Origin of the sequence: Shewanella sp. 1CM18E, from assembly GCF_023161665.1 — a bacterium.
GTDB lineage: Bacteria > Pseudomonadota > Gammaproteobacteria > Enterobacterales > Shewanellaceae > Shewanella.
Map to the genome: position 1 here is coordinate 1 of NZ_JALNTW010000013.1, position 56636 is coordinate 56636.

General features: G+C 43.9%; 61 protein-coding genes (1 of these 61 running past the window's edge). 15 read left to right on the forward strand and 46 right to left on the reverse strand.

From position 1 onward, the window contains the following. The 12 genes from MSG37_RS15520 to MSG37_RS15575 all read right to left on the reverse strand — a co-directional run. On the reverse strand, positions 1–201 hold a 201-nt coding region (locus tag MSG37_RS15520; protein ID WP_248471562.1), incomplete at its 3' end, for a hypothetical protein. A 565-nt stretch (positions 202–766) separates the two neighbouring features. Beyond that, positions 767–1051 (reverse strand): hypothetical protein, encoded by a 285-nt coding sequence (locus MSG37_RS15525; protein ID WP_248471563.1) that lies wholly within the window; start codon positions 1049–1051, stop codon positions 767–769. 57 nt (positions 1052–1108) lie between these two features. Continuing rightward, a complete protein-coding gene (locus MSG37_RS15530) occupies positions 1109–1537 on the reverse strand; it encodes a hypothetical protein (RefSeq protein ID WP_248471564.1) in 429 nt (142 codons plus the stop codon). Beyond that, a complete protein-coding gene (locus MSG37_RS15535; protein ID WP_248471565.1) occupies positions 1522–2532 on the reverse strand; it encodes a flagellar motor protein MotB in 1011 nt (336 codons plus the stop codon). Before MSG37_RS15535 ends, MSG37_RS15530 begins: the two co-directional genes overlap by 16 nt. Then, positions 2532–3389 carry a flagellar motor stator protein MotA gene (gene motA, locus MSG37_RS15540; RefSeq protein ID WP_248471566.1) on the reverse strand — a complete coding sequence of 286 codons (858 nt, stop codon included), beginning with the start codon at positions 3387–3389 and terminating at the stop codon, positions 2532–2534. Before motA ends, MSG37_RS15535 begins: the two co-directional genes overlap by 1 nt. A 14-nt stretch (positions 3390–3403) precedes the next feature. Next, a complete protein-coding gene (locus MSG37_RS15545) occupies positions 3404–4126 on the reverse strand; it encodes an RNA polymerase sigma factor FliA (protein WP_248471567.1) in 723 nt (240 codons plus the stop codon). Between the two features lie 11 nt (positions 4127–4137). Further along, positions 4138–4593, reverse strand: a complete 456-nt coding sequence (locus tag MSG37_RS15550; protein WP_248471568.1) for a flagellar basal body-associated FliL family protein — start codon at positions 4591–4593, stop codon at positions 4138–4140. A 14-nt stretch (positions 4594–4607) separates the two neighbouring features. Next, entirely contained in the window at positions 4608–5702 is a 1095-nt protein-coding gene (locus MSG37_RS15555; RefSeq protein ID WP_248471569.1) for a flagellar hook-length control protein FliK, read from the reverse strand. Beyond that, positions 5695–6021, reverse strand: coding sequence for a hypothetical protein (locus tag MSG37_RS15560; RefSeq protein ID WP_248471570.1), 327 nt, complete (start codon positions 6019–6021; stop codon positions 5695–5697). Before MSG37_RS15560 ends, MSG37_RS15555 begins: the two co-directional genes overlap by 8 nt. After that, a complete protein-coding gene (fliS, locus tag MSG37_RS15565) occupies positions 5990–6370 on the reverse strand; it encodes a flagellar export chaperone FliS (protein WP_248471571.1) in 381 nt (126 codons plus the stop codon). Before fliS ends, MSG37_RS15560 begins: the two co-directional genes overlap by 32 nt. A 14-nt stretch (positions 6371–6384) precedes the next feature. Continuing rightward, complete coding sequence (gene fliD / locus MSG37_RS15570; RefSeq protein ID WP_248471572.1) at positions 6385–7773, reverse strand: flagellar filament capping protein FliD; 1389 nt, start codon at positions 7771–7773, stop codon at positions 6385–6387. A 289-nt stretch (positions 7774–8062) separates the two neighbouring features. Continuing rightward, positions 8063–8878 (reverse strand): flagellin, encoded by an 816-nt coding sequence (locus tag MSG37_RS15575; RefSeq protein ID WP_248471573.1) that lies wholly within the window; start codon positions 8876–8878, stop codon positions 8063–8065. A 231-nt stretch (positions 8879–9109) separates the two neighbouring features. On the opposite strand from MSG37_RS15575, the gene fliB reads away from it, so the two are divergent. Next, positions 9110–10294 carry a flagellin lysine-N-methylase gene (gene fliB / locus MSG37_RS15580; protein ID WP_248471574.1) on the forward strand — a complete coding sequence of 395 codons (1185 nt, stop codon included), beginning with the start codon at positions 9110–9112 and terminating at the stop codon, positions 10292–10294. Between the two features lie 61 nt (positions 10295–10355). Here the strand turns inward: fliB and MSG37_RS15585 are convergent, their stop codons facing one another. The 12 genes from MSG37_RS15585 to MSG37_RS15640 are packed head-to-tail and all read right to left on the reverse strand — an operon-like array spanning position 10356 to position 20270. Continuing rightward, positions 10356–11366 (reverse strand): hypothetical protein, encoded by a 1011-nt coding sequence (locus tag MSG37_RS15585; protein WP_248471575.1) that lies wholly within the window; start codon positions 11364–11366, stop codon positions 10356–10358. Between the two features lie 21 nt (positions 11367–11387). Then, a complete protein-coding gene (gene flgL, locus MSG37_RS15590; RefSeq protein ID WP_248471576.1) occupies positions 11388–12305 on the reverse strand; it encodes a flagellar hook-associated protein FlgL in 918 nt (305 codons plus the stop codon). Between the two features lie 10 nt (positions 12306–12315). Beyond that, on the reverse strand, positions 12316–13689 hold the full coding sequence (flgK, locus tag MSG37_RS15595; RefSeq protein ID WP_248471577.1) for a flagellar hook-associated protein FlgK: 1374 nt from the start codon (positions 13687–13689) through the stop codon (positions 12316–12318). A 44-nt stretch (positions 13690–13733) separates the two neighbouring features. Next, positions 13734–14147 carry a rod-binding protein gene (locus MSG37_RS15600; RefSeq protein WP_248471578.1) on the reverse strand — a complete coding sequence of 138 codons (414 nt, stop codon included), beginning with the start codon at positions 14145–14147 and terminating at the stop codon, positions 13734–13736. Further along, positions 14147–15277, reverse strand: coding sequence for a flagellar basal body P-ring protein FlgI (locus tag MSG37_RS15605; RefSeq protein WP_282446693.1), 1131 nt, complete (start codon positions 15275–15277; stop codon positions 14147–14149). Before MSG37_RS15605 ends, MSG37_RS15600 begins: the two co-directional genes overlap by 1 nt. A gap of 37 nt (positions 15278–15314) precedes the next feature. Next, positions 15315–15983: a flagellar basal body L-ring protein FlgH gene (gene flgH, locus MSG37_RS15610; protein ID WP_248471579.1), complete on the reverse strand. Its 669-nt coding sequence runs from the start codon at positions 15981–15983 to the stop codon at positions 15315–15317. Positions 15984–16032: 49 nt separating this feature from the next. After that, positions 16033–16818, reverse strand: coding sequence for a flagellar basal-body rod protein FlgG (flgG, locus tag MSG37_RS15615; protein ID WP_248471580.1), 786 nt, complete (start codon positions 16816–16818; stop codon positions 16033–16035). A gap of 37 nt (positions 16819–16855) precedes the next feature. After that, the gene (locus MSG37_RS15620; protein WP_248471581.1) at positions 16856–17590 is read right to left on the reverse strand and encodes a flagellar basal body rod protein FlgF; all 735 of its coding nucleotides are present in this window, start codon (positions 17588–17590) and stop codon (positions 16856–16858) included. Between the two features lie 9 nt (positions 17591–17599). Beyond that, entirely contained in the window at positions 17600–18808 is a 1209-nt protein-coding gene (gene flgE, locus MSG37_RS15625; RefSeq protein WP_248471582.1) for a flagellar hook protein FlgE, read from the reverse strand. Between the two features lie 23 nt (positions 18809–18831). Beyond that, a complete protein-coding gene (locus MSG37_RS15630; RefSeq protein WP_248471583.1) occupies positions 18832–19494 on the reverse strand; it encodes a flagellar hook capping FlgD N-terminal domain-containing protein in 663 nt (220 codons plus the stop codon). Continuing rightward, positions 19494–19913, reverse strand: coding sequence for a flagellar basal body rod protein FlgC (gene flgC, locus MSG37_RS15635; protein WP_248471584.1), 420 nt, complete (start codon positions 19911–19913; stop codon positions 19494–19496). The genes MSG37_RS15630 and flgC overlap by 1 nt, the downstream gene beginning before the upstream one ends. A 6-nt stretch (positions 19914–19919) precedes the next feature. Beyond that, on the reverse strand, positions 19920–20270 hold the full coding sequence (locus MSG37_RS15640) for a flagellar basal body rod protein FlgB (RefSeq protein ID WP_248471585.1): 351 nt from the start codon (positions 20268–20270) through the stop codon (positions 19920–19922). An 84-nt stretch (positions 20271–20354) separates the two neighbouring features. Here MSG37_RS15640 and flgA point away from each other — a divergent pair, with 84 nt between their 5' ends. The 3 genes from flgA (at position 20355) to MSG37_RS15655 (ending at position 21920) form a co-directional block, all read left to right on the forward strand. Next, positions 20355–21101, forward strand: coding sequence for a flagellar basal body P-ring formation chaperone FlgA (flgA, locus tag MSG37_RS15645; protein WP_248471586.1), 747 nt, complete (start codon positions 20355–20357; stop codon positions 21099–21101). A gap of 86 nt (positions 21102–21187) precedes the next feature. Beyond that, positions 21188–21469, forward strand: coding sequence for a flagellar biosynthesis anti-sigma factor FlgM (gene flgM / locus MSG37_RS15650; protein WP_248471587.1), 282 nt, complete (start codon positions 21188–21190; stop codon positions 21467–21469). Continuing rightward, positions 21462–21920: a flagellar protein FlgN gene (locus tag MSG37_RS15655; protein WP_248471588.1), complete on the forward strand. Its 459-nt coding sequence runs from the start codon at positions 21462–21464 to the stop codon at positions 21918–21920. Before flgM ends, MSG37_RS15655 begins: the two co-directional genes overlap by 8 nt. Positions 21921–22022: 102 nt before the next feature. Here MSG37_RS15655 and MSG37_RS15660 read toward each other — a convergent pair whose 3' ends face one another. From MSG37_RS15660 to MSG37_RS15695, 8 genes are all read right to left on the reverse strand, one after another. Continuing rightward, positions 22023–22436 carry a hypothetical protein gene (locus MSG37_RS15660; RefSeq protein ID WP_248471589.1) on the reverse strand — a complete coding sequence of 138 codons (414 nt, stop codon included), beginning with the start codon at positions 22434–22436 and terminating at the stop codon, positions 22023–22025. Beyond that, positions 22433–23788, reverse strand: coding sequence for a FliI/YscN family ATPase (locus MSG37_RS15665; protein ID WP_248471590.1), 1356 nt, complete (start codon positions 23786–23788; stop codon positions 22433–22435). Before MSG37_RS15665 ends, MSG37_RS15660 begins: the two co-directional genes overlap by 4 nt. After that, positions 23766–24512 (reverse strand): flagellar assembly protein FliH, encoded by a 747-nt coding sequence (gene fliH, locus MSG37_RS15670; protein WP_248471591.1) that lies wholly within the window; start codon positions 24510–24512, stop codon positions 23766–23768. The genes MSG37_RS15665 and fliH overlap by 23 nt, the downstream gene beginning before the upstream one ends. Continuing rightward, the gene (locus MSG37_RS15675) at positions 24512–25498 is read right to left on the reverse strand and encodes a flagellar motor switch protein FliG (protein ID WP_248471680.1); all 987 of its coding nucleotides are present in this window, start codon (positions 25496–25498) and stop codon (positions 24512–24514) included. The genes fliH and MSG37_RS15675 overlap by 1 nt, the downstream gene beginning before the upstream one ends. A gap of 50 nt (positions 25499–25548) precedes the next feature. Further along, positions 25549–27261 carry a flagellar basal-body MS-ring/collar protein FliF gene (gene fliF, locus MSG37_RS15680; RefSeq protein ID WP_248471592.1) on the reverse strand — a complete coding sequence of 571 codons (1713 nt, stop codon included), beginning with the start codon at positions 27259–27261 and terminating at the stop codon, positions 25549–25551. A gap of 73 nt (positions 27262–27334) precedes the next feature. Continuing rightward, positions 27335–27673, reverse strand: a complete 339-nt coding sequence (fliE, locus tag MSG37_RS15685) for a flagellar hook-basal body complex protein FliE (protein WP_248471593.1) — start codon at positions 27671–27673, stop codon at positions 27335–27337. A 28-nt stretch (positions 27674–27701) separates the two neighbouring features. Next, on the reverse strand, positions 27702–29009 hold the full coding sequence (locus tag MSG37_RS15690; protein ID WP_248471594.1) for a sigma-54 dependent transcriptional regulator: 1308 nt from the start codon (positions 29007–29009) through the stop codon (positions 27702–27704). After that, positions 29006–29842, reverse strand: a complete 837-nt coding sequence (locus MSG37_RS15695; protein WP_248471595.1) for an OmpA family protein — start codon at positions 29840–29842, stop codon at positions 29006–29008. The genes MSG37_RS15690 and MSG37_RS15695 overlap by 4 nt, the downstream gene beginning before the upstream one ends. 586 nt (positions 29843–30428) lie before the next feature. Here MSG37_RS15695 and MSG37_RS15700 point away from each other — a divergent pair. From MSG37_RS15700 to flhA, 8 genes are all read left to right on the forward strand, one after another. After that, positions 30429–31313, forward strand: a complete 885-nt coding sequence (locus MSG37_RS15700) for a flagellar motor switch protein FliM (RefSeq protein ID WP_248471596.1) — start codon at positions 30429–30431, stop codon at positions 31311–31313. Continuing rightward, a complete protein-coding gene (gene fliN / locus MSG37_RS15705) occupies positions 31306–31662 on the forward strand; it encodes a flagellar motor switch protein FliN (RefSeq protein WP_248471597.1) in 357 nt (118 codons plus the stop codon). The genes MSG37_RS15700 and fliN overlap by 8 nt, the downstream gene beginning before the upstream one ends. 2 nt (positions 31663–31664) lie before the next feature. Further along, complete coding sequence (gene fliP, locus MSG37_RS15710) at positions 31665–32393, forward strand: flagellar type III secretion system pore protein FliP (protein ID WP_248471598.1); 729 nt, start codon at positions 31665–31667, stop codon at positions 32391–32393. Positions 32394–32420: 27 nt separating this feature from the next. After that, positions 32421–32567, forward strand: a complete 147-nt coding sequence (locus MSG37_RS15715; protein ID WP_248471599.1) for a hypothetical protein — start codon at positions 32421–32423, stop codon at positions 32565–32567. Between the two features lie 69 nt (positions 32568–32636). Then, positions 32637–32906, forward strand: coding sequence for a flagellar biosynthesis protein FliQ (gene fliQ / locus MSG37_RS15720; RefSeq protein WP_248471600.1), 270 nt, complete (start codon positions 32637–32639; stop codon positions 32904–32906). A gap of 10 nt (positions 32907–32916) precedes the next feature. Beyond that, positions 32917–33696: a flagellar biosynthetic protein FliR gene (gene fliR / locus MSG37_RS15725; protein WP_248471601.1), complete on the forward strand. Its 780-nt coding sequence runs from the start codon at positions 32917–32919 to the stop codon at positions 33694–33696. Beyond that, on the forward strand, positions 33693–34826 hold the full coding sequence (gene flhB, locus MSG37_RS15730) for a flagellar biosynthesis protein FlhB (protein WP_248471602.1): 1134 nt from the start codon (positions 33693–33695) through the stop codon (positions 34824–34826). The genes fliR and flhB overlap by 4 nt, the downstream gene beginning before the upstream one ends. A 15-nt stretch (positions 34827–34841) precedes the next feature. Beyond that, entirely contained in the window at positions 34842–36923 is a 2082-nt protein-coding gene (gene flhA, locus MSG37_RS15735; RefSeq protein WP_248471603.1) for a flagellar biosynthesis protein FlhA, read from the forward strand. A 57-nt stretch (positions 36924–36980) separates the two neighbouring features. On the opposite strand, the gene MSG37_RS15740 is transcribed toward flhA, so the two are convergent. The 7 genes from MSG37_RS15740 to MSG37_RS15770 all read right to left on the reverse strand — a co-directional run bounded on the left by MSG37_RS15740 (position 36981) and on the right by MSG37_RS15770 (position 44948). Next, the gene (locus MSG37_RS15740) at positions 36981–37955 is read right to left on the reverse strand and encodes an alpha/beta fold hydrolase (RefSeq protein WP_248471604.1); all 975 of its coding nucleotides are present in this window, start codon (positions 37953–37955) and stop codon (positions 36981–36983) included. Between the two features lie 148 nt (positions 37956–38103). Further along, on the reverse strand, positions 38104–39897 hold the full coding sequence (locus MSG37_RS15745; RefSeq protein WP_248471605.1) for a DUF885 domain-containing protein: 1794 nt from the start codon (positions 39895–39897) through the stop codon (positions 38104–38106). Positions 39898–40071: 174 nt separating this feature from the next. Then, positions 40072–41448, reverse strand: coding sequence for an oxygen-independent coproporphyrinogen III oxidase (hemN, locus tag MSG37_RS15750; protein ID WP_282446694.1), 1377 nt, complete (start codon positions 41446–41448; stop codon positions 40072–40074). Between the two features lie 248 nt (positions 41449–41696). After that, a complete protein-coding gene (locus tag MSG37_RS15755) occupies positions 41697–42164 on the reverse strand; it encodes a DUF2489 domain-containing protein (RefSeq protein WP_248471607.1) in 468 nt (155 codons plus the stop codon). Positions 42165–42258: 94 nt separating this feature from the next. Then, a complete protein-coding gene (yihI, locus tag MSG37_RS15760; protein WP_248471608.1) occupies positions 42259–42795 on the reverse strand; it encodes a Der GTPase-activating protein YihI in 537 nt (178 codons plus the stop codon). 53 nt (positions 42796–42848) lie between these two features. Further along, positions 42849–43517 (reverse strand): class I SAM-dependent methyltransferase, encoded by a 669-nt coding sequence (locus MSG37_RS15765; RefSeq protein ID WP_248471609.1) that lies wholly within the window; start codon positions 43515–43517, stop codon positions 42849–42851. 810 nt (positions 43518–44327) lie between these two features. Continuing rightward, on the reverse strand, positions 44328–44948 hold the full coding sequence (locus tag MSG37_RS15770) for a cytochrome c4 (RefSeq protein ID WP_248471610.1): 621 nt from the start codon (positions 44946–44948) through the stop codon (positions 44328–44330). 169 nt (positions 44949–45117) lie between these two features. Between MSG37_RS15770 and yihA the strand changes: the two genes are divergently transcribed. Next, positions 45118–45795 (forward strand): ribosome biogenesis GTP-binding protein YihA/YsxC, encoded by a 678-nt coding sequence (gene yihA / locus MSG37_RS15775; RefSeq protein WP_248471611.1) that lies wholly within the window; start codon positions 45118–45120, stop codon positions 45793–45795. A gap of 774 nt (positions 45796–46569) precedes the next feature. On the opposite strand, the gene polA is transcribed toward yihA, so the two are convergent. Continuing rightward, positions 46570–49332 carry a DNA polymerase I gene (gene polA, locus MSG37_RS15780; protein ID WP_248471612.1) on the reverse strand — a complete coding sequence of 921 codons (2763 nt, stop codon included), beginning with the start codon at positions 49330–49332 and terminating at the stop codon, positions 46570–46572. A 387-nt stretch (positions 49333–49719) separates the two neighbouring features. Here polA and elbB point away from each other — a divergent pair, with 387 nt between their 5' ends. Further along, positions 49720–50373 (forward strand): isoprenoid biosynthesis glyoxalase ElbB, encoded by a 654-nt coding sequence (gene elbB, locus MSG37_RS15785; protein WP_248471613.1) that lies wholly within the window; start codon positions 49720–49722, stop codon positions 50371–50373. Positions 50374–50477: 104 nt separating this feature from the next. Here elbB and glpG read toward each other — a convergent pair whose 3' ends face one another. The 5 genes from glpG to MSG37_RS15810 form a co-directional block, all read right to left on the reverse strand. Next, positions 50478–51317 carry a rhomboid family intramembrane serine protease GlpG gene (gene glpG / locus MSG37_RS15790; protein ID WP_248471614.1) on the reverse strand — a complete coding sequence of 280 codons (840 nt, stop codon included), beginning with the start codon at positions 51315–51317 and terminating at the stop codon, positions 50478–50480. A 19-nt stretch (positions 51318–51336) separates the two neighbouring features. Then, complete coding sequence (gene glpE, locus MSG37_RS15795; RefSeq protein WP_248471615.1) at positions 51337–51645, reverse strand: thiosulfate sulfurtransferase GlpE; 309 nt, start codon at positions 51643–51645, stop codon at positions 51337–51339. 84 nt (positions 51646–51729) lie between these two features. After that, positions 51730–52755: an L-threonine 3-dehydrogenase gene (gene tdh / locus MSG37_RS15800; protein WP_248471616.1), complete on the reverse strand. Its 1026-nt coding sequence runs from the start codon at positions 52753–52755 to the stop codon at positions 51730–51732. Positions 52756–52841: 86 nt separating this feature from the next. Then, complete coding sequence (locus MSG37_RS15805; RefSeq protein WP_248471617.1) at positions 52842–54038, reverse strand: glycine C-acetyltransferase; 1197 nt, start codon at positions 54036–54038, stop codon at positions 52842–52844. A gap of 234 nt (positions 54039–54272) precedes the next feature. Continuing rightward, on the reverse strand, positions 54273–54914 hold the full coding sequence (locus MSG37_RS15810) for a TetR/AcrR family transcriptional regulator (RefSeq protein ID WP_248471618.1): 642 nt from the start codon (positions 54912–54914) through the stop codon (positions 54273–54275). 155 nt (positions 54915–55069) lie between these two features. On the opposite strand from MSG37_RS15810, the gene waaA reads away from it, so the two are divergent. Further along, positions 55070–56338: a lipid IV(A) 3-deoxy-D-manno-octulosonic acid transferase gene (waaA, locus tag MSG37_RS15815; RefSeq protein WP_248471619.1), complete on the forward strand. Its 1269-nt coding sequence runs from the start codon at positions 55070–55072 to the stop codon at positions 56336–56338. A gap of 93 nt (positions 56339–56431) precedes the next feature. On the opposite strand, the gene MSG37_RS15820 is transcribed toward waaA, so the two are convergent. After that, positions 56432–56636: the final stretch of a 3-deoxy-D-manno-octulosonic acid kinase gene (locus MSG37_RS15820; protein ID WP_248471620.1), read on the reverse strand. 527 nt of this gene lie beyond the right edge of the window; the window shows 205 of its 732 coding nt (coding positions 528–732); its start codon lies beyond the right edge, outside the window; the stop codon is at positions 56432–56434.

The following is a 56636-nucleotide window of genomic DNA, read 5'->3' on the forward strand; positions in this document are numbered from 1 at the left end:
CAGAAGTGAAACGCAATATCGCCGATGGTAGTGTGGGGTCTCCCCATGTGAGAGTAGGTCATTTCCAGGCGCCAAATTAGTATCAAAGCCCGCTACGATGTAGCGGGCTTTCTTACGTTTGGGCGTTTGTAAAATACTGAACGCGAACTTATCTAGAATACGATTACCTGTAAAGGTGACTGCTTCACCTAATGTAGGCATAAATGCCTACCTCCAACGTCAACCCGTCGCTGAGCTTGGCCAGAAACTGCGTCCATGCGTTTCAGGCATTCGGCACTTCCGTGTGCCTCGCCTCCAGCTTCGTAACAAGTTACTCGCGCTTCAAAGCCCTTGAATGCGTTGCATCCAAAGCAGGGCTTCTTCGCCCCCATGTGTTCGCTGCGCGAACTACGAGAGTAGGCCATTTCCAGACTTTAAATTAAGTGAGAAAGTACTTACCTTCTAATGCTATGGATGGGATAGAGAGTAGTTGCGTTTTGGCGTTTGTAAAATATTGAACGCTAACTTATCTAGAATACAGCTACCCGTAAAGGTAGCTGCTTCACTTAACGTAGGCATAAATGCCTATCTCCGACGTCGCCCCACCGCTGAATGGGAAATAAAAGCTTGAACATAGTGGGCTCAGGATCTAGATGGATTAGTGGAAACAGGTATAAGCCAACTTAATAGCTGGCTTGAGGTATCAGAGGCGATTTTTGGGGTTTAGCTTATTGAAGCAACAAGAAGAAACTATACCTTCGAGTGTATCGTTAGCTGTCGGCTTTATTTAAAAGAAAAAGTAGTAAGCAATGAGTACAAAAGACAGTAACGCACCTATGATAACGGGATAAATCTGATAGCCATCCTCTGCTCTACGTGCTCGTCTAAAGCATAGATTGACTAAGATTAAATTAAACATCGCTACCGCGACCGAAGTCATAGCGCCATGTTGAAACGACATATCTTTTATGGAAACAATTAAGTAGATCAGAATGATCCAGTCAAAGATGATCAAGTATAAAAAGAGCTTTTGTAAGGCATCAGGTCCTTTGCGCTCGTATGAAGCAGGCATTGTGATCTCCTTATTTGTCACGGAATACCCAATATTTTTAATTTATTAAAGTTGGAGCTAATTACTCATATTGTAAATTTTAGTGGTGATGTAACTTATCCTTTTTTCATCTTTTTCAACCCACTTAGCTCCAACAAAATTAAGTTTGCGATTGATTTTTTCTAGGCGCATTACTTGGATTTGAAATCGCTCACCGTCTAAAGAAATATCAACAATCTGTTTAGGTAGTAGAGTCGAACTGCTAATAAAACCAATCCCTCCTAAGCCAATGTTTTTTATATTGGCGATACCAATCTTTTTGTTGAATAAGTAATGGCATTTTATAAGTGATACTGTAATGCCATCACATGCGAAGCTAATATCTTGCAGCTTTCTTTGTCTTAGACTAAATCGAACATATTCGCGACCTTCATGCTCTGCTTGCTCTATGCTTGGCTGTTTATCTGCAGTAATAAACTCGCCCTCAGCAATTATTGGTTTGTCCATTGTTGTGGGTATCTGGCCCTAGCTTGGTTTTTTTCTGCGATTTGCTTTGCTTGTTGTAATTCAGCTTCTGCTGCGCTTGCTTCAACGGGCAAGCCCATCATTTGTTTTAGTTGGTTTTCTGCGGCAGAGGTCATTACTAAAACTTCTATACGACGGTTAGCTGCGGCAGCAGGATCTTCGGCTATATAGGGGGCTTGGTCTGCCATGCCGGTCACTTGAATGACTTGGCTACGATTAATGCCACCATATTCTAGTACGCGTCTCGCTAATAGAGCGCGTTTACTTGAAAGCTCCCAGTTGGTGAAGCTTTTACCTGCATAAGGGCTCGAATCTGTATGGCCTGAAATAGTGATTTTATTTTCGACTCGACTTAGTAATGGGGCTAATGCCATTAGTAGGTCTTCAAAATAAGGCATCATCTCAGCACTACCGCGGGTAAACATAAACTGGTGCACGTTATCGTGCATTAATATGCGAACGCCTTGAGGGACAACTTGTAACTCAACATTTGCGCCCATGCTGACATCTCTGATGACACTATCAATTTCTTTGGCAAGAAACTCTAGTTGAGCTTGAGTTTCAAATTTTCCTGGTACTAAAGAATTCAACTCTGGGCCCCTGCCTGCTTTAGCGTTTTCCTCGCCAAAAGGAATACGGTTATGCATCGCTGGTCCGCTTTTATCCACACCCGTTGAAGTTGCTGGAAGCACTGCTTGTTGAATGCCCAAGTTGCCTTGAAACTCAAGCATGGATGGTGCACCGCCTAAATCAAACGGGTTGATTGAGCCATTGTCATATAGGTCGCCATTTAGATACTGCACAATCATAGTTCTTTCTTGCTGATCGGCAATCTGCATAATCCATAGCACCATAAATAGTGCCATCATAGCTAAAGTGAAGTCAGCAAAAGCAACTTTCCAGGCGCCGCCATGTCCAGCTTTTGCTTTGGCGCGTTTTTTACGACGAATGACAATTGGCTCTGTTCTAGTCAGCATTAACTTTTTTGCTCCACCATCCAACGTTCAAGTTCAATAAAGCTTGGGCGATTTTCACTTTGAATTTGTTTGCGGCCGGCATCTACGGCTTGCATTGGCGGTTTACCTTTAGCAAATGCGCTAAGCGCAGCTGCTACGCAACGTAGCTGTGCTGACTTACGTTCAACAAGGTGTTCTAGTGCTTTAGAGAGCGGATCGAATAAACAGTAGCAGGCAAAAATACCAATAAAAGTACCGACTAGTGCTGCAGCCACCTTTACGCCGATCATTGTGATAGGGCCATCAATATTAGACATGGTAATAATAATCCCCATTACCGCAGCTAAAATACCAAAGCCTGGCATGGCCTCGGCAGTTTTTGCTAGTGCGTGCGAAGGGCGCATTCTGTCTTCTTCAATACGGTGGATTTCTTCTTCGAGAATATGCTCTAAATCATGCGGTGATATCTTGCCAATGGATTGCAGTCTAAGATTATCTATGAGGAAATTAAGCACGTTTGAATGTTCTAAAACCGCTGGATACATGAGAAACAATGAGCTTTCACGTGGGTTTTCAAGGTGATCATCGAGAACGCGTAAGCCTTGTGCCTGTATTTGAGACATTAGCATGCCCATTAAGCCAAACAGCTGCGGATAAAGCTCAGGATCTTCTTGCTCAACTTTTACTATTTCTTTGAGCTGTTCGATCATCTCGATGAGTACTGGCTTCGGGTTTGCAATAATTAATGCTCCAACACCAGCGCCAAAAATAATTAGTATTTCAGCAGGTTGCCATAAAGATATTAGTGAGCCTCCGGCCCAAATATAGCCGCCAAATACCGACAAAATTATGATTACTAGCCCAACCAGTTTGCTCATACTATCTCACTTAGTTACCGTTCCCACTGTTGGTAGATACTGTGTAGTTGCTTAACTGCTTGTTTGTGCAGTTGGCAAATTCGAGTTTCCGTTAGACCTAAAGTGGCAGCAATTTCTTTTAAATTAAGTTCATGTTGATAGTAAAGCGACAGGATCACCTGTTCTCTTTTGTTTAATTTTGAAATAGCTTGTAATAAATATTCTTTTGCCGAAAATTGCTCCAAAATATCATTGTTATCAATGAAGTGGCGACCATCACTAATTAGCTCATCTAAGCTATGCATGGATTCTGACTGTGAAGCGTATAGCCGCTCACGATACTCTGTTGGGCTCAGTGACATAGCGTCAGCAATTTCATTGTCGCTTGGTTCACGTTCAAGCTGACGGGTTAATTTTCTTACCATGTCATTCAGTTCATGGGCTTGTTGCCTGACCGGACGCGGACGCCAATCTTGGCGGCGTAATTCATCCAATATGGCGCCACGGATCCGCTGCCCTGCAAATGAAATAAAGCCATTATCGTATTCACCGGGATAACGCCTAGCAGATTCGAGTAACGCCATTAGGCCAATCTGCTCCATATCTTCCATAGCTAACACCGAGCCACAATGACTCCTAAGTTGCGACACCGCGCGCTTAACTAAGGGTAAGTACTGAGTCATCACTTGGCTTTCGGATAAGCGTTTAGCGCTAATATCTTCGCTAACTTGTTGATAAGCAGATTGGGCTGTATTCATTACAAGAACCTTTATTGAATAACCATACGGGTGAATAAGACTTCGTCTAGTTCGATGGCAAAATCGTTATTAGCTAAAACGACCGATAGCAAGCCGTGGGCTTCTTTTTGCAGTGACTCAAACTGTTCTGAGTTGTTTAATTCATTGAAATGCTTTTTAGAAAACATCTTCATTAATGAGTTTCTAATTACTGGATCGGCTTGCTGTATGGTGTGGGCCACATTTGCGGAGCGACTTTTAAATGCCATTTCGAGCAATAAATAGTGTGGATATTCATCACCGGGAATTGAAATAACAAACTTTTCTAACGGATAGAACTGTGCTGTTTTGACCTCTTTTTCTGAAGCAAATAGGTCACCACCAATAAGCTGTGGCGATTGAGTTCCTAGCCAAAATGTTGCAGCTGTCCAGCCCATTAGTAAGCAAAAAATGCTAAATCGTTTACCTGATTTTTTAGTTAATGCCATGAAATTGTCCTCGGTTATGCGAGTAGATCAACCTGATCTTGCTGCTGATTTTCGTGTGAAAAAGTTAACGGTTCATGCAGGCTCGCGAGCTGAATATTGGATTGCTGATCTTGGTGTTGGCGCTCTTTTGAAGACTCACCCTGACCAATATCAACATCGATTTGGCCGCCATGGTCATTGGCGAGTTCACCGCGTAATCGCTCTAGGCCAGCTAATAAAGCGTCACGTACTACTGAGTTCGCCGCATGCATTTGTATTTGCAAACGGTCGCCTTCTAAGCGCACATTGAGTTCAATTTTGCCTAGTTCCGGAGGGTCGAGACGGATCTCTGCTTGCTTTATTTGCTGATCAATTTGAAAGCGTATTTGCTCGCGAAGCGGTGACAGCATGTCGTGTGATTGCTGTAACAATGGAGCCGATTGAGTGACAGATATTGGTCCCCATTGCGCAACGGCTGCTGGTGAGCGAGTGTTGTTAACCAATAATTGGTTGGTTACCGACTCGATATTATCCAAATTACTGCTATCCAGTAGTTGATTAGCAAATGGACTTTGCAGTGCTGACACATGGGTAAAAGCTGGCGTTATAGCGGGTTTTACTAAGCCTAACTCTAGGCTTGGATTGTAGTTTTGATTTAGCGGTTTATCGCCACTAAAGCTTATGTTAGTTGCGGGCGTTTTAGTGTGTTTTTCTATGTTAGAACTTATATGTTCAGCCGTTTTTTGCTGATGTATTTGCGGTGTAATTACGCCAGTTGCATCATTTTTTAGCGTAGTAAAATTAACGCTTAGTCCTGTTTGGCTGATATTTAAATCGGCTAATGGCTCACTATTACTGTGATATACGCTGCTGCTAATAGCTGAATTGATTGCGCCAGTAATTGGTGGTTGCAGGGATAGGTTTTCTGTTATCGCGGTTGCATACACACCAGCATTGAAGCTTGTTGATGCCGGTGTAATTTGAGCAGAAGCTAACGAAAACGGCATCGCCTCGTTAGCGCTTTCTGGCTCAGTATTGTCGACACCTAAAACAGAGTTTGATGGCTTTATTTGGCCATTATTCACATTAGGCGCAGTGACACTGGTATTAATTAATACAGAGTTATTCATGATTAACTCCGGCACTTGCACAGGTAAATTGATAAGCGGCTAAGCCATCTTGTTGTAATTTAAACTTGTGCATTTCTTGCTTGAGTTGCTCTTGTGCTTGCTGCATTTGTGAAACAATACCTTTGTGAGTAGCAGCCAAAGATTGGCGCGCAAGCAACTGCGAGCGCGATGTTGGTTTACCGGCTTTTTTTAGGGCATTAGTCATTTTTTGATTCACCATGACTAATTTTTCCCAGTTTTGTGCAGCAGCATGAAATTGCAAAGCTTGCTCAAATCGTTGCCACTGCTCAATTGAGATTGGCCCATCCAGATCTGACATCAGTAATGACCTTAGTAATTGGAATAAGAGCTGTTGTGCTGTTTTCAACGCTAGCGATGACCAGTTGGCGGCTGCAATAGTCGTAAAGCTGATTCAGCTTGGTAGCGACTTCACCACCGTTTTCAAGGTCGAGCATAGAATCCAGCCCATGAACTATGTTGAGGCACTTATTGATACTTTGGCCCTTATCTTCAAAGCTTTTACGTTGCATAAAGCCTGCTGCTCGTTGGATCTCTTCTAAAAGCCCATCTAGTAACATACGCACCATCTCATGAGGATTGGCAGCTGCAGCTCTAGCATTAATAGAGGTTTGCTTATAAGCGTTGAATGGATCATGCTCGTTTAACATTTTGCTAGAATTCCTTAGTAAAACAGCGAGCTGGCTGAGTTAAGTTGGTTGATGGTGTTTTCCATCGCGGTAAACTGCGATAGATAAATTTGGTATCTTTGCTCCATTTGGCGATCATGGTTATCCATGCTGCTCTCAACGCGCTCTATTTGCTTTTCGAGGTTATCTTTTTTGAGATCCATCGAGCCTTGGAACTTGGTGAAAGGGTCAATCAGGTTGTCGAGACGATCGATATAGCTACCACTATCGGTAAACATTGCTTGGATAGCATTAGGGTCATCTTTAAGGGCTTTAGAAAGCTTGCTTGAGTCGATTTCTAGTTTGCCATCACGACCCATTTCTACGCCGATATCTGATAAACGCATGCCGTTTGGTGCACTATCAAAAATCGCATCTCGCATACCTTGTTGCAGCATTCTTATGCTTGAGTCGCCTTTTAATACCCCGAGTTGGTCTTCAGTGATTGAAGAGTTAAAGTCATCATCTTTATCCTCGTCATCTTCATCATCACTGCTATCATCTTTGTCAGAGTTTTCCTGATTAAGCTCGTCTAAGGCTTCGCTGCCCATTGAACGGGTCAGTTTGTTAATCTCATCCATTAAATCATTAAAGATATCGACAAAATCTTCAACAGCTTGCTCGCTAGAGTCGGTATCAGAGACAATGTTGATACTGCTGCTTTCGCCAACTGCATGGGTTTTATTTAATTCGATGGAAACGCCGTCAATGACATTAGCTAAGTTGTTGCTGCTACTGGTGATGTCGATACCATTAAGGTTTACCTTGGCATCTTGGGCTGCGCGGCGCTCAGTCATGCCCCAATCGGCGCCGTTGAAGTTGACGCTAATATTATTCGCCGCACCAGACTCTTTTGAAGACAGCATGAGCTCTACTTGACCACCGGTTCTAACTAAAGAAGCTTGAACGCCAGGGTTGTCTGGATGATCGTTAATCATGCTGGTGAGGTCTTTGACTGTCGCTGTGCCATCAGCGTTGAGCACTGACATATCGAGACTAATAGTGTCGGCTGCATCAGCGCCAAGCTGGATCTCGATAACACCAGTTGTTGGGATTAATGCATCTTCGCTAGCAAAGTTTTTAGTCAGTTGGTGTGCTTGAGCGAGTTGCTCAACATATAAGTCATAGTTACCAGTAGGCGCACCGCTATCTACAGTAATAGCGGCGTTGTCATCACTAATTGATGAGGTTTTGCTTTCGAAAGCATCTCCATTAATCTTTTCAAGATTGCTGGTCATCTTATCTAGGCTGCGTTCAAGGATCTTATAGGCATCAAGTTGTGACTCATATTTGCTCTTGTTGCTTTCAAATATTTGATCTTTGCCCATGCGCTCTGCGGCAATAAGTTGTTCGGCAAATGAGGCGCCACCCATACCTGAAATCATTTTATTTCTCCAATTCGCATAGGAATGGCAACCTTTGTGCCATTTATTTAAGTGTTTGTTTTTGAATGTATTGGGCAGTAAGTTTTATTGGTGATGACCTACGCCTTTCCGTTTGTATAGACGTAAAGGGAAGCGCTACTTCCGTTATGGAATATGGCCTAAATATCACTTACTTATCTCTGATATAAGGCGACATTTACACAGGGATGCTGAAGCGTTACTGAGATAATTGATAAATAAAAAAGGAGCCGAAAGGCTCCTTTTGATATTGGGATAGTAGGGAGGAAGATTAGCCCAATAGACCCATAACCAAACCAGTGTTTTGGTTTGATGAAGATAGAATGTTTGTACCTGCTTGAACCAGTAGCTGGTTCTTAGTCATTGCAGCAGTTTCAACAGCAAAGTCAGTGTCCATGATACGGCCAGCAGCAGCTTTAGTGTTTTCAGTAACGTTAGTTAGGTTAGATGCAGTGTGACCTAGACGGTTGATGCTTGCACCTAGGTTAGAGCGTTCTGTACCAACAGCATCGATGATTGCATCAACGTTGTCGATTTGAGCTTTAGCTGTTGCTGAGTCAGTAATTTCACCAACGAATAGTTTTTTTACATCAGCAACCTTAGTGGTAACAGTTAGTTGCTCTGAAGCTGTGTTAGATGCACCAATTTGGAAGCCAACACCTTTATCTAGCTCTGTGAATAGTTTGTTTCCACCGTATTCTGTGCTGTCGATAATGCGGTTAGCTTCAGCGTTAAGCTCTTTGTATTCAGCACCAAGTGCTTTAATGTCTTCAGCAGAGTTAACGCCGTTAGCTGCTTGAGTCGCTAGCTCTTTTTGACGAGAAGCGATGTTGTTTAGCTCGTCTAGTGCACCGTCTGCAGTTTGTAGCATTGACGTTGCGTCAGAAACGTTGCGGCTAGCCGTTTCCATACCTGTTACGTTAGCATTTAGGCGAGTCGCAATCTGTAGACCTGCAGCATCATCAGCAGCGCTGTTGATACGAAGACCTGTTGATAGGCGCTCCATAGCATTGCCAAGAAGGTCGTTATTTTTAGTGACAGCATTTTGAGCGATGTTTGACGCGTTATTAGTCATTACAGATAACATAGGATATTCCTTTGAGTTTTAACGGGTTATTTGTTGTCTATAAACTTAAAACGACAGCGGAATTGGAAACTGAAAGCAGGCCGGTAAATTACTTCAAAATAAACGCTTAACGTTATGAATTTTATATAAATATATTTTTTAATTTATTTTTATATCATAAGTAATGTTTTAGGAAATCATCACTTTGGTCGCTTTAACTAGGCATATTTAGGCTTAAAAAAGCGAACCACAATGAAGCATTTACTTGTTAGACCTCAGTTTGTTGCTCACTTTAGTTGTATTGGCGGAGAATGTGAGGATAGTTGCTGTTATGGCTGGAATATTCATATTGATAAGCAAAGCTATAAAAAAACCTTAGCTCATAGTGAGCTTAAAGAGTTAGCCAAAACGGCACTCAAAAAAGTAAAGAAAAGTGATGGGGTTTGGGCGCAGGCGGTTTTAGGTGATAACGGCGCTTGTGGCTTTTTAGATGCCAATAACCTATGCCAAATACATGCTAAAGCAGGTGAGTCACTACTGAGTGATACCTGTAAGACTTACCCGAGAATGGCGCATATGCGCGGTGGTGACCGCTATGAGAGTCTGTCGTTATCCTGCCCCGAAGCCGCACGCAATATTCTATTTAAAGATGATGCTTTTCGCTTAGAGCGTCTGACCATCAATCATCATCGCTCTTTCAAGGCTACGCCGTTATGGGCGCAAAAGGCCTATGACTACTCGATTCAACTATTGTTAAAACCGCAGCAACCATTAGAACATGGGTTAACTGCTATTGGGATCTTGATGAAAACCGCTGATAAGGTGGCAGCTGGGGAGCTTGATAGTAGTGCGCTTGATAATATGTTCCAGCAGTTGCTAACTTTAAGTGACAATGGTCAGCTAAAGCAGCATTTTGACGGCTTTAATCAAGATACCGATATTCATCAAATGCACGCTTTTACCTCGATTCAATTATGGCTAAATACTAATAAGGTGAGACGTGGCCGCAGTCGATTTGAGCAAATCAATCAGGCGATATGTGCTTTAGCTGATGATAATCAAAACATTAGTATGGCGAGTATTAATCAGGCATGGAAAGAGTCTGCATTACCTGCGTTATCGAGTCATCCGCAGCTGTTTAGCCGTTATCTATGCTATTACCTCTATCACATGCAGTTTCCGCAGGTTGATGCATTAACTCCGTCAGAAGCCTTTAGAGTGATGCTGTTAGATCTGTTTATGCTGCGTTGCTATTTGGCGGTAGTAGCTGCAAGTAAACAAGGGTTATCTGATCACGATATTATTATGTGTTTTCAGGTTTATCACACTAACCGACAGCATAAAGCTAATTACAGTCAGTACGTGACAGAGATATTGGCGCAGGCGAAATTTGATGAATTAGCAGCGATTTTGACCTTGTTAAGCAAAGCCAATTAATGCTCAAAGGCTCATAATCTATGGCGTCACAAGTCCTGTTGACGCCATTAAATTCGTATAACTAGTCTAATAACGAAGATACTTGCGGGCGAGTAAGATTAGCTTGCGCCATCAATGAGTTTATTTTCAATTTAAATGGCGACGGTTGCATAAGCGTTGATAATGCTTCGAGGGTAGATTCTACATTCAGTGAAGCGTCTTTTACCTGACTGGCTTTTTGTAATTGTTGCTGAATATGCTGCTGGCTTGTTTGTAGCTCACGTAACTGAGCATCAACTTTATGGGTCGATTTTGCCACTTTGGCTAAAGACTGTTTGATATTGTCTCGGCTATTAAAGCGCCATTCCTGTGGATCTTGCCAGTTGAGTTGTGGCTGTACTTTTATGGTTCTGGCATCACCCGCTGGTAAGCGCTGACCTTGCCCGGTCATCAATAGTCCGTGCTGAATCTGCTGCCATTGCTGAGTATTCGCTTTAAAGAGTAAACGATTATCAGCTGAGTGTTGTATCTCTATATCCAGTTTAGCGAAGGCACTTTTTAGTTGATTAGCGAGTTCGTGAGGCTGGGCATTGGCAGGTAATAATACTTGAGTTGAGTCTTTACCTAGTTGTACTTGGATTAGTTCGTCGCGAGGTTTTGCTGTGGTTAGCTCAACAGATTTTAAACTAAAGCTATGCTTGGCTGCTGGTCGTTGAGTTGAAATTAAATTGAGCTGGTGATCAACGAGTGGTTGGCCTAAATAGCTAATATCGAGTTGAGCTAATCGTTGTTGGGTGCGCTCTAGGGCATCATTATTGTTGCTTGCTGTTAATGCCTGTTGCCCTTGGTGCTGCAGTTGCGCCAGTAGTGTTTTAACTTGTTTAAGCCCTTGCTCAGCAACTTGCTGTGCACTGACTTTATGCTGGCCTTGAGTGACCTTTGCCCATTTGGTGTAGCTTTCTAATCTATGACTGGGGATGTTCGCAGCTTGGGTATTATTGTGTGTTTGCGCTACCGCTTGGACAGCCGCCGTAGGCGCAACACTGGGGTTGCGCTGCTGAACATGAAGTGAGTCTGAAATCCCGTTTAGCATTGATTTGTCTTTAAGTTAGATTTAAATATGATTAAACAAAGATAGTTGCGAAACTTGCACAAAAGTTTGCTGAGTAACCTTTAACGCTGTGAGCTTAACGTTAAACTCTGCGGTGGCTTGGGCATAATCTAAGCCTTCTGTTTCACCAATTACTTCTTTATTAAATAGCACACGTTCTTCATGGGAAGCTTGCACTAAACTCAAGGTGTTTTGTTTACCACCAATATCGGTAATTGCAGAGCTTATACTATTAAGGCTGTCATCTAAGCTGGTTTGCATATCAATCGCAATTTGGTCAAATGCATTGTCACCTGGTGCTAATGTTGGGTCTTCAAGTACTGCAATAAAGTCTTTGGTTTGATTTAGAATATCGGCACTGCCGTTTGAGAAAAGAAAGTCTGCCGCTGTGCTATTAGCTGTCATCCAAGATGATGTTGATGTTTGTACTTCTCGGGTGTTGGTATCACCTTGGTAGACGTAGTTGCCATCAGCGTCTTGGCCAATAGGCGCAGTATCAGTTTTATTGCCAGAAAACAGGTAGTTTCCAGCCTCATCTTTGGCATTAACGGTATCGACAAAAGTCTCTAGCAGTTCATTCATCTCAGCTGCGTAAGCCGCTCTATCTTCTGGCGACAAACTACCATTATTTGCTGAAACCGAGATTTCTCGCATACGACCTTGTAGCTCTACCATGCTCGACATATAGGTTTCGGCACGACTAAAGCTAGTAGAAAGTGACTCGGTATTGTCTAAGTATTGGTTCGTCGCAGCCATATCTCGCTGACTACCAATAACCTTAACTGAACCAATAGGATCATCTGACGGACGTAAAATAGATTTACCCGTCGACATCATTTCATTGAGCTTAGAAATATCAAAGGTCGATTTTTGTAGGCTGTGTAGGTTATTGCTGTACAGGTTCATCATACTAACGCGCATACAAATGTCCTTAAATACTGTTCAAAATGGTTTGGAATAGTTGATCAGCAGTGGCAATCACTTTAGCGTTTGCTTGGTATGCTTGCTGATACATAATGAGGTTGGCACCTTCTTCGTCAATATTAACTCCGCTGGTGCTAGCCCATTGTGTTTGCGCTTCAATTTGCAGTTTTTCAGCGGTGTCTTTACTCATTTTCGCTTGGCGTGAGGCTGAGCCGAGTTCACCTATTTTGCTCGCAAAGGCGTCACCCATGGTTGCATCGACACCCATAGAGCTGAATGAAAAGTTCTTGTTCGCCAGCTCAACTAGATCTTTTAAGTTGCTGTTGTCGCCTGGGGTACCATCTTTACCGAATGCCAGCATGTCGGCACTAAAGCCTGCTGTAATCGTTAAGCTACCTGCTGGGTTGGTCGGGTCGTAACTAAATAGCTGCTGAGTTGGTGTGTTACCATTTAAATCTGTACCTGCGCCAAGTACGTTATTAAATTCATCAGCCATGGTCATGGCGAGCTCATCAATAAACGCAAGCGAGTCAAGCATGCTGTTATCACGGTAATCAATTAGTGCGCCTAAGCTGCCGCTAGCGGTTTCATCTAGCGGAAAGCTAGACTCGCCAAATTGAATGCTCACTTGGCTAAATCGAGGGGAGGCGGGATCGGGATTAACACTAATCTTTGAAGCTGTTGTGCCTGCAAGTAATGGCTGACCTTGAGCCAGTGAGATATTTAGCATGCCGTTGGCATCTTCAACCACGTTGACATCAATGATTTTCGACAGGTCATCGACTGCAGCATCGCGAGCATCAAGTAATGCTAATGGCACATTGCCGCTAGCTTTAGCGGTTTGAATATCAGCATTAAAGCTGGCAATGGTTGCGAGTTGGGCATTTATTTCTTTGGCTGACGCATGAATTTGCCCTTCGATTTGCGAAACTTGTGCATCTAGCCCTTCACTAATCGAATTAAAACGTTGAGTTATAGCCTTAGCTTCATTTAAAAAACCTTGGCGATGCGCGATCTCGTTAGGCTGCTCCATGGCAGAGTTTAGCGAGGCGAACAGTTGATCTAAGCCTGCGGAAATATTATTGCCTTCCGAGCCAAATATTTGCTCTACCTGGCCATAGTAACTGGCTTGAGTTTTAGTAAAGCTAACATTGCTGGTGGTATTCCACAGTTGAGCCACTTCATATTGATCTGAAATACGGCGTACACCATCAACCATCGCCCCAGAGCCGCTGCCATAAATGCCATTACCCACAGAGCTGAGCATGGCATGTTGGCGAGAATAACCCGGCACCATAGCGCTCGCGAGGTTATTAGAGGTAACGGTTAAGGCTGCCATACTGGCATTTAGCCCTGACATACCAATATTAAGCATGCTCATTGTGAATCCTTATCTGTAAAGTAAGTGGTGATGTAAGGCACCGTTTACTCAGGTAATTTGTTTATAAAGGGCAGTATCAAAGCAGGCTGCATTGCGTGAGTTGTCGGCCCATTGTTTGGTTGACTATTAGAGGCGACCGTCTCGGGGGCAGACTTAAGCCCGGCCGATAATTGTTTGGTCATCACATCGGCTAATCCCGTGCTTTGCATCTGACTTAAACGACCAGCAAGTTCTGCATCATGCCAATCGCGGTACATGCCATCATTTTGTGATGATAGGGGACTGTCTTTATCCGCCATCACATCTGAGGCAGAGCGCATCTGCTTTAGTACGGTTTGTAAAAACTGAGCTTCAAACTGCTGGCTAACGAGCTTGAGTGCGCCGTGCTCGCCGTTGGCTTTAATTAAGTCGCCAGCATCAAGTTGGTTTAAGTAGCTATGGTTATTGTCGATTTTCATTAGATCACCACCAATTCAGCTTCAAGTGCACCGGCTTCATTTAAGGCTTGTAATATCGCCATTAGATCCATTGGTGATGCGCCAAGGCTGTTAACCGCACGAACGATATCATTCAGTGCTATGCCTTCGGGCCAAACAAACATGTGACCATTGCCTGTATCAATATCAATTTGGCTATCTGTAGTAACCACGGTTTCACCTTGTGCTTGGCCAAGATAAGCACCATTTGGTTGGCTGACAGTTTCTTGCTCAACAATTGTGACCGTTAAATTGCCATGGCTAACGGCGGCTTTACGTACAACCACATCGCCACCCATTACAACTGTGCCTGTGCGGCTATTAAATACCACGCGCGGCGTTTTGCGGCCTTGCTCTATTTGCAGCTCTTCGAGCATCGACATAAATGTCACTCGTTCACGATTTGATTTTGGCGCACGAACTATGACTTTAGCGCTGCTATCTGCGGTTGCGACATCTGGACCAAATAGCTCGTTGACGGCACGCTCGATGTTGCGGGCGGTTTTAAAACTTGGGTCGATAAGATTGAGTACGATGTTTTCGTTGTCATTAAAATCACTGTTCATTGGCGCTTCAAGTAGCGCACCGTTGGGAATATTACCTACCGTCGGCACATTGATGGTGACAGAGCTACCATTGCGGCCTTGCGCTGATACACCGCCAACGACCAAGTTACCTTGAGCAACAGCATAGATCTCGCCATCAACAGCTCGCATTGGTGTCATTAACAGTGTGCCGCCACGTAAGCTTTTGGCATCACCTAATGATGACACGGTAATGTTGAGTGTTTGTCCTGGGCTGGCTAATGGCGGCACGGTAGCGTGCACAGCAACCGCTGCAACGTTCTTTAGTTTAGGATCGGTTTTATCGTCAATTTGCACCCCAAATTGCTTAAGCATGTTAACGATAGACTGGCTGGTAAAACGCACCTGAGTGCGGTCACCTGTGCCGTCGAGACCCACGACTAAACCGTAGCCGACGAGTTGGTTATCACGGATCCCTTGTACATCGACAATGTCCATTAAATATCTATGTTGCACTTGTGCCTGAGCTGGAAGTAAAGGCGTTAAGCTGAGCAGCATACTGGCCAAAAACATGGCAATTTTTTTCATTCACACAATCCTGACTTTGTTACACGTAAATGGCTTATCACAATGGAAACCAAGGACTATTAAAGTATCGTGCCGCCCAGCCCATACGGTTACTGTCGGAGATAGCCCCTTGGCCACCGTAAATAATCCGCGCATCGGCAATGCGTTGGCTTGAAATAGTGTTGTCGTTGCCAATGTCGTCAGCACGGATCAGCCCGAGTAGGCGTAAGTATTCATCACCTTGGTTAAGGCGCAGCCATTTTTCACCGCGGATCAACAGGGCGCCGTTTGGTAAAACTTTTGCGACGGTTACTGTGATTGAGCCTGATAGCTGATTTTGTTGGGTACTAGAGCCTGTGCCATTGAACGAGCGCCCCATGTTCGCTTCACCATTACCACTAATTGCATTGCTGCCAGTGGTTGCTTGGCCGTCAATAGACATGCCGCCAGTTTTGCTGGTTTTGGTGTCTGCACGCTTACTAGAATAGGTTTTTTCATCAAGGGCTACAGTGAGAATGTCGCCTTCACGAAATGCGCGTTTATCTTTAAATAGCGTTAGCATGAAACCCGGACGATACACGCTGCCATTTTGGGCTGGTGGCAGGCTGTAATCGATCTCTGGTGGAGCCCACTCAGGTTTACCCGGTGCGGTATCGGCTTCTGGAATATGTGCAACGCAGCCAGACAGTAACCATACCGTTGCCAAGCTTAACCAGATTAATCGCATAGCGGCTCCCATGTTGAATGTCATCATTTGTGAATTGATAAAGCGCTGATTACAGCGCTTGGTTTAAGAACTTAAGCATGTCGTCTGATGCCGATACGACCTTGGCATTCATTTCGTAGGCGCGTTGAGTTGAGATCATCTCTACCATCTCCTCCACCACGTTAACGTTTGCACCTTCAAGTGCACCTTGGCGGATTTGCCCTAAAGCTTGGTCGCCGGCAATACCTTCAACGGCCGCACCAGATGCACCTGTTTCACGGTAAAGGTTATTACCACGGGCCTCTAAGCCTGCTGGGTTGGTAAAGTTTACTAAGGTGATTTGACCTAACTCTTGTGCATCTGCTTGGCCAGCCATTTGCGCTGATACTAAGCCGTCGCTAGCGATAGTTACCGTCAGTGCATCTTCCGGGATCTCGATATTGGGTACTAAAGGTAAACCTTGAGAGGTCACCATTAAGCCTTCGCTGTCACGGTAAAATTGACCATCACGTGAAAAGCTAATCTCGCCATTGGCTTCTTCAATTTGGAAAAAACCTTGGCCTTCAATTGCTAAATCAAGCTGTTGGTTGGTGGTAAGCATGTCACCAGCAGTGAATACCTTTTGAGTGCCAACAACTCGAGTACCTGTACCAAGTTGTAAACCTGACGGTAGTTCATTTTGCTCATCAACTTGGCCACCAGGTTGGCGCTGTACTTGATAAAATAGATCGTTAAATGCGACTCGGTCGCGCTTAAAGCCTGTGGTATTTACGTTTGCCAAGTTGTTGGCAATGGTCGTCATTTTGGTGTCTTGGGCGGTTAAACCGGTTTTACTTACCCATAAAGCTGATTGCATTGCAGTAGTTCCTTAAAATAGGCTTCAAAAACTGAGATTATGCGTCGCGTAACAGGCGGTTACCTGCTTCGGCGAGTTTCTCTGCGCTTTTCATCAGTTTTACTTGCACTTCAAACTGGCGACTTAGATCCATCGCAGCGATAAGTTCACCAACGGCTTGTACGTTGCTGGCTTCAAGAAAACCGCTGCTAACAGATACTTGATCATTAGCTGGTAGAGGTTGACGGTCTTGGGTATAAAGCAAACCGTCTAATCCTTTGCTCATGTCGTTAATATCAGGATTGACCAGCTTGAGCTGCCCAATCTCTTCGATAACCCCACCTTCATCTGCCACTATGCTTAAGCGGCCATCTTCACCAACAAAAAGCTCGCGATATTCAGGTAATACGATAGGGCCATCAACGCCTGCAACTGGGCGACCATCAAGTGTTAGCTGACCATTTTCATCTGGTTGGATTGCACCTGAGCGGGTATAGCCTTCACCGTCTTCGGTCATTACTGCAAATAAACCGGCATCATTAATCGCAAGATCTAAGGTTCTGCCTGTTGGGTTCATTGCACCGCTTTGTTGGTTAAAACCACTGCTTTGAGTTTGTGCTAATACGCGTGTTTGCAAGCTGTTACCGGTTGGGGCCACTGTCATGGCATTAACGCGTTCTAGGTCAGCTTTAAAGCCTGTGGTATCCGCATTGGCGAGGTTGTTAGCGCGAATAGCTTGCGCTTCCATTACCCTTGCAGCACCTTTAGCGGCGGTATAAATCATTCTGTCCATGGTTTAGGCCTAAATTACGTTCAGCAGGGCTTGCTGCATAGTTGAGTTAGCGTCTAACACTTTGGCGTTGGACTGATAGTTGCGTTGGGCTGTCATCAAGTTGACCATTTCTGCAGTGGTATCAACGTTTGAGCCTTCAAGGTAGCCGCCTGCAATTGCGCCTAATGTGCCAGTTGAAGGTGTACCGATAATTGGCTGACCTGCGGCATTGGTGGCTGTCCAAGCGTTATTGCTGATTGGAGTCAGGCCATTCGGGTTATTAAAGTCTGCCAGTACAACTTGGCCCTGTAACTGCTCTTGGCCGTTAGTGTAAGTGCCGTAAAGCATGCCGCTTTCATCTAAACGAATACCGTTTAGTTCACCTGAGGTGTAACCGTTTTGGCTTAAGCTTGAGTTGTTATAATCAGAAGCATATTGGGTGCTTTTGTCGTAACTTAGGCTTAGATTTAGATCAGATGCACCACCAACAATATTCGGGTCGCTAATATTTAGAGCGAGATCTGCGCCAGCTACAAGCATACCGTCAGAATTAAACTCCAGTTGATGACCACCGGTTGGGGTCACATCTGTATCGCCCATCATGTAGTGCACAGACCATTTATTATCGTCAGTTTTAACGTAGTACTGGGTTAGGGCGTGCTCTTTACCAAGTGAGTCATAAGCGGTAACTGTGCTAGATGAGTGATAGGTTGAGGCATCATCAGCATCAAAAGGTGTCACTGCTGGGTCGATAACTTCTACGCGGGCATCTAAATTAGAAACTAAGCCAATATCGCTGGTCGCTTTTGCTGGTAATGCACCAGCTTGAACTTGCAGATCGGTAACATTACCCGTTTGCAGATTACCTGCCGCGCTTACCGAGTAGCCTTGGAGGCGATTGCCTGCAGGATCAGTCACAAAACCGTTGGCATCTTGGTTGAACATACCAGCACGAGCGTATGTTGTGGTGCCGTCTTGTGCACTTAATACAAAAAATCCTTCGCCTTGAATGCCCATATCTAGCTGGCGACCAGTGTAAGTTAAGCTGCCACTGCTGCTGAAGTTTTGGCTGGTGGACATTACGTTTACACCACCTGCTTGGCCGCCGTTATAGATGGCAGAGAACTCGCTACGACCACCGCGGAAACCTACGGTTGAAGAGTTAGCGATGTTATTACTGATAGTGTTTAGATCTTGTGTAGTTGCTTGTAAGCCACTTAACGCAATATTGAACGACATAAATTGAGCCCTTGATAATTTAGTTATGAAACTTCAGAGATTTCCAGCACAGAAATAGTGCCAAGGCCATTACCCAGTTCAGCCATCATCATTCCTGATGCGCTGATAAAATGAATTTTTTCGATTTCAGCTTTTACAAAAGTGTCTGCTTTTTTGGTGACGTCGCCAGCGGTAGTGTTAGCAACAATGCTGTATTCACCAGCAGGAAGCTCTAATGCTTCAGGATCGATAGTAAACGGAGTATCACCGACTTCCTGCGAGCCTAAATTTAAGGTGTGTACTACATCGCCATTGGCATCTACGATATCGATATTGAGCTCTTCAACGGCATTGCTTAAGAACACTTTGCCCTCTAATGGCTCACCATCGATGTTAAATTCAGAGGCGGGGACCATGGCGTCTTTACCTACTAGTTGTGCTGATTGCACAATGCCGAGGTTTTCCATGATCACCATTTGGGTTGATTGGTTAGCGCGCATTTGCTCTAAGCTTTCTACTTGAGAAAATTGCGCTAGCTGAGTGACATACTCAGTACCATCAACAGGATTCGTTGGGTCTTGGTTTTGGATCTGCGCAATCATCAAGGTCATAAATTCATTCTTGATTGAGGCAGCGTCGTTACCCGGTGAATTAACAATGGCATCGGTTGGGTTAGTGTTGTTATTGCTGGCGCTAGTGACGTTCATTATTTAGCTCCTAGTTGCAGTAAGCCTTGCTGCATTGAGCGGGCTCGATTCATGATTTCCACATTGGTTTCAAATGAACGACTAGCAGCCATCATGTCGGCCATTTCTTCTACGGTATTAACGTTGGAATAAGCGACATAGCCTTGTTCGTCGGCGTAGGGATGATCTGGTTCGTAACGTAGATCGAGTGGTGCATCAGATTGCACAATCGCCGCGACTTCAACGTGAGCTCCAGCGACTTGGCCGTCTTGAGTTTGTTGGTAAATAGTCGAAAACACGGGTTTGAGAGCACGAAAGGCTTCGTCAGGAGTTTCGGCTGCTGCATCAGCATTTGCGAGGTTACTGGCTACAGTGTTTAAGCGTATGGTTTGGGCGTTCATGCCCGCACCGGCAATTTGATAGATTTCTGCAAATGACATAGTGGCTTACTGACCTTCGATTGCTGTGCGTAAACCTGAAATTTTCATATTGAGAAAAGTCAGGCTGGTTTGGTAATCCATAGCGTTTTGTGAATAGCGCGCTTGTTCTTTACCAAGTTCGACCGTGTTTTGATCGGCTGATGTTTGGTAAGGCACGCGATAACTTGCTTGATAATTACGGTCTGGAGACATGCCAGCATTGATCTGCAACATCACATTTTTAAAGTCGAGATCACGTGCTTTATAGCCAGGAGTTTCGGCATTGGCTAAGTTACCGGCCAAGACTTTGCTGCGTTCAACGCGAAAGTCTAAAGTGTGTGGATGAATGCCTAATGCGGCATCAAGGTTGATAGCCATTACGACTCCTAGTATGGTATGTCCAAATTTATTGCTGCATGAACAATCAATTAGTGTGCCAGTATTATTAGTTTAGGATTTTCAATGGTTTGCTCTAAATATACCTCGGCTAACGGAATCTGTATTTCCTACTTCCTCCTCGCTATTTCCTGTTTGTTTCCGCTACAAAGTGTCGCGAAAACCATCAATGAAACCGAGCAACAAATCGAACTCGCAATGCAGCAGTTATTGCACAGTGAAATGCAGCAATGGCAACAACAGGCTGGGTTAAAACAACTCGATTTTAAGCTGCAAATTAAGGTGCCATCAGGCGCAAAACGTCTGCCTTTGTGCCTGTCTCCATTAACATTTGATAGTGCCAGTGGCTTGCCTATCGGCAATGTGCAGCGCAAAGTCAGCTGCAGTGACCAAGGCTGGAATCTATATGTGCGTGCATCTGTTGATGTAACTGCGACAATTCCGGTGGCTAATCGAGTGCTAAAACGTGGCGCGGTTATTAGTGCTGTAGATATTGAGTGGCGCAGCGTTCAACTAGGCATGAGTGATAGAGATCTAGTTACTCAGTCACAACAGATTATTGGTCAGCAGGTTTTGCGCAAAATTCGCCGTTATAAAGCGATTAAGGTAGTGCAATTAAGCTCTCCACAATGGGTTAATATTGGTGACCGAGTGATAATTGAGGCGAGTAGCAATGGTTTTTATGCCAATATGCAAGGCGAGGCGCTCGAAGCGGGTGGGGAAGGGCAAGCTATTAGGGTTAGAAACCTAAGTTCAGGCAAGGTCATTGTGGCTTACCCTTTAGCTCCGGGACGAGTGGCGACCAAGTTTTAAGGGGCATAATTTAATTATCTGGTGATTTCAGATTAAAGCCAAAGTGTCGCTTTAATGGGTTATTGGGCGAAATTGAGATAACCGATATGGAAATAAGTAAGTTAAACAGCACAATCCATACTGAATTGGCGACGAGTAAAAATAAAACTCCAGTGACTCAGGTTGCTGACACGCCAGCACCAGCTATGATGCCACAGCAAGAAGTCAGTGATGATTGTCGCTTGATTGAAGCAGCACAACCTCAATTAGAGCAGTTGCCTGACTTTGATTTGAGCAAAGTTGCACAAGTGCGTCAGTCATTAATTGATGGCAGTTTTAAGTTGGATCTCGAGCAATTAGCTGAAACTATGGTTCAGCAACATGGATAACCCTGTACCGACTAAGCGTGAATTAGTACAGGCGATAGTGCGCGGTATTAAACAAGATACTGAAAGCTATAAACAGCTAAAAAAGCTGTTGCATCGTCAGCGGGAATTGATGCAATGCCGCGATAATCGTGGCTTAAATATACATAACAAGCTGCAAACTGAACTTTGTGACGACTTGATGTTGAAAGCTAATCAGCGTCGACAAATGTTGGAGTCATTAGGTTTTGCTGGTAATGCCAGCGGGATGCAGAGTTTAATTGGTAAAATGCCGCCAGCCTCATCAGCTCAAGTGGCTAACTTGTGGCAAAACTTGCTGCAAACCGTAAAAGAAAGCCAGCAAGTCAATGAGGCTAATGGTAAGTTGCTGGTCGCTCAACAAGAGGTGATCAGTCAGTTGTTACATCCAAATGGTGATAACGGCCATGACTATGGCAATGTGCGCTCATTTTAAAACTGCTTTTTGGGCTAATTATAATGGCCTGCTAGAAGTGGACTCATTGTATAAGTTAACGACCTAAGTTAATTGTATGGCGCTTGATGTCATCAAGTGCTGTTAAGCGCGAACATAACGCGCGGCTAAATCATCCAGCTGTTTTTGTTCCTGCTTTTGCTGTAATTGCTTATGTTGCTGTACACGTTCATTGTACAGCCACTGAATGCTTTGCTGGCGCCCCAATTGTTTACGCCATAGGCCATGTACACGCTGCTGCTCTTGCTGCAGTAATAGCTGCTTGCGAGTGAGCTGTTTGAGCATAGGTTCTATCACCTGACACATTTGCGCATTATTTTGCAGTAGCATGGCAGATGCACAGCGACTATTTGCTTGAGAGTAGTCGCTTATCATCTGACCTAATTGCTGCTTTTGCTGCTCGATACGGCTGATTTGCTGTTGAGCGGCCGTTTTTTGTAGACCTAATTGACTTAGTTTTTTCTCTTCTTGCTGGCACAAAATCTGTAATTGCTTCATTTAGGTGTTTCTTCGTTGCAGGCAAAGCCCATTTGAGCGACAAGTTGCGCTAATGCGCTGAGACTCTGAGATAAGTCTGCTTGGCTATGGGTTTCTTGGCGTAGAAAGGCTGCCATTTGCGGATAAGCACTTACTGCCATGTCCATTTCTTGATCGTGTCCAGCTTGATAACCACCAAGTGGCAGAAGCTCTTTTACTTCGTTATAGCGACTGTTGAGGTGTCTAAACCATTGGGCTTGCTTTAGCGTTTCAGGGCTAGCAACTTGCGATGCTAAACGGCTCACCGATGCACCGATATCTATTGCTGGAAAATGCCCTTGTTCGGCAAGTTTACGATTAAGCACGATATGACCATCTAAAATTGCCCGAGCAGAATCAGCGATTGGATCTTGCTGGTCGTCACCCTCGGTCAGTACGGTATAAAAAGCGGTAAGAGTACCCGTTGGGTGCTGGCTGTTACCGGCCATTTCAACCAAGCTTGGCAACAACGCAAATGCTGAAGGTGGGTAACCTTTGGTTGCTGGTGGCTCACCTAAGCTAAGTGCAATTTCTCGTTGTGCTTGTGCGTAACGAGTTAGCGAATCGACTAACATTAATACTTGCTTGCCTTGGTCACGATACCCCGCTGCGACTTGATGGCATAAGCGCATCGCGCGCATGCGCATTAACGGTGTGGTATCGGCTGGTGCAGCAATAACAACGGCACGTTTACGACCTTCTTCACCAAGCGCTTCTTCAATAAATTCTCTAACTTCACGGCCACGTTCACCAATTAAGCCAACGACCACAATGTCGGCTTCAGTAAAGCGGGTCATCATGCCGAGTAACACACTTTTACCGACTCCCGAGCCTGCAAATAAGCCAAGGCGTTGTCCGCGACCAACCGGTAGCAATGAGTTAATTGCTCTGATCCCAACATCTAACGGTTCGCGAATAGGTTTACGCTTTAGCGGGTTAGTGGTTTTAAATTGCAGCGGCACTTGCGGTAGGTGCTTGATGCAACCTAACTCATCTAAAGGTTGACCTAAACCATCGAGTACTCGGCCGAGTAGGCCTAAGCCTGTAGGTATTTGATAGCGCCCCTCAATGGGCATCACCCTCGCGCCAGGCATTAAGCCGTTGGCATGCTCAATGGGCATTAAACAAAGAGTATCCTTATGGAAGCCAACGACTTCGGCTTCCACGAGATGGTTATCGCGACACTCAATATGACAACGATCACCTGTGGCTAACTGGCAGCCTACGGCTTCAAGCAATAAGCCGTTTACTCGAGTTAAACGGCCATAAACTTGGGCAACTGGCACTTTGGGCCAGTTTAAAATATCCGCGTTAAGCTTCAACTTTGGCCTCATGTTCGTCTGCCGCAGTTGCTTGCGTGTCTTGTAGGTGCGCTTCAACTTGTGCCATACAGCGATTAAGTCGACTTTCTACTGAGGCGTCGGCGTCAGCTGTTTCACTAACAATACGACAGCCGCCAGCGCTGATGCTTGGATCAGCGACTAAGCTCCAAGATTGCACTTTATCTGCAGCTAATTCTTTGAGCTTATCTACCGCGCTTGGCTCTAAGTGAATTTTAACCTGAGTCGGGTCGTCTGGCAGTGCTGCCAATGTTTCCTCGATTAAGGTTAAAATCTGCTGTGGTTGCAGGGTAAGTTCGCAGCGAATCACTTGTAGCGATACTCGGCGGACTAGGTCGAGAATTAACGACTGTTGCTGCAATATTTGTTGATTATGGCCTTCTTCGAGCACAGCTTGGAGGGCGCCAAGTGGTGCAATTAGGCTATTGAGTTGATCTTCAATACTGTCTTTACCCTTTTGCTGCCCCTCAATGCGGCCTTGGTTAAATCCTGCTGCGTAGCCAGCTTGGCGACCTTCTTCTTCACCTGAGCTATAACCTGCAAGGTGGCCTTTTTGCACGCCTTCATCATAGCCTTTGTCGAAAGCTTGTTGAAAATCTTGCCAGCCAGAAGCTTCAGTTTCATTACCGGTTTCAATCAATGGTGAAAAACGGTGGCGGCGAGGGTGTTGGCCTACTAGGCGCCAGCGTGGATCAGCTTTATTCGTTGTATTCGTCATTATTCCACAACCTGTTCTTCAAATAGCTGCAGCTCAATTTCACCCTCGTCCATCATCTGTTTTGCTAGCTCCATAATTTCTTTACGGGCGGCAATAGCTTGGCTTAAAGGTACTGTGCCAATGGCTTCAATTTGGGTTTCGATTGCTGATGACATACGTTTAGGTAGTGCGTTAAGCAAGGCTTGTTTTAACTCGTTTTCAATACCTTTTAGCGCCAGAGCCAATACATCGGCTGGCACTACAGCCATGATTGTTTGTAAGGTTTCAGGTTTTTGGCGGCCTAGAATGATAAAGTCGAACATATTGTCAGCCACATTGCTGGCAAGTTGTTTGTCGTGCAGTTTGAGCATTTCCATAAGCTGCTCACGATCACCGTCAAAACGGTTAAGAATATCGGCAACTTGGCGTATGCCGCTTACTTGGGTATGGCTTTTATCCATAGCGTTAAGCATGCAGCGCTCTACCAGTTGCTTTAATTCATCAACCACTTCACGGTCGATATCACCGAGTTGGGCAATACGCAGCAGCACTTCATCTTGACCTTCTGCAGGCAGGCTTTGTAGTACTAATGCGGCATTTTCTGGCGGTAAAAGACCAAGTAGCACCGCTTGTAATTGGCAATGCTCGTTAGCTATTTCTCGCGCCAGTAGTTGCGGGTCAACCCATTCAAGACGTTTAACTAAAATCTTAATTTCATCGCCATAAATGGTGTCGATTAAGCTTTTTGCCACCCGATCACCTAAGGCTAAATCTAAGGTTTTTTGCAGATAAGTGCGTGAGGCGCGCGCGATACCAGATTGCTCTTGGTAGCGATTAAAAAAGCGCTCAATTACCGCTTCAGCTTCTTGTTGAGTAATGCTGGCAAGTCGCGCCATCTTGTAACTTAACTGCTGTACATCGTTCTTATCTAGATGCGCCATAACTTGAGCTGCAGCTTCTTCACCCATGCTCAATAACAGCATGGCAGCTTGCTCTAGGTTATCCATTTTTAGTGTGATTGCATTATTGTTCACGGCTTGGGTTACCTATTTTTTGGCTATGCCTGTTGATTAACTTGTTCGTTGTCACGATCGCTGATCCAGTGGGATATGACTTCAGCTACGCGTGCTGGTTCTTGGGTTGCCAGCAAGCTTAAGTGGTCCATTTGCACCGTTAAAGGCGAACCTGGTGCAGGTAGACTTAGGCTACTGGTCCAGCTGTTTTTGGCCTTAATATTATCTAGCGGTACTAAGGAGTCGTTTTGTTGCTGATTAGTGAGGGCTTCATTGGCCTCAGCTGCTGGCGACATGAGTGGTATTGCTGAGTCTTGCTGTGCGTCTTTACTACCATACTCAACGGTACGGGTTAGGTGCTGCACGAGTGGACGCAAGACAAAGAAAATCATCCCTAAACCTAAGATGGCACCAATGAAATAGCGCAAATAGGCTTGATAGCTTTCACCTTGCCACCAAGGTAGCGGTTCAAACTCAACCAGCTTAACCGGCGCAAAATTGAAACTACTGATACTGAATTGGTCACCACGATTGGCGGTGTAGCCAATAGCGCCTTGCACCATATTACTTATTTGGTCGAGTTGCGGCTGAGTCCAGCCTGCTTCACCTGCTGCTTGATTATTTAGCAATACGGCAATAGATAGGCTCTCTAACTGCATTTGTTGGTAGCGAGTGTGTTTAACTGAGCGACCGACCTCAAACTGACGACTTTGCTGTTGGTTCAAATTCGTGCTGGCATTGTTGGCTGCTGGATTGGCTGTTGGTGGCTGATTGCTTAATGCGCCGGGGATCCCTAATGCCATATCACCGTTACTTTGATTGGTGCTTTGGTTTTCTTGGACGACAACCGTTTGTGGATCAACTGACTCGCGAGTTTCTTCTACTTCGTTAAAGTTAACTTTTGCAGCAACTTGTACTTGGAAGTTATCTTGACCAAGGATGGGTAGCAGCATGCTAGAAGCGCGGTTGATAAGAATTTGCTCTAGCTCTTGGGTGTATTCAAGTTGCTTGTCGCGTGCTTGAGTCATATCTTGGTTAGCGTTGAGCTCGGCGCTTAAATGGTTACCTTCTTGGTCAACAATCTGTACTTGTTCTGATGTCATGCCAGTGACACTGCCAGCAACTAAATTGGCAATAGAGGTAATTTGTTCAGGCTTTAAGTGCTGACCGGCATATAGATCTAGCATAACTGACGCGGTTGGCAGTTCAGGTTGCTGACGAATAAATAAGGTTTTTTTCGGAATAGCTAAATGCACTCGGGCTGTTTTTACCGCCTTTAATGCCATGATGGTGCGTGATAATTCGCCCTCAAGACTATAACGGTATTTAGCTTGCTCCATAAATTGGCTAGTGCCAATGGCAGAGGACTCAAGCGACTCCATACCCGATGGTACTTTAGCTTTAACACCGCGAGCTGCGAGTAACATTCTGGCGTGGCCGAGCTTATCTTCAGGCACTAGAACCAAACCACTAGTTGGGTCAAGACGATAGCTGAGCCCTTCAGCATCTAGCACTTCAACAATATGTGCAGTTTCAACATTTTCCTGATCACCATACAAGGGTCGATAACCTTGGCCTGTACTCCAAAGCATCAATACGATGACACAGGCTGCGACAATGGCCATGATTGCTAAAGTGGCGGCGTGACGGTCGCCTAAGCTGAACTGCTGCCATTTTTGTTTTAGGGTTCCAAGATGATCACTTTTACTTGAAGCATCGGTTATTGCAGGGCTTGTTTGAGTCAATGTTGTTGACATGTTTTAGTTATCCTCACTTAAACCGACAGTGGTTTTTAAGTGTTATCGCAATGAATAAAGAATTAGGGCTGGGTTAAATCGGCATCTTCATAACGTCGTCGAATGCTTGCACTAAGCGGTTTCGTATTTGGATCATGGCTGAAAACGACAAGCTGGCTTTTTGTGAAGCCACCATCGCCCCCACGAGATCACTACTCTGACCGCTATCGACTGCACTCACTAAAGCGGATGAAGCGTTTTGGTCTGCATTGATTTCAGAGACTTTCTGCTTCATTAGTTCGCTAAAAGAAGCGGGTTGAAAACCAAAGTCACGTGGATTTGGGCCGACATTGATGGCGCCTTTTGCCATCTCGGTGTGAATGCTCATTTGCTGCATTAGCAATTGCGGGCTAGTGATACTGGCATTTGACATAGGAGATCCTTAAAAATCGAATGTAGGCTTACGCGGCATGGCCTGATTGCGACAAGATATGGTCAATATCAATGCCTTGCTCTCTCATTTGCACTAGCTTGTAGCGTAGTGCTCGAGTCGTCATTCCTAGTGCTTCTGCAGTGCGGTTGCGTTGGCCATTGTTGCGTTTCAATGTGTCGATAATGTATTGAAACTCAGCGTGGCGTTTTGAGGCCTTTAACCCGAGTTCGTTTGGGCTGTTAAGTTGTTCGCTTGCAGTGCTTGCTAGACCGAGCTCTTCGGCTTGAATTGCCTGCCCGCGACGCATAACAAGTGCACGTTGAATGGTGTTTTCTAGTTCTCTAACATTTCCCGGCCAGTCGTGGCTTAGGAGTAAATTACGTGCAGGCTCGCTGAAATAGCAGGGCTGATCGGCTGCTAACATTTTATAGCGCTGTAAGAAATGCTCTGCGATAGGCAAGATGTCTTCACGGCGTTGGCGCAAGGGTAAAATTTTTATTGGAAGTACATCTAAGCGGTAAAACAGATCTTGCCTAAAGCTGCCGTCTTTGACCGCTTGGCGCAGATCTTTATTGGTTGCGGCAATCACACGAATGTTCAAGCTAATCGACTTGTGACTACCTAAACGCTCAACTTCTCGCTCTTGCAGCACTCGTAATAACTTGGCTTGCAGTAATAAAGGCATCTCGCCGATTTCATCGAGTAATAAGGTGCCGTTATTAGCCAGCTCAAATTTACCTGCTTGATCATTGCTGGCTCCGGTGAATGCCCCTTTAACATGGCCAAATAGAATCGACTCTAAAATACTTTCAGGAATGGCTGCACAGTTAATGGCGATAAATGGCTGATCGGCGCGATTAGAATGACGATGAATATAGCGAGCTAGCGGCTCTTTACCTGTACCACTCTCGCCGGTGAGTAACACAGTTGCCTCTGTCATTGCCGCTCTGTGAGCTAACATTAAAAGCTGGCGGCTTACTGGTGCGGCACAAATTAATTCGTTATTTGGCAGTTCTAAACGGCGTAATCTTTGTAGTAGTGAGCACAGCTGATTTTCATCAATAGGTAGCAATAAATAATCTTGAACACCGCACTGCATAGCTATGCTAGCCAGTTCAGTTTGTTCTGGCTCTAGTAGGGCAATTTGGTGCTTACCGGGATAACGCTGTAGCTGGGTTTCAACGTCATTTGGTTGCGATAGCGATAAGTTGACCAAGCTTAACCAAGGCGTTTTATCTGCTGTGGTATCCCATAGATGAAATCCTTGCTCGGCGAGCAAGCTCAAACTTGATTGAGCTATTTGGGTATCGACAAACCTTAAGCTAGAGCCATTCATTTCACTGCTACCTGAGTTGCTGATTTAACGAGTCGAAGGGTGACTCGACGATTGAGTTCTCGACCTGAAACGCTGCTATTACTCGCCGTTGGCGCTCGATTTCCGTGATGACGGACTTGGATAATATTGGCTGGCACCCCGAGTTCAATAAGTCTCGACATGACTTCGTCAGCGCGCTCTTTGCTTAGTATTAAATTCGATAGATGGTCACCAGACGCGTCTGCATGGCCGTCTATGAGTATTTCTTTAATGCTAGGATCTGCTTGTAGGTAGCGATAAAGCGCATATAGGTCTTGTTCATGGCCAGCTTGAAGTTGGCTTGAGCTACTTGCAAATCGTAAATCTAAACGGCGCAGATACTCGAATGATTGTGGTAGTAATTGTTGACGGCAAACTCGGAATTGGTTCGCAGCAGTTTGGGTTGATACAGGGCTTGAATTGATGAGGTAATTGGTTTCTGCGGCAGAGATGGCCACTTGCCAAGTGAGCCCCTGTTCGAGCGCTTCTAAAAAAATAGCGATATTTTTTTGGCTGCTGGCGTTAGAGCCGTGCCAATTAAGCAAGGTAGTTGCTGATGAAGAGACTTGATTTGATTGCCACGAAGGAGCGACAACAGTGGCAATACTTTGACTATTTTCTAAATGTAGCCAGTCTGTCTGCAAAGTTAGCGTTAACGCCTCGCCAGGCTTTGCTATGAGTTGTAAGGTGCCGAAACGCTGCACTTTATGACTTATCTGACAGCCAAATATATCACCAGAAAAATCCCAATGGGCTTTTTCTAAATGGGTTTGATAGCTATTTGTTACCGCCATTGCATTATTGGCTGTGGCCATAACAATAAAATTCAAACAGATTAATATATAAACTGAAGGTTTCAATTTGTCATAATCCTTAAATGTAGAAAGGGTGTTTTTTATAATTCTATTTTTAAGGTTGCTAATTAAACACGTAATATTAATTTAAGTAAAACTCTTTTGGTTTTATTTTTTATTTAAATCAATTTTTAAGTAATTAGTTTTGCTTGCCGTGTAATAAACGCTTGCAGTAATACCTTAACTGATTTAAAACCATCACCTTAAAAATTTATTTTCATATATCGCTTGGTTGTTTTTGCGCCAGATAAAGGTTTGGCATAGATGTTTGTTATGCCGTAAGTGATTGTTTTGTTTTGGCTAAAGTGTTTTTCGGTAAGTTTTTTAAATAAAATTTCAGTTTTTTATTTAAATTGTCGCTTTGAGTTTAGTTATTTGCGTTAAATACTTATCATTGACGAAAAATGTTTTTGTTTATATTTTGCTTTCAGTTTTGTTAGGCTTATTTTTAATTAAGTTTTGTTGAGTCGCTATTTTGGCATTAGTCATTTTAATAGCTTTTTTAGTTGTTACGCCGATTTATTGACGCTGTATTTTTGTGGGAAATATGATGAAGACAACCGCTAAAGCCAATTTAATTAAATCCAATAAGGGAATTAAGGTTAGGCCCGTAGTATTAATTAAGGAAAAATTGGCGCGTAGTCGGCTTTTATTGCAATTAGAGTCATGTCAGCGGCCAATGATGGATGTAGTGAATGAGTTACTACTGCCAATAACCCGTCAAGGTCACTATGCATTGTCTAATGTATCGCTGAGTGTTCACCATCAAGCCTTAATACCTGAGTTGGAGCATGCCTGGTTTTTATTAAGCTATAACCGCGTTGAATTAGGTTGGTGGTCAATAGACAAATGCACACTCGACCAGCTCGCGAGTAGTTATTACGGTTGCTATTCAACGACTATGGTATCGCCGTTAAGATCGCCAAGTCAGTCTGAATTTCGCTTAGTAAAGCGCCTTATGTTGGCCGCAATTGCGACATTGCCTATCACTGAAATTGACATCAGCAAGCTTGAGTTGGAGCTGGTGATGAGTAAAACCCCTATTACAGCTCCTGTTTGCTGTGAGCTAAGTTTTCCTGCGGCTCATTTTGGCCCTGCCATTAAGTTTTATATGGCCGAGCATTTGCTGGAGTTGATGGCTGAACAGCCTAGCCAGTATCAGGCTGATCCTGAACTTGCGCATAAGTTGGCTCAGCGTCTCAAACAGATCCCAGTTAAAACCTTGTTGGAGTTAGGGCGTCAAAGTATGCCTGTTACTTCGCTGCAAAGTTTGGCTGTTGGCGATGTATTGCCAATGAACTTACATTCTCGCTGCCCAGTTACAGTTGGCAAGCGTCCACTTTTTTACGCCACTGTTCATACCCACGAAGGGCAGCTAGTGGCTAAATTGACTCAAGAACTGTTTTTACACGAGGAACAATTCAATGGCTGACAATAGCATTTTACAAGACGATGATTTTTTATTGGATGATGATTTTTTCGCTGATACAGCTATTGGTGAAGCTAAAGTGTCGGCTAAGCCTGTAAAAGATATGTCTTTTTTTCAACAGCTTCCTGTGCATGTCACTCTAGAGTTAGCGAGTGTTGAAATGTCTTTAGGTGAGTTAACCCAAATGGGCGAGGGCGATGTTGTTGCCCTTGACCGCATGGTTGGTGAGCCGCTGGATATTCGAGTTAACGGCGCTCTGCTTGGGCGTGGCGAAGTGGTCGAAGTTAATGGTCGTTACGGCGTGCGTTTACTTGAGGTTGAGGCAACAAGCTTAACTGGAGCTGCTGACTAACTATGTGGCGAGTGTTGCTGGTTGTATTGTTAAGCTTTTCTTCAGCCGCTTATGCAGGCGATGGGTTTACGCTGTTTTCACTTGCTGATGGTGATAAGACCCAAGCTGTAAACGTGAAATTAGAGATTTTGGCACTAATGACAGTGCTGAGTTTTCTACCTGCCTTGCTAATGATGTTAACCAGCTTTACTCGAATTATTGTTGTGCTAGCCATTTTGCGTCAGGCGCTGGGTTTACAGCAGAGTCCGCCAAATAAAGTGCTGATTGGTATCGCTTTGGTGATGACTATTTTTATCATGCGTCCAACCGGACAAGCTATCTACGATGAGGCTTTTCTGCCTTATGACTTAGGCCACATTGAGTTAACTGAAGCGGTTGCTCGCGCCGAAATACCATTACGACAGTTTATGTTAGCGCAAACCCGAGAAACCGATTTAGAGCAGATGCTAAAAATTGCCGATGAACCGCTGACGCTAACCGCCGATGAAATCCCTTTCTTTGTGTTAATGCCTGCTTTTGTTCTGAGTGAATTAAAAACAGCATTTCAGATTGGATTCTTGATTTTTTTACCTTTCTTGGTAATCGATCTGGTCGTGGCAAGTGTGCTGATGTCTATGGGTATGATGATGCTATCGCCTTTAATTATCTCGCTGCCATTTAAGTTGATGGTGTTTGTTCTTGTCGATGGTTGGTCGATGACCGTAAGTACACTAGTCGCGAGTTATGGCTAACTTTTTATCCATGGAGTTTATGTGTTTATGAGACTAGCAGACAAAGAATACCTGCAGCTGTATAACTCTTTTTCTGATGCACTGTATTGGCTGCTTGGTGCGGTAATGCTGGCTTTGGTGGCATTAAATGATTGGCCAGCTGTGATCAGTCTATTGATGAGTTTTGGGGCTTAATGCAATGTGCATCAATGATCTGGCTCAGTCGATATTGTTAACACTGGCTGTGAAATAGGGCTTTAGGCTATGGACATTAATGAACTAACAGCGATGTTTGCCGAAGCGATATTTCTGGTTGTCGCAATGGTTGGAGTTTTGGTTGTACCAGGCCTGTTGGTTGGATTGTTTATTGCCGTATTTCAGGCGGCGACCCAAGTTAACGAGCAAACCTTAAGCTTTTTACCGCGCTTGGTTATTACCTTGTTGATGGTGGTTTTTGCTGGTGAGTGGTTACTGATGAAAATCTGCGATTTCTTTGATCGTTTGTTTATGAACATTCCACATTTAATCGGCTAAGGGTTAATCGTTGCTGTCGCTAACCTCTGTGCAAATTAGTGCATTTATCGGCACTTTTTGGTGGCCATTTTGCCGAATTATGGGCGCATTTATGGTTATGCCTTTTTTGGGCAATAACTATATCCCGGCTACGGTACGCATTCTATTAGCCATGAGTATTTCTGCATTAATCGCCCCGTTATTGCCACCTGTGCCACAGGTTGATGCCGTTTCTTTTCAAGCGCTTATTCTAGCAGTTGAGCAGCTACTAATTGGCTTTATGTTGGCACTGTTTCTGTCGATTATGATCCATGTGATGACGCTTTTTGGCGCCATGATGTCGATGCAAATGGGCTTGTCGATGGCAGTAATGAATGACCCTTCAAGTGGCGGTAGCAACCCCATTCTTGGCCTGTGGTTTATGCTTTATGGCACTTTATTGTTTTTGGCACTCGATGGCCATTTAGTTGCAATCGGTGTGTTAGTCGATAGTTTTAAGCTGTGGCCGATAGGTATGGGTGTATTTGAGTTGCCTCTTATGGGACTTATTGCGCGATTTGCCTGGATCTTTGCCGCTGCATTCATGTTAGCACTGCCAGCTATCTTGGCGATGTTAGTCGTTAACCTCACTTTTGGCGTATTGAGCCGCGCCGCGCCCTCATTAAATGTATTTGCCCTTGGCTTTCCTATGTCTATGTTGATGGGGCTTTTGTGCGTATTTTTCTCATTTAGTGGTTTGCCGAGTCGTTATAGCGATTTGTGTTTAGATGCCCTGTCTGCCATGTACCAGTTTATAGGTGGTGCGATATGAGCAATAAAGATAGTGGCCAAAGTAAAACAGAAAAAGCGACTCCGCAGAAACTACGTAAAGCTCGTGAACAAGGACAGGTTCCGCGCTCTAAAGATCTGGCAGCATCAGCGTTAATCATTGGCTGTTCGTTAATGCTCACCACAACAAGTGATTGGATTGCAGCTCGAATGGCTGAATTAACGCGGACCAATATGGTGTTTACTAAGGCTCAGTTAGATGAGCCTGGCATGATGGCGCGGCATATGGCACATGCCTTATTGGAGATCCTTAATATTCTTGGACCATTGTTTTTAATGGTGGCCATTGTTGCCATGGTGGCAGGAGCTATGCCTGGCGGGCTGATTTTTAGCTTTAATAATGCAAATTTCAAATATAGCCGCATTGACCCTATTGCTGGCTTAGGGCGCATGGCATCAGTTAAGTCATTGGTTGAGCTTGTAAAATCAATTCTAAAAATAGTATTGCTGATTGGCATTATGTTGCTCTTTTTGCAGAAAAACTTTCAAGACTTGATGGCAATTAGCCAATTGCCAGTGGATGAAGCAGTAGTAAAGGGCATTGATATGCTCAGTTTGGCTATGTTGTACCTAGGCTTAGGCTTGTTGCTGATTACTTTTATCGATGTGCCGTATCAATATTGGAGCCATCACAAAGAATTGAGAATGTCTCTGCAAGAGGTGAAAGACGAACACAAACAGCAAGATGGCAAGCCAGAAATTAAAGCTAAGATTCGTCAAATGCAGCAGCGTATCAGTCGCTCGCGTGCTGATATCTCTGTGCCTAAAGCCGATGTGCTATTGGTTAACCCAAGTCATTATGCTGTGGCTCTTAAATATGATTTAGATAAAGCGGATGCACCTTATGTGGTCGCGAAAGGCACCGATGAGTTAGCTCTTTATATGCGTGATATTGCTAAGCGTCACGACATTGAAGTGATAGAGCTGCCACCGCTAACCCGCGCGATTTATTACTCCACTCAAGTTGAACAACAGATCCCTGCTGGGCTATTTGTTGCGATTGCCCATGTACTTACGTATGTAATGCAACTGCGGGCCGCAAGACAAGGTATTCAGGCTAAGCCTGAGCCATTGCCACACTTTTTTATTCCTAAAAACTTACAACATGATTAAAGGTTATTTGAATTAATGAAATGGTTCTCGCGCGTTTTTGCTGGTAGCCCAAGCTATATTGGTATTCCAATCATGTTGCTGGCTGTGTTGGCCATGGTTATTTTACCTCTGCCACCATGGCTACTAGACATTCTATTTACCTTTAACATTGTTCTAGCTGTAATGGTTTTGCTGGTTGGTGTGTCGATTCGCCGGCCATTAGAGTTTTCGGTATTTCCAACAGTATTGCTACTAGCAACCTTGTTGCGACTCACCCTAAACGTTGCTTCTACTCGTGTGGTATTGATAGAAGGCCATGAAGGTGGCGATGCTGCTGGTAAGGTTATTCAAGCCTTTGGTGAAGTCGTTATCGGCGGCAACTATGTGGTTGGTGGCGTTATCTTTTTAATCCTAATGATCATCAACTTTGTGGTGATCACTAAGGGTGGCGAGCGTATATCTGAGGTTTCGGCACGTTTTACTTTGGATGCCTTACCCGGTAAACAGATGGCGATTGATGCCGACTTAAATGCCGGCGTATTGACTCAAGATCAAGCGAGAATTCGTCGCCAAGAAGTTGCTCGAGAAGCCGACTTTTACGGCTCAATGGATGGTGCCTCTAAGTTTGTTCGTGGTGATGCCATTGCAGGCATTCTTATCTTAGCCATCAATATGTTAGGTGGCTTGGCGATAGGTATCTTTATGCATGACTTAAGTGCTGGCGAAGCATTTAAGACCTATGCACTTCTCACCATTGGTGATGGCTTAGTTGCGCAGATCCCGTCGTTATTACTCGCGACTGCTGCAGCTATTATTGTTACCCGTGTATCTGATGCTGAAGAGATGCCAGAGCAGCTGCGTCAGCAGTTACTAGCTAACCCTAAGACACTTGCTACATCGGCAATTGTCATGCTTATTTTAGGCATAGTACCGGGTATGCCGACTTTTGTGTTCCTATCTTTTGCTGCTTTGTTAGGGTTTGTTGCTTGGAAGCAAAGTCTACGCGAACCACAAATTGCAGCCGCGGAAATTGCCCAGCAAAGAGAAACAACATTAACTGAGCCATCAGCGCCAAGTTGGGATGCCTTGCCTTACACGGATTTAATTGAAGTGCGTTTAGGTTATCGTTTAGTGCATTTGGTTGAGCGCAGTAAAGGTGCCGAGTTGCAAAAGCGCCTAACGGGTATCCGTCGTACTTTATCGGAGCAAGCGGGATTTTTATTGGCAGAAGTGAGAGTGCGTGACAATCTCTCTTTAGCGCCTAATGCTTATCAAATCAATTTGATGGGTAATCCGGTTGTCACAGCTGAGTTAGATCCTGATCGCTTAATGGCGATTAAGAGTGGTCCAGTATTTGGGGAAATAGATGGCATTATTACTAAAGAGCCCGCTTACCAAATGGATGCAGTATGGATTGAGCAAGACAATAAAGCTAAGGCGCTTAACTTAGGTTATTCGGTGGTTGATAATGCCACCGTTATTGCTACCCATGTGAGCAAGCTCATCCGTGAAAGCTTACCGGATATGCTGCAGCATGATGATGTTCTATCTTTGAGTGACCGCTTAGCTAAGCAGAGCCCGAAATTGGCCGAATCGCTTAATAGTGCTTTAACCCCAATCTTGCAGTTAAAGGTGTATCGTTTACTGTTGAAAGAGCAGGTATCGCTGAAAGATATCCGTACTATTGCCACAACTTTGCTTGATTGCAGCGAGAACAGTAAAGATCCGGTATTACTTGCGGCTGATGTGCGTTGTGCGCTGCGTAATTCTATTTTGCATTCTATTGTTGGTGCAACACCTAAGCTCAATGTGATGACTTTAGATCCGCAATTAGAGCAAACTCTAATGACTGCATTGAATCAGTCGCAGCAGCAAGGTAAAGGCTCGCTTGATAGCTTCCCGGTTGACCCGCAATTATTGGCCCAGTTACAACAACGTATGCCGCAACTGTTAGCTCAAGCTAAAGAGCATGGTCATAGTCCGTTGTTGTTGGTATCACCGCAGTTACGGCCTATTTTAGCGCGTTATGCCTTGGCATTTGCTCGTGGATTACATGTACTTTCATATAATGAAATCCCTGAAACTCGTGAGTTGATGGTGGCTGGGCAGTTAGGTTAAAGGCAGCTAAAAATAACAAAGGATAGCCAAGTGCTATCCTTTTTTGTGTCGCCTTAATCACTGAGCCTTAGCTAAAAACGCCAGTAATGCATTCAATGCTTGGTTGCGTGGCTTATCCCGCTCCATAAAGATCTCATGGCGGGCATAGGGGATTTTTATTAATTTGCATAAGCCGTTAATTGCACGTTTTTGTGCGCGGTTATCAACGATGGTGTCTTCTTCGGCTTGTAAAATCAGTAGCGGGATTTGGCTGTTACGGGCAGCTTGTATTGCTTGCTCAGCTGCATCAATTGACTCTACTAACCAGTGATTAGTAGGCGATCCGAGTTGTAGCTGCGGCACTTGCTGATAAAGCTCACGATAATCTTCATAGCGCAGCTTGCTGTTGGTGAGGTCATTTTTATCGAATGCTGCGGCGTGGTAGTCCTTGCCACCTAAGATGTAATTAGGTTTTTTGTGGTTATCTAGCAAAGAAGCTAAGCCACGAATAAAGCCTTTAGTCAGTGGTAGTTTGATGCCATACATAGGCGCTGAAAAAACGGCCGCTTTAAACGTCTTAGGGTATTGATCTAGGTAAAGCGTACCAATAGCTCCGCCCATAGAGTGGCCTACTAGAAAGTAGTTTTCTGTTGGCAGCGGTTTGACAACTTTGTCTATAAATTCGGCAAAGTCATCGACATATCGCTGGAACTTGTCGATATGTCCTTGATGAGGATTTTGCGTTGTTCGGGCAGATAAACCCTGACCACGATGATCAATGGCAAATAAACTGTAGCCCTGTTCATACAAATCAAACATCAGCTCTTTATATTTTAAGTAGGACTCAACTCGACCACTGCTGATCACGATTGTACCTATGCTATTTGGGTGCGTAATGCGCGCATAAGCAAGGGTAATATCGTCGCGGGTTTTAAAGCTCGATTGCGTGACTTGTTGCCAAAAAACTTTCTGCTCAGGGCTGTTAAGGTGATGCTCCGATGAAAAGTTAGCTGGAATAGTGGTGTTCATATAAGGCTCAGTGGCAATCGACATGGAGTGGTTCTATTGAGTGATCTTGCACGCAGTGTAGCAAACTTGCTCAGGCAGACTCTAGTGAAACATAAGTCTGAAAATAACCCATTAAACAAGGCCGCAAATGCGGCCTTATCATTACCCGTATAGCAGGGTTAATTCGTCTGCGTTAGATCGCAGCTTTCTGCGTTGCGATAAAATCATTGATCTGCTGCTCTAATACCGACATTGGCACCGAGCCATTAGCGAGAATGGCATCGTGGAAGGCGCGAATATCAAAGTTCTCTCCCAATTCGGCTTCCGCTTGTGCGCGTAAACGCTTAATCGTTAACTCACCAATTTTGTATGACAGCGCTTGCCCTGGCCAATTGATATAACGGTCAATTTCGGTAGTGACGTTATGCATTGAAAGCGCGGTGTTACTCGCCATAAAGTCGATTGCTTGTTGGCGGCTCCAGCCTTTGGCGTGCATACCTGTATCTACCACTAGACGCGCTGCACGCCACATCTCATAGGTTAGGCGGCCAAAGTTGCTGTATGGGCCTTGGTAGAAGCCGGCTTCGAGCCCTAAGTATTCTGAGTATAAACCCCAGCCCTCACCAAATGCCGATATATAGCTGTAACGGCGGAAGTTGGGTAAGTCGGTTAGCTCTTGGTTGAGCGCGATTTGTAGATGGTGACCGGGCACAGCTTCATGTAGCGTCAAAGCTTCCATCTCGTAGAGTGGGCGTTTGTCGAGTGCGTAGGTGTTTACCCAGTAATAGCCTGGCTCGTCATCTCGGTTAGAGCCAGAGTAACGCCCGGTGGTGTATTTAGGTGCTATTTCAGCGGGTACAGGCTCGATACCGTAAGGCTGACGCGGTAACTTACCAAAATACTTTGGCAGCATGGCATCGGCTTTTTTAGCGATATAAGCCGCTTCTTTGAGTAATTCTTCTGCGGTTTTAGGATAAAACTGTGGGTCAGTACGTAAAAAGTGTAGGAATTCAGCAAAGCTACCTTCAAAACCGACTTGCTCGATGATTTGCTGCATCTCAGCGCGAATGCGTTTAACTTCTTGTAAGCCAAGTTGGTGCACTTCATCTGAAGTCATATCGAGTGTGGTGTAGTAACGCACGCGGTTTTCATAAAAAGCCTCACCATCGGGGAGATCATAAGAGGCGATGCTTTCACGGGTATTCGGTATGTACTCGGTGGTCATAAACTCCAAGAAAGCTTGGTAGGTTGGTAATACCGTGTTGGCTACCAACTCACGCCCTTGTTGGGTTAATTGTGCTTTTTCGGCGTCAGTAAAATGGCTTGGGTATTCGGTAAAGGGGGCAAAGTAGCCACTGTCTTCAACTGGCACGATAAAGGCGCTAATACTGGTTTCAAAACCTTGTAAGGTAACTTTAGACGGGGTGATCCCAGCTGCAATACCTTGTTTTAACCAGTAAGTTTGCTGGTTGAAGTAGTTCGGCAGGGCTTGCAGTTGCTTAATATAGTTTTGATAGTCTTCAACTTTATTGAAACGACCTTTGCTTATTGAGGCGATATAAGCATGGAAACCACTTTCGGCTGACAGTGGCATGTAGTGATCATGATAGCGGTATTGGTCGACTTGGTTTTGAACTTGGTCTTGCAGGATTTGTGCGTTAATTTTATCGTTTTTATTAAGGTTGCTGCGGTCAATCTGTTTGATTTGCGCGAGTAATACTTGCCTACGCTGATCTAAGGCCGCTAACGCTTGCGGTGATAAGTCCTGTAGTTGTCCTGCTTGAGACTTGTCGCCCATTGAATAAGCAAACCCAGGGCTGGCATCGAGTGAAATTTGCCATGCGTTGTCGATAGCGGTTTGCAGTTGTGCGTTAGTTGCTGCTTGAGTGGTATTAGCTGTGGTTTCGGCAGCGCTTGTTGGCGTGCTAGGTGTTTGGCAAGCGCTAAGGCTGGCGACAAGTAAGGTAGGGAGCAGGTATTTATACATGAATCATCCATTATTGTTTTAGTTATTAGGCTGATTATGCCGTGGTGGCCTGAAAATATCACGGTCAAAGTGTATACAATTGTAATTAAAGATTTAGCTAGGTTTGGGGCGGCTTGGTAACCTCCAGACATAAAAAAAACCGGCTAATGCCGGTTTTTTTGCTAATCAATTTGATTAGATAACGCGAGAGAACTGTTGTTGTCTTGCTTTCTCACGGTAGTAAACGTCGAAACAGATACAGATGTTACGGATCAATAAACGGCCAGTTGGGCTGATAGTGATCTTACGGTCTGTAATGTCGACTAGCTTATCATCGATGAAAGTTTGCAGTAATTTAAGATCTTCTGCGAAGTACTCTTCAAAGTTGATGTTTAGCTTTTCTTCAATCTTCGCCATATCTAGGTCGAAGTGACAGATTAGCTGCTTAATCACTACGCGGCGAATTTCATCGTCACGGTTTAAGCTACAACCTTTCCATAGTGCGTGGCCATTAGCATCGATTGACTCGAAGTATGGGCGTACATCTTTTTGGTTTTGTGCGTAGCAATCGCCGATTTGGCTGATTGATGACACACCAAGACCAAGTAGGTCACACTCTTCTTGAGTGGTGTAACCTTGGAAGTTACGGTGTAGGCGACCTTCGTTTTGCAAGATTGACAGTTCGTCATCTGGCTTAGCAAAGTGGTCCATACCAATGTATTGGTAACCTGCGCCAGTTAGCGTTTCGATTGTTTGGTGTAACATATCGAGTTTTTGCTGTGGCGATGCTAAGTCTTCATCTTTAATCTTACGCTGCGCAGCAAAACGAGATGGCAGGTGAGCGTAGTTAAACACAGATAGACGATCTGGGTTTAAGTCCAATACGCGCTGCATAGTTTCTGCAAACGTTTCAGGCGTTTGGTGCGGTAGGCCGTAGATTAGGTCGATGTTAGTTGAAACAAAGCCTAGTTCTTTAGCACGCGCCATTAGGTCAAAAATAAACTGCTCGTCTTGCTCGCGGTTTACTGCAATCTGCACCTTTTTATTGAAGTCTTGCACACCAATAGAGATACGGTTAAAGCCGGCTTCTTTTAGGGTGTCTAGCATTGAAAGCTCGATTTCACGAGGATCAACTTCAATTGAGTATTCACCTACCTCTGCAACGTTAAAGTTAGCTTTAACCAATGCAGATAGGGTTAGGATTTGCTCAGGTGTTAGGAATGTCGGTGTACCGCCACCCCAGTGAATTTGGGTTACTAAATAATCTTTAAACAGTGGTGCGCGTTTAACGATTTCTGCCGCTAGGTACTCAATATACTGATCAGCTTTATGCTGGTGGCGAGTGATAACTTTATTGCAGCCACAGTAGTAGCAAAGCTTGGCGCAGAAAGGAATATGGATATAAAGAGAAAGCTTGTCACTCTTGCTGTTCTTAATAGAGGTCAGCAATTTTTCCTCGGTAAACGAGTCATCGAATTCCAAGGCCGTCGGATAAGAAGTATAACGTGGACCGCTATAATTGTACTTTTCGATCATTGACTGATCCCAACTAATTGGGGTGGGCTGCTTCAAGGCGTGTCCTCCGGCGTATAGTTTAGCAACATGTGAAGTATGCATGGTTATTTGTTGAATAACCTTGATCCATGTTGTAAAAATTTAATATGGGTAGCAAAGTATGACTGAATATCGCTGAAAATAAGGTGTCTGTCTGTGGTCTTTAGAGGAATTTGTGCACAGACTCACCCAATATAAGCAAAATAGGTCATATCTGCGACCTAGATTGCATCAGTTTTCAGCGCAGACTTCTGCTGTCACTACTATTAGTGTAGTGAGCTTGGCGTAAATTCACTCAAAAGTTTAGCTTCTTCGAGAATTTGTGACTCTAATTCACCTTCTGAGCGCATGCGGGCAAAATCGAGTTTCATCCGTTGCTGTTTATCCAAACTTTTACGTTGTTCTTTGATGGGATGCGCTTTGATTATTTCGAAATGGGCAAACGTTGCTGGATATTGTTTCTCTACCAGCTCTGCCATACCGACGAGTTGAAACAGTTTGGCTATTCGCATCACGCCTTCTGACAATTCACAACGTCCGTCTAGCATGGCTGTGGCAATGTAACGGATATTGTCGAGTAGTTCGTCTGACTTTGCTTTGGCGGCGGCAGCTTGCTGTTGTTGTAGTTCTATTTTGCGTTGCTGTTGTTTACGAACTTGAATAACGAGGTAGGTCGCATAAGCTGTCAGCGCGACAATAATAAGTGCACCAAGAATGAGAAAGGTCGTTGTCATGCTAAACCCTAGTTGGTCAGAGTGGGATACAGGTGACGATTATGGATAAAAAAATGGCATCAATAAAGATGCCATGGATTTTATATAGAACAAATTAATCTTTGTCGAAGTAGTCTTTTAGCAGATCTGCACCTGATTCGAACTTGTCGAATAGGTCATCGTCACTTACAGACTTCTTGCCTTGCGGTGCATCATCGTCTTCGTCAGAGATGCCAAGCTTGTCCATTAAGGTTTCAATTTGAGTCAGCTGCTTGTTCAACCATTTCTGGTCTTCTGCATTGAGGTTTTTACCCTCTTCAAGCATGTCTAGCAGGCTATTCAGTCTTGGATCTTCCTCAAGCTTTAATAGTTTTTGCTCATCAGTAAGTTTTGGCCCTTTAGGCTTCTTCTCTACTTTGACTTCAGTATTAATATGCAGTTGTACAGGCTTTTTACTGCCATGGCGTGGGTCAGCATTTTTAGCCTTGCCACCGTTTGCTTGGCTTTCAATCATCGAAGCGTTATGACGACTTCCCGCTTTATTGCCAGCAACTTGTTTTTTGCCTGCAAGAACTCGATCTTTCTTTTTAGTTCTTGGGGCTAATTTAGGAGCATTTTCGTTGCTCTTACGCGTTTTCTTACTACGGGACATGATCGCTTATCTCGATAACTTAAAAGACTCTATTGCTGATAAAGCCAGTTGGCTTACTCAACAATGGAAGTTTGGTCGCGTGTTATATCAGATCCTGATGGTTTTTGCACCAGAATGAGATCGTTTGCTGCAAATAATAGCTTAAAACCGTGTTTATTTGCTAGAAACTCAAATGTTGCTTGCTGATAAAAGCTGACATGGGTCAGGTTATTTTTATGGTGCCATTTATCAAAAGCTGCAAGATCACTCAGTAGTGGCGAACAAATCGCTAACCAACCACCAGGTTTGAGTAATTGGCTTAGTAATTGCCACTCTTTGTACGGAAAACGAAAATGCTCAAACACCCGATAGCAGCAGATAAAGTCATATTCTTGTTTTAATGAGCTGCTCCATGGCGCGAGGCTGGGATCATACTGGTTAAGTTGATGGCCCTTTTTAGTGATTTTTCTTAGCGTCTTGCTATCGAGGGTGCGGCCAAAATTCAGTCCCAACAATGGTGTGTAGCCATTTTCACACTGCTCGACTAAGTCCAGCATAAAGCGAGCTAGTGACTTTTGTTTGTTACTGGCGAGCCGGTATTTTTGTAATTCAGCAGAAGGCGGCAGGTGCGAGTTGGCATCAGCAAAGACTAATTGGCATTGGTGGCAATGATATAAACAGCGCTTCTTATTGGCATAAAACCGATTGGTGTTATCACTATGACAAAGAGGGCATCTGCGCATATATTAGTTAAACCAATGACTTAATTAAATTGAGTATAAATGAAGATTGCTACTGGAGAAATAAAAAAAGGCGACAGATTAATCTGTCGCCTCTATAAAAGTGCTAATCCGCACCAATTCTGATTTCAAGTATCCATACTTGCTATGTGACTATCCCGGTCAATATCCATCTTATTTTTTGTCTGCTTTCCATGCATGTCTTGTAGTTTATGGTCTTCCAGACACTTTATTTTTAGACCAGTCGCCATCCTGACAACTGTTTCCGTAGATGGTCTTTAAAAGACACATCACAATTTTTATTCGTCCATCCAATGACGCCTAAGTAACCATCCATGTACATTTTTTAAGTATCTTCCAGTGATAACAAGCTTCCCGCAAGTGCATCCTAAGCTGTAGCTTCCTCTGCCGTATTTGTATCCTACAAATACTTTCCTGTTGGTACATGTTTCTCTGAATGTAAGGGTAAATGCTAAATAGCGTTTTGGCCTTCCTAACCAAATCCTTACTAAAATTTTTATGACCTGGACTTCAAATTGAAATCTCTACTCTTATTATTTTTAGTGAGTGGTCTCAATAATATTATTATTATTTCGTTAATTTATTCTTATATCTTAAATGTATACATACCAAAATCTGAAAGTTGTTATTAATATTTTTTGTACTAACAGTTGGGTTTATCTTGGTACGGGAGCTATTTAAACCTAGAACTGTGATCTGTGTCAAGCAGGTTTTTAACTGAAGTTTACGTAAACGTAAATGCATTGCTATAAAAAAGGACGGTTCCCCGTCCTCTTTAGTTAACGCTAATATTTACTTAAGGTTTGATATATATTTAGATAATGCTTCAATATCATCACTATTTAGCTTTTTCGCAACGTCTTGCATCATGCCATTTAAGTCGTTGTTACGATTTGTATCGTGGAATTTATTCAGCTGGATTTTGATGTAATTCGCATGTTGTCCGTTAAGTGCTGGGAAGCCTGCAAGCTCCGCGCCTTTGCCTTGAGGACCATGACATGCAATACAAGCTGTGATGCCGCGAGTTGCGTCACCATTTTTATAAAGTTGTGCACCAAGTTCTGGTACATCTTTAACATCGATATCTTTATGTTCTTGAGTTGCATAGAATGCAGCAAGATCTGCAATATCTTGATCGCTTAGCGCAACAGACATGCCGCCCATGATAGGGTCCATACGACCTTCTTTACCGCCAGTTTGTGCTGCACTGCGGAAATCATGTAGTTGCTTTTCTAGGTATGTACTATGTTGACCTGCAAGTTTTGGGTACATGTCTATCATGCTGTTGCCGTCAACACCGTGACAAGCAGAGCAAACGATGGCTTTAGTTTTTCCGGCTTCAGCATTTCCTTCTGCCATAGCAGGTGAAGATATTGTGGCTAAAACAGACAGCGCAAGAGCTAACTTTTTCATGGCGTTCCAACTTCTTATTAAAATATTTGTCATGAGCTTACTAGGAAGACCCGCAAGCGTGATAAAATGTATTTTATGTGATCGGGGTAATATTTTACACGAAATTGTGAAAATGTAAGCAACTCTTCGATATTTAGCTAAGTAAGTTGATAAAATTTTGGAGTTAATTGTGAGTGAATCTCGTATCGATTTCCGTAAAGCAGAGTTTTTAATTAGTGCGCCAGACATTGCGCACTTAAACGAATACCTCCCTGGTGACGTTGGGGTGGAGATTGCCTTTGCGGGTCGTTCTAACGCGGGTAAGTCAAGTGCACTGAATTTACTGACGGAGCAAAAAATTGCTCGTACCAGTAAAACACCAGGACGTACGCAGTTAATTAACGTTTTTAGACTAGATAAGCACCGTCGTTTGGTCGACTTACCTGGTTATGGTTTTGCTCAAGTTCCACTGGCCCTAAAGTTAAAGTGGCAAGAGGCGTTGGGTGAGTACCTACTTAAACGTGATTGTTTGAGTGGTGTAGTGGTGCTGATGGATATCCGTCATCCACTAAAAGATCTTGATATGCAGATGATTGAATGGGCAGTTCAGAGCCATATTCCTGTTTTAGCACTATTAACCAAGGCTGATAAGCTAGGTCAAAGCGCTAGAATGAAGATGGTAAATGAAGTGCGCAAGAAGCTTAGCCATTTTGAAGATGGTGTAAAAGTTGAGCCTTTCTCTTCATTAAAAGGGATTGGTAAAGGCAAAGTGTTAGGCATTTTAGATAGTTGGTGTAAACCTGAATGGTTAATGCAGCAGTTAGAAGCCGATGCTATTGCTGCTCAAGCTGAAGCAGACAAAGAGTAACGAGTTTACTGTTGTATTGATTAGTCGTATAAATGACGCTCCCAAATGGGGGCGTTTTTTTTGCTTCTATTCTGATTTTTATTACGATCTCACTGAATTTTAGGCAAAAAAAACCGACGGCATAAACCATCGGTATAAATTAGCTCTTTTGGGGAGAAGCTAAATTCAACAAGACTCAAGTTCAATCAAACTATGTTGATATCGCTTAATGAACACAGCATAACTCGAATTTTGCTCAATTTAAAGTATTTACTCTAAATTTTATTTCAGACGAAAAAAAGCCCCAGCGAATTAGATTCACTGGGGCGCCATAATTTGGCCATTTACTACAAAGTAGCAAACGTAAAAAAAAGGTCTGAAAGATAGAACATCTTAACCTCTGTACCCTACGCAGAGAATATTACTTCATTAATCGCTATATGAAAAACAGTTTTTGTAAAAAACATGCAATAATGTGATGGGTATCCCAATGTTTGCTCAATAAAAATACACACTTTGATCGCAAATTTTCAGTTTAATAGCTATATATCAACAATTTATCTTGGATAATGTTAATTTTTACCCAAAAGGGAAATTGACTGCTGTAACTGCTGTTTTATATAAGAAATAGTCTGAAATGATCTGCAGTAGTGCTGTTGAACTGCAATATGAGGCAGTAATCGGTGAAACTGTTATCAGTAAAAGGTGGGGGGCAGTGAAAGGGAAGAGCAATAAAAAGGCTAATAAAGACAGCTAGCTAACACTATTGTTAGCTAGCTGCGGTAATCGAATGACTTAGTGAGCCTGTTCCCAGTTGTCGCCTACGCCAGCTTCGGCAAGTAGCTCAACATCTAAACTGGCTGCTGCCGCCATCAGTTCGCATATTTTGCCTTTTAAGCTATCAACTTTAGTTTCATCAACTTCAAATACCAATTCATCGTGTACTTGCATGATCATGGTGATTTCACCAGCTGTTTCAGTTGCAATCCATTGGGCAATATTGATCATTGCCTTTTTAATGATATCGGCTGCAGTACCTTGCATCGGCGCGTTAATTGCGGCGCGTTCAGCGGCTTGTCTACGCATCGCATTTCTATCTTTAATCGCTGGTAGATAGAGGCGACGACCAAATAATGTTGAAACGTAGCCAAGATCGGCGGCAATTGCGCGAGTCTCTTCCATGTACTTCAGTACGCCCGGGTAGCGCTTAAAGTAAGTATCGATATAGCTTTGCGCTTCAGCTCGTGGGATATCTAGCTGCTTGGCAAGGCCAAATGCCGACATGCCGTAGATTAGACCAAAGTTAACCGCTTTAGCGCGGCGACGTTGATCGGTAGTCACTTCACTGAAATCAACATCAAACACTTCTGCTGCAGTCGCTTTATGGATGTCTTTACCTTCAGCAAACGCAGTCAGTAGGCCTTTGTCTTGCGACAAGTGCGCCATAATTCGGAGTTCGATTTGCGAGTAATCGGCAGCGAGGATTTTTTTACCCTCAGGGGCAATAAACGCATGACGAATACGGCGGCCTTCTTCGGTACGAATTGGAATATTCTGCAGGTTTGGCTCGCTTGAAGATAAGCGACCGGTTGCAGCGTTAGCTTGGTGGTAGCTGGTGTGCACGCGACCCGTTTTAGCATTAACCATTAATGGTAGCTTATCTGTGTAAGTGCTCTTAAGTTTAGCTAGGCTACGATGCTCTAAAATAATCTTCGGCAGCGGATAGTCTAATGCTAATTCAACTAGCACTTCTTCTGCTGTAGATGGTGCGCCTTTTGGGGTTTTCTTGATTACAGGATAGCCTAACTTGTCGAAAAATAGCTCTTGTAGCTGCTTTGGCGAGCTTAAGTTAAATGGCTGGCCTGCGATTTCATGAGCTTTATGTTCTAGCTCATCAATCTTACGCGCGAGTTCTTCGCTTTGTTGGCCCAGTAACATGCTATCGATCAATACGCCTTGGCGCTCAATATCAGACAAGATATTAACTAGCGGTAATTCGATATCGCTAAACACGCCTGCGAGTTCAGTTTGCTTTTCTAGGCGAGCCCATAAATGTTGGTGCAAGCGCAGCGTAATATCGGCATCTTCTGCGGCGTAAGGCGCCGCAGTTTCTAATGGAATTTGATTAAAGGTAAGTTGTTTGGCGCCTTTACCAGCAATCTCTTCAAAGCTAATATTTTTATGGCCTAGGTACTTAAGTGCTAAGTCGTCCATATTATGCTTAGACGCGACAGAGTTAAATACGTAAGACTCAAGCATAGTGTCAAACTGCACACCGCGCAGCGTAATGCCTGCATTAGCAAAAATACTGATGTCATACTTTAAGTTTTGACCGACCTTTTTAATCGATTCATCTTCAAGTAATGGCTGTAGTTTCTCAAATACTAGCGCTTTATCTAATTGCTCTGGCGCGTCAACATAGTCGTGTGCAAGTGGTAGGTAAGCAGCTTTACCTGCTTCAACAGCAAATGAAATACCGACTAACTCTGCTTCCATATAATTAAGGCTAGTGGTTTCAGTATCAATCGCGATGAGTTCAGCTTTCTCTAGCTTAGCGATCCACGCATCTAGCTGCTCAAGCGTAACAATCGTGTCGTATTCAACCTCAATATCTAACTTAGCTGCTGGTGCATCATCGTCTGCAGCTGCTGAAGCTGTTGCTTTATCGCCACTGTTATTGTCGAGCACTTCAGCTAACCAGCGCTTAAATTCCATCTCGCCATAGCACTTAATCAGTTCATCTTTATCAGCAGGTTCGATTGAAAGCGCATGCCAATCTTGTTCTAGCTCTACATCTAGCTTGATGGTTGCTAGTTCGTAGCTAAGTTTAAGCATGTCTGCATGTTCAATGATTTTAGCTGGCATGGTTTTAGAACCGCGGAAACCAAGCTCTGGCATTTTTTCTGGCGCGGCTAGAATTTTATCTACGCCGCCAACACCAGTTAGCATCGCTAATGCCGTTTTCTCGCCGACACCCGGTAAGCCCGGAATGTTATCGGCTTTATCACCTTGTAGTGCTAACAGATCGATGATTAGCTCAGGGCCAACGCCAAACTTTTCTGTGACCTCGGCTGGCCCCATAATTGTATTGGTCATGGTATTAATTAGGGTGACGTTTTCATCCACTAATTGCGCCATGTCTTTATCGCCAGTACTAATTAATACTGCGCGACCTTCTTTACTGGCTTGAGTGGCGATGGTACCAATGACGTCGTCGGCCTCAACACCTGGAATGCAAACGAGTGGTAAACCTAATGCTTTAATAATTTTATGTAGCGGCTCAATTTGAGTACGCAAATCGTCTGGCATAGGTGGACGTTGAGCTTTGTACTCTGAGTACATGTCATTACGGAATGTTTTGCCTTTTGCATCAAAAACTACCGCCATTTGTGATGGCTTATATTGGTTCAATAGGCTACGAAGCATATTGATTACGCCGTATACGGCACCGGTAGCTTCTCCTTTAGAATTCGTTAAGTGAGGTGGTGCATAGTACGCGCGGTAAAGGTATGAAGAACCATCCACAAGAATTAAAGGGTTATCAGCAATTTTAGGCATAATTTAGTATTCGTTTATCGGTATTCGATGATGGCGCTAGCATGCCATATTAGGGCAATTTCGGCCACGTAAAATTACTTGCTAGCCTGTGGATAACTCTGTGAGTTAATGCGTGTAACTCGATCTTGAATAAAATCGGTTAGAAAAAGACTTTTACGTAAGTACTTGAAAAACATTTAATTAAATTAAATGTGTGAAGTGGGTTTTATTTTTGAAATTTGAAATAATTATGTGGACTTTTTATTTTTATGCGTATTTCAACTCCATTCCTTGGTTAAATATCACTCACTTGATAAAGTGATGACCTAACCTAGCATGATAAATAATCTGATCAAGCAGTTTATTACAGGTTTGTTAAAACAATATGATATATAAAGAGGCTTTTTAATGAAAAAAGTAGCAGTTCTTCTCAGCGGCAGTGGCGTTTACGATGGCACCGAATTACATGAGTCAGTTTTAGCCTTATTAGAGATAAAAAAAGCGGGGGCGCACTACCAATGTTTTGCTCCGAATATCCCCCAATTGCATGTTGTTAATCACCTAACAGGCGAAGTGCAAGAGCATGAGTCTCGCAATGTATTGGTTGAGTCTGCCAGAATTGCTCGTGGTGAGATAAAGCCTATAGATGAACTTAATATTGCTGAATTTGATGCACTGATTATCCCCGGTGGATTTGGTGCGGCTAAAAACCTATGTAATTTTGCTATTGCTGGCGCCGAGCATCAAGTCGAGCCCAGTGTTAAGCACTTTATCTCGCAATTTGCTGAAAACAATAAGCCAGTTGGCTTTATCTGTATCTCGCCAATTATGATCCCGCAACTATATGGCCAAGGGGTAAGCGGTACAATAGGTAGTGACGCAGGTACTGCGGCGGCCTTTGAGCAACAAGGTGGACAACATCAAGCGGCTAGCGTGCATGAAATTGTGGTTGATGAGCAGCATAAAGTGGTGAGTACGCCGGCTTATATGTTGGCTAGCGATATTGTTGAGGCACATTCAGGCATTAGTCAGTTAGTGGAGAAAGTGCTGCAAATGGCTTAATGGTTATTCGTGACTAAATTGCCATTGTTGGATTATAAGTAAGCCCGCGTTTTGCGGGCTTAATTTTTAATAAATAGACTTTAGCTAAGTGGTGTGTGGAGTGACTATATCTTACGGGTTTTACTGTCGATAAAGCCTTGAATAACTCCCACGAGTAAACCACCAAGGTGAGCACCATTGGCGATGGATAGGCCAAACATATCGGTAAAACCAAGTACAAGCCATAGCAGCATAAAGCCAATGTAAGCGGGGGGCAGGCCGATACCTGATTCTGGTCGCCTATATCCCATAATCCAGGTGTAACCGACTACAGCGTAAACCACTCCAGATAATCCGCCGAATTGAGGCCCTGCCATAAAATACTGCAAAACGTTAGGCAGCGTACCGCCAACGAGTAGCAGGATGAACAGTGGTGCAAAACCTAGTTTATTTTCTATCTTGCCCCCTAAATACCACCACCAGAGCAAATTAAAAATAATGTGCATGGCAGAAAAGTGCAACAGGCTCGGGGTGAATAGGCGCCAGATCTCGCCCGATGTGTTGGCTTGTATGGCGCCAAAAAATGACAGTTGCTCAAAAATAGGATTAGCAAAACCGAGATTCATTGCCGCGTAAATAGTTACACAGATAAAAAATACACTCAGAGTTAGCGGTCCTGCACCTGTGATAAATTGACTCACTAGTTGTAAGCTTGGGCTGCCGTAATCAAGCTTGGTGTGGGTATCGCCATTTTCCCACGAGGCTGCAAGGTATTTTTCGTCAAAAGGGTTATTGATGAAATGCAGGTATTCGAAGTGAGCTTGCTCAAAATGCTGTTGATCGTGGATCATTAATGCCACACCTTGTTCGGTTGGCATCAGTTCGCAATCAATGTTTAGCCCTTTTAGGTAGTCGATGAGAGCCTGTGCTGCTCGGCTGTTAGGTAGCCTGCCAATCTCAATCATACTTTACCCTCTTGCGTATCTATAAGTTAGCTTGATGCCATGCGCTATAGCCACCGTCTAGGCTAAATACTTCATCAAAGCCTTGCTCATTTAAGTAAGTGGCTGCACTTTGACTGCTTATTCCATGATAGCAAACAACGACCAATGGTAAGTCCATATCTGCATCACCAATAAAATGAGCTAGGTTTTCATTGTTAAGGTTAAACGCACCGTCTATATGGCCGGCTTCAAAACTTGCCGCGTCGCGGATGTCGACAATTTGCAACTCAGTTGACTCTGTTTGCATCTGAATGAGTTGATTAACACTAAGATGTTGAAAGACTGACATAGGAGACCTTGAGTTGTTGAGTTATAAATTTAGCTGTAATGCACAGTGACATACATTACAGCTAGGATAAGGAATTAATAACTATTAATCCCAGTTTAGAATCACTTTACCAGATTGACCTGAGCGCATGGCATCGAAGCCTTGCTGGAAGTCATCAATATTATAATGGTGAGTGATGATTGGAGAGATATCTAGACCTGATTGGATAAGGCTTGCCATCTTGTACCAGGTCTCGAACATTTCACGGCCATAAATGCCTTTAATGATAAGTCCCTTAAAGATCACTTTGCTCCAGTCAATAGCCATATCGCCACCAGGAATACCTAACATGGCAATTTTGCCGCCATGGTTCATAGTATCTAGCATTGAGTGGAATGCACTCGGTACGCCAGACATTTCTAAACCGACGTCAAAGCCTTCGGTCATTCCAAGCTCTTGCATTACGTCAGTTAGGCTTTCTTTAGCAACGTTAACGGCACGAGTTGCGCCCATCTTTTGGGCTAGCTCTAGGCGGTATTCGTTTACATCGGTGATCACCACGTGGCGCGCACCAACGTGACGACATACAGCTGCTGCCATGATACCGATAGGGCCTGCACCAGTGATTAATACGTCTTCGCCGACTAAATCGAATGACAATGCTGTGTGCACCGCATTTCCAAATGGGTCGAAGATTGAAGCTAAATCGTCGGAGATATCGTCAGGGATTTTAAAGGCATTAAATGCTGGAATAACTAAGTACTCTGCAAATGCACCTTCACGGTTAACACCAACGCCTGAGGTGTTACGGCATAAGTGGGTGCGGCCGCCACGGCAGTTACGGCAGTGACCACATGTAATGTGGCCTTCACCTGATACGCGGTCACCTACGCTGAAACCACGTACTTCTTGACCCATATCAACCACTTCACCAACATATTCATGGCCAACAACCATAGGCACAGGAATAGTGTTCTGTGACCATTCGTCCCAGTTGTAGATGTGAACGTCAGTACCACAAATTGCCGTTTTACGGATTTTAATTAATAGATCGTTATGGCCCACTTCTGGTTTAGGCGCATCAACCATCCAAATGCCTTCTTCAGGCTTTAATTTGCTTAGTGCTTTCATCTTTTAACCTATTACAAGTCTGCATTTGCGACTTGTTGAATGTCTTTTAACTAGGGCTATATTGAGTAGCCCTAGTTAGTGTAATTTTAGCTGATAATGCCCATTTCTTTAGCGATACGGGTAAAGGCTTCAATCGCTTTATCAATTTGCTCTTTGCTGTGCGCCGCAGACATTTGGGTACGAATACGCGCTTGGCCTTTTGGTACCACAGGGAAAGAGAAACCAATCACATAGATGTTTTCAGTTAAAAGACGGTTAGCAAAGTCGCCAGCCAATTTAGCGTCACCAATCATTACAGGAATAATTGCGTGGTCTGCGCCACCTAAAGTGAAACCAGCAGCAGACATTTTTTCACGGAAATAACGGCTGTTTTCCCAAACGGCTTCGCGCAGTGCTTGGCCAGACTTGAGCATTTCAAGTACGTGAATAGACGCAGTAACAATTGAAGGTGCTAATGAGTTAGAAAATAGGTAAGGGCGCGAGCGCTGACGTAACCAGTCGATGACTTCTTTTTTACCAGAAGTAAATCCACCTGAAGCGCCGCCTAATGCTTTACCTAATGTGCCGGTAATAATGTCTACACGATCCATTACTTCACAATACTCATGAGTACCGCGGCCTTCTTGGCCAACAAAGCCTACAGCGTGTGAATCATCAACCATTACTAACGCGCCGTATTCATCGGCTAAATCGCACACACCTTTAAGGTTGGCGATAACACCATCCATAGAGAATACGCCGTCGGTGGCGATCATAATGTTGCGCGCGCCGGCTTCTTTAGCAGCTTTTAATTGCGCTTCAAGATCGGCCATATCGTTATTGGCATAACGGAAACGCTTAGCTTTACATAAACGCACGCCGTCGATGATAGAAGCGTGGTTTAGTGCATCAGAAATAATTGCATCTTCTGCGCTTAATAGAGTTTCAAAAAGACCTGCGTTAGCATCGAAGCAAGAAGAATAAAGAATGGTGTCTTCCATGCCTAAAAATTCGCTAAGGCTAGCTTCTAAGGTTTTGTGAATATCTTGGGTACCACAGATAAAGCGTACCGACGCCATGCCAAAACCGTGAGCATCTAGGCCGTCTTGGGCTGCTTTAATTAGTTCAGGGTGATTGGCTAAACCTAGGTAGTTGTTGGCGCAAAAGTTGATAACTTGGTCGCCATTAACTTCAATTGCGGTTTGTTGAGGAGAAACAATGACACGTTCGCTTTTATATAGGCCTTCGGCTTTAACGTCGGCAAGCTGTTGATTTATTTGGTCGTAGAATGAGGTCTTAGGCACCTTTATTCTCCTTAATTAGCATTATTTTGATATTTGGAGTGGCGGCATTTTAACCTTAATTGGCGCGGCTCTACAGCCTTTTTTTCAACAGCAAAAAAGAGATTAATTAGATTAGGGAATGGCCAAAATTTTGATTAGTAAAGCTAATCAAAAAATGCTGATGATATAGAAGATAAGTAGAGGGAATTGAAGATGCGCACAGCAGTTGCTATACGCATTTTTTAGTTAAGAGGATTAGCTCATTCGTGAGCGGTAATGATCTTCGAGTCTTAAAAATGTGGCTTGTGAGTTTTCGGTCGCATAAGACTTAAACAGCATGATAACCCGCAATAGTCCCTCGTATAGCGATTCCTTGGTAATCGAGCCAATATTAGATTGAGTTTGGGTGAGTTTGTAACTTATCCAAAAGCTCACTAGCATTTTTATTGTGTCAGCTAATGGCTTGATATCATTAGTTTCAATCGCAACAAAACCATCTTGGTTCAGTTTTTCAAGTACATGGGTACAACGTGAAAGTACATCTTGTTGTGCAGTTAAATAGCGCTTCTTCAAGGTCTCATCACGACTGAGGATGTCGGCAAGGTTGGCGTACATAAAGCGAAATTGCCACAGGGTGTAAAACATTGCATCGAAATAACCTATGAGCAGATCGATATCGACTTCTTTGTCGGCATAAGGCTGAAAACCTGACTCTAAGTGTTGCTCGTATAGGCTAAAGATAGAGCGGATAATGTCTTCTTTATTACGAAAGTGATAATAAAGATTACCAGGACTAATATTTAGGTGAGCAGCGATATGATTGGTTGTGATTGCTCTTTCGCCATGTTCATTAAACAACTCTAAACTGGCTTGTACGATTTTGTCACGGGTTTTCATATTCGTCCTAAATGATTTAGATCCATTGAAGTTAACCCTTGGCATTGGTGCGACTTTGTTACTAGGTTAACTTAACTGTTATTACGTTAAGATACGGCTATCATGTTAGCATTGGCGTAATTCTTCAAGTAAAACTCTCGAAAGTATCTAATTTCATGAATCGTAGTCTCTATTCGATAGCTCTATATCTCATTAGTCCGTTACTGCTGGTTTATTTGGCTGTGCGCGCTTTTAAAAGTCCCGATTACCGCGGGCGCTGGTCTGAGCGCTTTGGGCTGAAAAAGTTAAAGCAGACCGATATTTTTGTTCATTCGGTCTCTATGGGAGAGACTTTAGCTGCGGTGCCTTTGATAAAGCAGCTACAGCAATTGCATCCACAGCTAAGCATTACGATTACGACCACAAGCCCAACAGGCTCTGCAGAGGTAAAAAAAGCATTTGCTGACACAGTGCAGCATTGTTATTTACCCTTTGATCTCGCTTGGTGTGCACGACGCTTTGTCAAACAGGTTGCGCCTCAATACAGCATTATTATGGAAACAGAGTTGTGGCCAAACTTAATCCATTACTTGAAGAAAGCAGATGCTAAAGTGTTACTTGCAAATGCCCGCTTGTCAGAGAAATCAGCTAACTCGTACCAAAAAAATCATAAGCTTACTCAACCTATGCTGCAGCAGCTTGATATTATTGCCGCGCAATCAGTACAGGCTGCTGAGCGGTTTATTGCTTTAGGTGTCGCGCATGAGCGAGTGAGTGTTTGCGGCAGCTTAAAGTTTGATATCAATATCGATCAACAACGTATTGATTCAGCAACATTACTTAGGCAGCAATGGCATGCACAAGCGCGCCCAGTGTGGGTGGCAGGCTCAGTACATCCCGGTGAATTTGATGCCTTGATTACCGCGCATAAACAATTGTTGAGCCAGTATCCAAAAGCGTTGATGGTGATGGTGCCGCGCCACCCTGAACAGTTCGATAATGCTGCTGAGGCGATTAAAAATGCGGGATTAGTAGTTGCTAGACGCAGCCAACAAACAGCGGTTTCAACCGAGACTCAAGTTGTGTTGGGGGATACGATGGGCGAGTTGTTGACGTTTTATGGTGCTGCCGATCAAGCTTTTGTTGGTGGTTCGCTGATTGTACATGGCGGCCATAACCCTTTGGAGCCCGCTGCGATGGGATTACCTGTCATGATGGGGCCAAATTATCGCGACTTTATCGAAATTTCTGAGTTATTGCAGTCGGCAGGTGGCTTAACTGTGGTTGATGACGCGGATGCGTTAGCTGCTAATTTAATTGCGCTATTTGCTAACTCTGAGGCATATGAGCAAGCAAGTAACTCTGCTAAAAGTGTGGTTGCACAAAACCGAGGTTCACTTGCTAAGCAATTGGCTGTAGTCGAGTCTATGATGGCGAATCGCTAGCTTTAGCTGAATAGCTTGATGCTGTTGAGTCTGCAAAGGAATTTAAAAGGTCAGCTACTTAGCTGACCTTGTTCTTGTTTTGTAACTATAGCTCTAGCTCTGTAATTTGGCTTGATAAGCTTGGTGTAACTGCAGCCAGTTAGCTTCATTGAAGTTAAGGCTAGGCAATATTGATAGCTCTTTTTTAAATGAGCGCAATAATCTACTCATATTGGCTTGTTGCCACTGAGTATTCACTTTTCTGAGTTCACCGCGGTCAAAGTCGATTAAATAGAACTTGTTTTCAGTGATGAGAATA

Excerpts from the sequence above, each read along its gene's own strand:
- MSG37_RS15525 (WP_248471563.1), bottom strand. The coding sequence starts at position 1,051 with ATGCCTGCTTCATACGAGCGCAAAGGACCTGATGCCTTACAAAAGCTC.
- MSG37_RS15530 (WP_248471564.1), bottom strand. The coding sequence starts at position 1,537 with ATGGACAAACCAATAATTGCTGAGGGCGAGTTTATTACTGCAGATAAA.
- MSG37_RS15535 (WP_248471565.1), bottom strand. The coding sequence starts at position 2,532 with ATGCTGACTAGAACAGAGCCAATTGTCATTCGTCGTAAAAAACGCGCC.
- motA (WP_248471566.1), bottom strand. The coding sequence starts at position 3,389 with ATGAGCAAACTGGTTGGGCTAGTAATCATAATTTTGTCGGTATTTGGC.
- MSG37_RS15545 (WP_248471567.1), bottom strand. The coding sequence starts at position 4,126 with ATGAATACAGCCCAATCTGCTTATCAACAAGTTAGCGAAGATATTAGC.
- MSG37_RS15550 (WP_248471568.1), bottom strand. The coding sequence starts at position 4,593 with ATGGCATTAACTAAAAAATCAGGTAAACGATTTAGCATTTTTTGCTTA.
- MSG37_RS15555 (WP_248471569.1), bottom strand. The coding sequence starts at position 5,702 with ATGAATAACTCTGTATTAATTAATACCAGTGTCACTGCGCCTAATGTG.
- MSG37_RS15560 (WP_248471570.1), bottom strand. The coding sequence starts at position 6,021 with ATGTCAGATCTGGATGGGCCAATCTCAATTGAGCAGTGGCAACGATTT.
- fliS (WP_248471571.1), bottom strand. The coding sequence starts at position 6,370 with ATGTTAAACGAGCATGATCCATTCAACGCTTATAAGCAAACCTCTATT.
- fliD (WP_248471572.1), bottom strand. The coding sequence starts at position 7,773 with ATGATTTCAGGTATGGGTGGCGCCTCATTTGCCGAACAACTTATTGCC.
- MSG37_RS15575 (WP_248471573.1), bottom strand. The coding sequence starts at position 8,878 with ATGTTATCTGTAATGACTAATAACGCGTCAAACATCGCTCAAAATGCT.
- fliB (WP_248471574.1), top strand. The coding sequence starts at position 9,110 with ATGAAGCATTTACTTGTTAGACCTCAGTTTGTTGCTCACTTTAGTTGT.
- MSG37_RS15585 (WP_248471575.1), bottom strand. The coding sequence starts at position 11,366 with ATGCTAAACGGGATTTCAGACTCACTTCATGTTCAGCAGCGCAACCCC.
- flgL (WP_248471576.1), bottom strand. The coding sequence starts at position 12,305 with ATGCGCGTTAGTATGATGAACCTGTACAGCAATAACCTACACAGCCTA.
- flgK (WP_248471577.1), bottom strand. The coding sequence starts at position 13,689 with ATGAGCATGCTTAATATTGGTATGTCAGGGCTAAATGCCAGTATGGCA.
- MSG37_RS15600 (WP_248471578.1), bottom strand. The coding sequence starts at position 14,147 with ATGAAAATCGACAATAACCATAGCTACTTAAACCAACTTGATGCTGGC.
- MSG37_RS15605 (WP_282446693.1), bottom strand. The coding sequence starts at position 15,277 with ATGAAAAAAATTGCCATGTTTTTGGCCAGTATGCTGCTCAGCTTAACG.
- flgH (WP_248471579.1), bottom strand. The coding sequence starts at position 15,983 with ATGCGATTAATCTGGTTAAGCTTGGCAACGGTATGGTTACTGTCTGGC.
- flgG (WP_248471580.1), bottom strand. The coding sequence starts at position 16,818 with ATGCAATCAGCTTTATGGGTAAGTAAAACCGGTTTAACCGCCCAAGAC.
- MSG37_RS15620 (WP_248471581.1), bottom strand. The coding sequence starts at position 17,590 with ATGGACAGAATGATTTATACCGCCGCTAAAGGTGCTGCAAGGGTAATG.
- flgE (WP_248471582.1), bottom strand. The coding sequence starts at position 18,808 with ATGTCGTTCAATATTGCGTTAAGTGGCTTACAAGCAACTACACAAGAT.
- MSG37_RS15630 (WP_248471583.1), bottom strand. The coding sequence starts at position 19,494 with ATGAACGTCACTAGCGCCAGCAATAACAACACTAACCCAACCGATGCC.
- flgC (WP_248471584.1), bottom strand. The coding sequence starts at position 19,913 with ATGTCATTTGCAGAAATCTATCAAATTGCCGGTGCGGGCATGAACGCC.
- MSG37_RS15640 (WP_248471585.1), bottom strand. The coding sequence starts at position 20,270 with ATGGCTATCAACCTTGATGCCGCATTAGGCATTCATCCACACACTTTA.
- flgA (WP_248471586.1), top strand. The coding sequence starts at position 20,355 with ATGGTTTGCTCTAAATATACCTCGGCTAACGGAATCTGTATTTCCTAC.
- flgM (WP_248471587.1), top strand. The coding sequence starts at position 21,188 with ATGGAAATAAGTAAGTTAAACAGCACAATCCATACTGAATTGGCGACG.
- MSG37_RS15655 (WP_248471588.1), top strand. The coding sequence starts at position 21,462 with ATGGATAACCCTGTACCGACTAAGCGTGAATTAGTACAGGCGATAGTG.
- MSG37_RS15660 (WP_248471589.1), bottom strand. The coding sequence starts at position 22,436 with ATGAAGCAATTACAGATTTTGTGCCAGCAAGAAGAGAAAAAACTAAGT.
- MSG37_RS15665 (WP_248471590.1), bottom strand. The coding sequence starts at position 23,788 with ATGAGGCCAAAGTTGAAGCTTAACGCGGATATTTTAAACTGGCCCAAA.
- fliH (WP_248471591.1), bottom strand. The coding sequence starts at position 24,512 with ATGACGAATACAACGAATAAAGCTGATCCACGCTGGCGCCTAGTAGGC.
- MSG37_RS15675 (WP_248471680.1), bottom strand. The coding sequence starts at position 25,498 with ATGGATAACCTAGAGCAAGCTGCCATGCTGTTATTGAGCATGGGTGAA.
- fliF (WP_248471592.1), bottom strand. The coding sequence starts at position 27,261 with ATGTCAACAACATTGACTCAAACAAGCCCTGCAATAACCGATGCTTCA.
- fliE (WP_248471593.1), bottom strand. The coding sequence starts at position 27,673 with ATGTCAAATGCCAGTATCACTAGCCCGCAATTGCTAATGCAGCAAATG.
- MSG37_RS15690 (WP_248471594.1), bottom strand. The coding sequence starts at position 29,009 with ATGAATGGCTCTAGCTTAAGGTTTGTCGATACCCAAATAGCTCAATCA.
- MSG37_RS15695 (WP_248471595.1), bottom strand. The coding sequence starts at position 29,842 with ATGGCCACAGCCAATAATGCAATGGCGGTAACAAATAGCTATCAAACC.
- MSG37_RS15700 (WP_248471596.1), top strand. The coding sequence starts at position 30,429 with ATGATGAAGACAACCGCTAAAGCCAATTTAATTAAATCCAATAAGGGA.
- fliN (WP_248471597.1), top strand. The coding sequence starts at position 31,306 with ATGGCTGACAATAGCATTTTACAAGACGATGATTTTTTATTGGATGAT.
- fliP (WP_248471598.1), top strand. The coding sequence starts at position 31,665 with ATGTGGCGAGTGTTGCTGGTTGTATTGTTAAGCTTTTCTTCAGCCGCT.
- MSG37_RS15715 (WP_248471599.1), top strand. The coding sequence starts at position 32,421 with ATGAGACTAGCAGACAAAGAATACCTGCAGCTGTATAACTCTTTTTCT.
- fliQ (WP_248471600.1), top strand. The coding sequence starts at position 32,637 with ATGGACATTAATGAACTAACAGCGATGTTTGCCGAAGCGATATTTCTG.
- flhB (WP_248471602.1), top strand. The coding sequence starts at position 33,693 with ATGAGCAATAAAGATAGTGGCCAAAGTAAAACAGAAAAAGCGACTCCG.
- flhA (WP_248471603.1), top strand. The coding sequence starts at position 34,842 with ATGAAATGGTTCTCGCGCGTTTTTGCTGGTAGCCCAAGCTATATTGGT.
- MSG37_RS15740 (WP_248471604.1), bottom strand. The coding sequence starts at position 37,955 with ATGTCGATTGCCACTGAGCCTTATATGAACACCACTATTCCAGCTAAC.
- MSG37_RS15745 (WP_248471605.1), bottom strand. The coding sequence starts at position 39,897 with ATGTATAAATACCTGCTCCCTACCTTACTTGTCGCCAGCCTTAGCGCT.
- MSG37_RS15755 (WP_248471607.1), bottom strand. The coding sequence starts at position 42,164 with ATGACAACGACCTTTCTCATTCTTGGTGCACTTATTATTGTCGCGCTG.
- yihI (WP_248471608.1), bottom strand. The coding sequence starts at position 42,795 with ATGTCCCGTAGTAAGAAAACGCGTAAGAGCAACGAAAATGCTCCTAAA.
- MSG37_RS15765 (WP_248471609.1), bottom strand. The coding sequence starts at position 43,517 with ATGCGCAGATGCCCTCTTTGTCATAGTGATAACACCAATCGGTTTTAT.
- MSG37_RS15770 (WP_248471610.1), bottom strand. The coding sequence starts at position 44,948 with ATGAAAAAGTTAGCTCTTGCGCTGTCTGTTTTAGCCACAATATCTTCA.
- polA (WP_248471612.1), bottom strand. The coding sequence starts at position 49,332 with ATGCCTAAAATTGCTGATAACCCTTTAATTCTTGTGGATGGTTCTTCA.
- elbB (WP_248471613.1), top strand. The coding sequence starts at position 49,720 with ATGAAAAAAGTAGCAGTTCTTCTCAGCGGCAGTGGCGTTTACGATGGC.
- glpG (WP_248471614.1), bottom strand. The coding sequence starts at position 51,317 with ATGATTGAGATTGGCAGGCTACCTAACAGCCGAGCAGCACAGGCTCTC.
- glpE (WP_248471615.1), bottom strand. The coding sequence starts at position 51,645 with ATGTCAGTCTTTCAACATCTTAGTGTTAATCAACTCATTCAGATGCAA.
- tdh (WP_248471616.1), bottom strand. The coding sequence starts at position 52,755 with ATGAAAGCACTAAGCAAATTAAAGCCTGAAGAAGGCATTTGGATGGTT.
- MSG37_RS15810 (WP_248471618.1), bottom strand. The coding sequence starts at position 54,914 with ATGAAAACCCGTGACAAAATCGTACAAGCCAGTTTAGAGTTGTTTAAT.
- waaA (WP_248471619.1), top strand. The coding sequence starts at position 55,070 with ATGAATCGTAGTCTCTATTCGATAGCTCTATATCTCATTAGTCCGTTA.